Genomic DNA, 56,592 nt, shown 5'->3' with positions numbered 1-56,592 from the left:
GTACCGGAACGCCATCCTGGAGCTGCTCGGCGACCTGAAGGCGTTCGCCGGGCACCTGCGCCGCCAGGCGGGCTGAGCGCCCGTCTCAGAGCACCTGGGCGAGGAAGCGGCGGAGCCGGGGATGCTCGGCCCCCTCGAAGATCCTGTCCGGCGGGCCGGCCTCCAGCACCACACCCCGGTCCATGAAGGCGACGGTGTCGGCGACGTGCCGGGCGAAGCCCATCTCGTGGGTGACCACCACCATCGTCATTCCGGCGGCGGACAGGTCGGCCATCACCCCGAGCACCCCCTTGACGAGCTCCGGGTCGAGCGCCGAGGTGGCCTCGTCGAAGAGCATCACCTCGGGCCGCAACGCCAGCGCCCGGGCGATCGCCACCCGCTGCTGCTGACCACCGGAGAGCTGCGCCGGCCGGGCGTCGGCCTTGTTGGCGAGTCCCACCAGCTCCAACTGGGCGCGGGCGACCGCCGTCGCCTCGTCCTCGCCGAGTTTGCGCAGCCGACGCAGCGCCAGGGTGACGTTGCGCAGCACGCTCATGTGCGGAAAGAGGTTGAACTGCTGGAAGACCATGCCGATCCGCTGGCGCAGCGCGTCCGGGTCGTCGCGCAGGACGCTGCGTCCGTCCAGCAGCACGTCGCCCCGGTCGGGCTCGATGAGCCGGTTGAGCGTACGCAGCAGAGTTGACTTGCCCGACCCGGACGGCCCGATGACGCAGGCGGTCGCGCCGCGCGCCACTGTGAGATCGACGCCGCGCAGCACGCGGTTCGGCCCGAAGGCGAGGTGGACGTCGCGGGCCTGGAGGCTTACCGAGGTGGTGGTCGCGAGGGTGGTCATCCCCGATCTCCTTCCGGTGCCCCGGTCAGTGCCGGAGCGTCGTCGTCCTCGTCCTCGTCGGCCGCGGTGGCCGGCCGGCCGTGCCGCAGTCGCCTGTCGATCCCGTTCACGACGTGCGTCAGCGGGACGGTCAACGCCAGGTAGAACAGTCCCGCCAGCAGCAACGCGGACTCGTTGCCGGTGGTGGCCGCGTAGTCCTGCCCGATGCGGAACAGCTCCCGCTGGCTGGCCACCAGGCCGAGGAAGTAGACCAGGCTGGAGTCCTTGATCAGCGCGATGAGCTGGTTGACCCAGGCGGGCAGCACCCGCCGGATGCCCTGCGGGATGATCACCAGCCGCATCGCCTCGGCCCAGGAGAAGCCGAGGGCCCGCGCGCCCTCCAACTGGGCGGCCTCCACGGACTGGATGCCGGAGCGGAAGATCTCCCCGATGTACGCCGCCGCGATCAGCGACAGCGCGAGGATGCCCAGCGGGTACGGGTCCGGCCCCCAGACCCGCATACCGAAGGGTGCCAGCCCGACGCCGATCAGCAGGATCGTCGCCGCGGCCGGCAGCCCCCGGAACACGTCGGTGTAGACGCGGGCCGGCCAGCGCAGCCACCGACTGCGGGAGATGCCGGCCACGGCCAGCAGCAGGCCGAACACCGTGCCGAGCAGGGCGGCGGAGACGGCCAGGATCAGCGTGTTGGGCAGCCCGACGGTAAGCATCTCGGGCAGCGCCTCGCGCATCGCGTCGGCGTCGAAGAAGGTTTCCCACAGGGTGCTCAACGGATCCATCGGTCGCCTCTCCTACCGCCCCGCTCGCTCGTCACCGGTTCAGGAAGCAGCTGACGCCGACGGCACAGCTGACGCCGTGCCGCTGCCTGGCTTGAAGTCCGCCGGGATCGGCCGGCCCGGGTAGTACTGGGCCTGCAACCGGCTCCAGGTGCCGTCGGCGATGACCTCGTCGAGGCCCTTGTTCAGTGCCTCGCGCAGCTTGTCGCTGCCCCTGGCCACGGCGTACGCGGTCGGTGCGGGGCTGAGCTGCTTGGCCGCAACGGTGATCTTGCCGTTGCTGTCGGCTGCCGACTTCTCGCCGATCTCCGCCGGTGCGATCCACGCGTCGGCGGTGCCCGCCTTGAGCTGGTTGATCGCGCCGTTGTAGTCCGGCACCCGCACCGGGTCGAGCTGCTTGCCGGTGGCGTAGTCGTCCTGGACGGTGCCCTGCACCACCACGACGCGCTTGCCGGCGAGCTGGTCGAACCCGGTGATCGGCGAACCCGCCGGCACGTCCAGCCCGAAGTAGCCGAAGTCGTACCCGTTGCCGAAGTCGACTGTCTTCTTGCGCGCCTCGGTGATGGTGATCGAGGAGCTGCCCACGTCGAACTTGTGGTTGTTGACCTGGGAGAGCAGCGCGGAGAAGTCGGTGCCGACGAACTCGACAGTGAGGCCGAGCTTGCCGGCGACGGCGGTCAGCAGGTCGTTGTCGAAGCCGGTGAACTTACCGTCCTTGAGGTACACGTTCGGCGGAGCGTCGGTGAGCGTGCCGGCGCGCAGCACGCCCGCCTGCGCAAGGCCGTACGGGTTGCCGGCGGCGCCGGACGAGTCGCCGCCACCGCAAGCGGTCACCCCGGCGGCCGCCAGAACGGCGCCCGCGCCCAAGGCAACGAAGCGGCTCAAACCAAAGGAAAGTCGCACAGGTGTCTCCAAAAGGGTGCGTCGACCCGGTCGATCATGAAGTTATTGCCGCGACACGCCGGTCGGGCGGGCAACAACTTCATGATCGACAGCGGGGTGGGTGGGCGTGGTGCGCCCGGGGAGGGAGGGGAGGGGGAGGGCTAGCGTGTCAGGCGGCGGTACACGCCGCGCTGCACATTCGCATCAGGTCCACGTGCCGTCGCCGGGTCAGGGTCGGCGTGAGCCGACCGGCCGGTGGGGTGGGACTGAGGATGCGCATACGGTCTCCCGGGTCTGGTGCTGACCTGGGTGCCAGGCCACGCTTGCACCGACGTCGTGCCGGTGCCTGGTCTTCACCCGGGGCACCCCACCGCGGAGGAGGGTTGCCGGCCAGCGAGCCGGGGCTTCGCGCTGGCACTCATGACCTGCGCCGAGGCTAGCAGCCCCGCCCGGTGGACCGTCCAGCCGTTATGACCACGCTCACCCGTCACGCGACGGTTCGACGGGCAGGTCAACCGGCGTGCACGTGCGGCCGGCGGCGCGGGTCGGGCTCGTGCCGTCGCAGGATCTCCCGGGTGACCGAGGCGATCGCGCCCTGCCCGAACGCCAGGTAGCGAAGGATGTTGCGACCCGGGCCACCCTCGCTCCACTCGAAGTAGATGTGCGGGCGCCGCCGGCTCCGGTCGCGGATCTCCAGCAGCAGGGCGGCGAGCGCGGTGGGCACCGAGGAGCCGGTCAGGCTGAGCACCGGGAAGCTGTCGTGCGCCACGCTGCCGCGCACCAGCAAATCGGTCTCGAAGTCCGACGGGTCGCTGACGTGGACCTCGACGAAGATGACGTCACCGTCGTCGGGGAAGTCGTTGTCCGCCATGGTCTGGGCCAGCTTGGCGCGGTACTCGGCCGGGTCGCGGCGCTGCGGCTCGTGCGCGATGAGGCGGATCCGACGGGTGGCGCGTTCGTCGATCATCCGGGCGGCGACCGGGTCCAGCTCGACGTGGTCGACCCGCAGCTCGTAGGCCCGCATGATCCGGGACAGCACCGACACCAGGATCATCCCGCCGATGAAACAGGCGGCGATCTTGACGCCGTCGGGGCGTTCCACGACGTTCGCCACCGTGGTGTAGACGAAGATCAGAGCGATGGCGCCGAACGCCCACGTCCGCCCCCGCTGCCGCCGACGCCGCGCCGCGAGGGTCACGGCCGTCGCCGCCGAGGTGATCAACACCAGAACCCCTGTGGCGTACGCGCCACCCTGCGCGTCCACGCTCGCGGAGAAGACCACCGTGATCAGGAACGCCACAGCGGTGAAGACCAGCACCAGCGGCCGGACCGCCCGCGCCCAGGCAGGCGCCATGCCGTAGCGCGGCAGATACCGGGGTACGAGATTGAGCAACCCGGCCATCGCCGACGCGCCCGCGAACCACAGGATCGCGATCGTGGACAGGTCGTAGACGGTGCCGAACACCCCGCCGAGGTGCTGGTGCGCCAGGTACGCCAGCGCCCGGCCGTTCGCCGGACCGCCGGGCTGGAACGCCTCCGGCGGGATCAGCACCGTGGTGGTCACACTGCTGGTGATCAGGAAGACGCTCATCGTCGCGGCGGCAGTGGTGAGCAACCGCCGCGCGCCCCGGATCCGGCCCAACGGCCGGTCCTCCGAGTCCTGGCGATCCCCCCGGATGTGCGGCATCACGGCCACCCCGGTCTCGAAACCGGACAGGCCCAACGCCAGCTTCGGGAACACCAGCAGGGACAGCCCGACCACCAGCAGGGGATCGCCGTGCCCGGTGCGCAGCGCGGTGGTCCAGTCCCCGACCGCGCTCGGGTGGGTCACCACCCGCCACAGCGCGTCGGCGATCACCACCGCGTTCAACGCCAGGTAGACCGCGACCAGGACGACCGCGATCCCGATGGCCTCGCCGAATCCCTTGAGGAACACCGCGCCCAACAGCGCCACCAGCAGCAGCGTGAGGGCCACCTCGTGCCCCTTGAGACCGCTCGGCCAGAACGGGTTCTCGTCGATGTGGGCCGTCGCGTCCGCCGCCGAGAGGGTGATGGTGATGATGAAGTCGGTGGCCGCGAAGCCGAGCAGCACCAACACGAACAGCTTGCCCGGCCAGTAACTCAGCAGGCGTACGAGCATCGCGATCGAGCCCTCACCGTGCGGGCTCTCCACCGCCACCCGCCGGTACACCGGCAGTGCGCCCAGCAGCGTCACCAGCACCAGCACCAGCGTCGCCACCGGCGACAGCGCCCCGGCGGCGAGCGCCGCGATGCCCGGCTGGTAGCCCAGCGTCGAGAAGTAGTCGACACCGGTCAGGCACATCACCTTCCACCACGGGTGGTGCCGATCCGCCGGCGGGCGGCCGTGAGGGCCGGGATGCCGCGCGGCCTGCTCCGTACCGCCGTCGAGCAGCCAACCGCGCAGCCGCCCGGCGCGCCTGTTGCCCTGCACCGGCGCTTCCCCCGTCCTCCGCCCATGGTCACCGCGAGTATCCGCCCGGCCTCACGCGCCCGTCCCGGGTACGCCGAACCCGCCCGTCGCGGGTCGGCGAGGCGGGCGTGTCGGCGGGTTTCGGTGCCGGGGCAGGGGGGATGCAGCGCCCCCGGCGCCCCCGCGCCGAACCGTCGGTAGGGCCGGGAGGCCACCGGAGGGGATGCCACCGGAAGGGAGCGGGTCATGGTCGGCGGCCGTCGCTTCCGCCCGGGTGGTGGCTTCGGCCGCCAGCTCGACGAGCACGAGACCCGCGTCGGCGTGCCACCACCGCCGGCGCCGCCCCCGCCCGCCGGGGGCATGGTGGACAGTGCCGTCTACATCCGGGGACACCGGTTCGCCTCGCCGGCCGGCCTCGCCGAGACGTACTCCTGCCTGCAGGAGCAGGACGACGCGATGGCCTGGATCGGGTTGTACCGACCCGACATCGACCAGATCTCCTCGCTGGCGCGCGAGTTCCGCCTGCACGACCTGGCGGTGGAGGACGCGATCAACGCCCACCAGCGACCCAAGCTGGAGCGGTACGGGCACACGCTCTTCGTGGTGCTGCGTGCCGCCCGCTACGACGACCTGCGGGAGGAGGTCGAGTTCTCCGAACTGCACCTGTTCATCGGGCCCGGCTTCGTGGTGACGGTCCGCCACGGCGAGGTCCCCGACCTGGCCGCGGTCCGGCGGCGCATGGAGGCCGATGCGCCGATGCTCGCCCGGGGCCCCGAGGCGGTCCTGTACGCGATCCTCGACCAGGTCGTCGACGGGTACGCGCCGGTGGTCGCCGGGCTGGAGAACGACATCGACGAGATCGAGACCCAGGTCTTCGGCGGCGACCCGAACGCCAGCCGGCGCATCTACGGGCTCAGCCGGGAGGTCATCGAGTTCCAGCGGGCGGCCCGCCCACTGCTGGCCATGCTCGACGCCTTGGCCAGCGGCGCCGGCAGCTACGGCACCGACGAGGAGCTGCGCCGCTACCTGCGCGACGTGACCGACCATCTCACCCAGGTGGTGGAGCGGGTGGACGGCTTCCGGCACCTGCTGCAGAACATCCTCACCGTCAACGCGACCCTCGTCTCGCAGCAGCAGAACGAGGAGATGCGCAGCCTGACCGCTGCCAGCTACGCGCAGAACGAGGAGCTGAAGAAGGTCTCCTCGTGGGCCGCGATCCTGTTCGCCCCGACCCTCATCGGCACCGTGTACGGGATGAACTTCGTCCACATGCCGGAGCTGAACTGGCGTTTCGGCTACCTGTTCGCGCTGCTGCTAATGCTGCTGGTCTGCGGCACCCTCTACCTGGTCTTCAAGCGGCGCGGCTGGCTCTAGGAGCGGGTCGCGAGGCTCACTCGATGCCGCGCAGGATGTGCCGTTCGTCCTCGCTGTCGTCGTCGCCCGCGGCGATGCGGCCGAGCAGCACGGCGGCGGCCCAGATGGTCAGGGGGGTGGCCGCTCCGGTCATCCCGCCGCCGGTCCGGTCGTGGTTGGTCTGGCTCCGCTCCGTGCGCGGTGGCCTGCGCTGAGCCTGCATGGGCCCTGCCTCTCCTCGTCGAAGCCGCCGCGGGCGGCGCGGTGTGCGCCCGCGCCCCCGGCCGGGCGACCCGCTCGCGTGGGTCGCCACCGGTACGGCATCCACGTCGAACCATCCCACGCCCGGCCACATCCGCACCCCCTGTTTTCGGTTTCCCGACTGTCGCCTGCCAAACCGGACATTTCGCATCGATGTTGCCTCGGACCTGTCGACTGGGTAGCGAGGTACGGGTGAGTGAAGCTCTTGACACGGCCGCACCCGCCGTTCCCGGACGCCGGGCGTTGCCCCACTACCTCGTCGCGGCGACGCTCGCCCGGGGTGCGGACGCCGGTGCCGCGGTGGGGGTGGTCCTGTTGGCCACCCTGCCGGAGGTCGGCGCCGGTCGTCCGGCGCTGCTGGGCGGTTTGCTGGCCACCTGCCTGACCGCACCGCATCTGCTGGGGCCGTTGCTCGCCCGTCCGCTGGACCGGGCACGGGACGGGCGGGGCCTGCTGGCCGCCGCCTTCGCCACGTACGCCGGGGCTGTCGCGCTGGCCGCCCTGCTGCTCGGCCGGGTGCCGGTCGGTGTGCCGGCCGCGCTGCTGATCGTGGCCGGGGCCTGCGGGCCGCTGCTGACGGGTGGACTGAGCAGCCGGCTGGCCGCGCTCCTCGCCCCGGACGAGCGGGCGCAGCGCCGGGGTCAGGGCTGGGACGCGGTGACGTACGGGGTGGGCGGCAGTGCCGGCCCGGCCCTCGTGGCAGTGCTCGCCGCCGTGGCCGGACCCCGGATTTCCCTGCTCGGGTTGGCGGCCGCCGCCCTGGTCGCGGCGGCCCTGGTGGGCACACTGCCGGCGCGTGTGCCCGGACGGCACGGGCCGGCGCGGACCGTGCCCGCCGCACGCGGCGGCCTGCGGGTGCTGCTCGGGCCCGGGCCGCTGCGCCGGGTCACCGGGGTCACCATGGTCGGCGCGCTCACCGGTGGGGCGATCTCGGTGCTCGCCGTCATGCTGGCGGCGGAACTCGGCCGGGAGGCGGCCTCCGGTGCGCTGCTCGCCGCCGCCTACGGGGGCGGAAACCTCGTCGCCGCGCTCCTGGTCACGGCGTTCCCTCTGACCGGAGAGCCGGAGCGGCTGACCTTGCGTTGGGCGGCGCTCGGCGCGGTGACTGTCGCGCTCTGCGCGGCAGTGCCGGGCTTCCCGGTGGCGGTTGCCGCGTTCGCGCTGGCCGGGGCGGCGACCGCGCCGCTCTTCGCGGCCACCCTGGCCGCCCGTTCGGTGTACGCGCCGGACGCCGTGCGGGCACGGGTGTTCGTGTCCACGGCGGCGCTGAAGGTGGCCGCCGCCTCGCTCGGCACCGGGCTGGCCGGGGTGCTCGCCCCGCTGGGTCCGCGCCTGTTGCTGGTCGCCGGGGCGTCGGTCACGCTCGCCGCGACGGCCGGGGCGACGGTCTCACGGCGGCGACGCGACGCGGCCTAGACGAGTAATTTCCAACCCTGGCTGGACGGTGGTGCAGCCGACGGTTACCGACGGTCACCTCCGTGCGGGCGGATGTGGTCGTGAGCGGTATACCTCAGAGTCATATTCATACCTCTGAGGTATACCGCTCAACAGCACATCGACACTGCGGGCGGCCACAGCGGATGGCCGGCGCCCTTCGCCGCAACCCCAGCCCCGTCTTCAGCCAGGACTCAGTGGTCTATGGCAGCGGGTGGGCGATGCCGCGGGCGTGGTCGGTGAGCGCCGCGCCGACCACTGTCGCCGACAGCGGCAGCACCTCCAGGCAGCGGCGCACCGCCGCGGCCATCAGCGTGTTCGGCACCCGCATGGACAGCGTGCAGTGCGGCACCCAACGCCCCGGCTGGTAGTGCCCGGCCAGGGTGACGCCGCCGGCGGCGAGCCGGCCGTGCACCAGCTGGTGGTGGGCCAGCAGCTCCGGTGTGGGCGCCGGACCGAGCCAGAGCACCCGTCCGACGAACTGCCCGACGTGTTGGAAGTCGAGCCGCAGTGGGGCTGCCACGACGGTTCCGCGCAGCGCCTCGGCGACCTGCTCGGGATCGAAGCGGGGCGCCACCGCGAGCGAGAGGTGCGGACGGTGGCGCTGCTCCAGCAGCGAGCGCATGCTCTGCACGCCCTCGGTCTCCAGCGCGTCCCACAGCACCCGGATCCGTCGGGTGGCATCCGGGTCCAGATACAGCTCCAGCGCCGCGACCACGTGATCACCGTAGCGGCCGAGGTTTGGCCGCCCGGATCCGGCGGTACCGTGCTGGGAAACAGACCAGGAGGCGTGCCCCGTGGACGTGAGTGACCTGCTGACCGAGACGTACGACCGACTGCCCGACCGCGTCCGGGCGGCGGTCGACGGCCTCACCCCGGAGCAGTTGCGCTGGGCGCCCGCCGAGGGTGCCAACCCGGTCGGGTGGCTGGTCTGGCACCTGACCCGTGTCCAGGACCACCACGTCGCCGACCTGCTCGAGACCGGGCAGGTCTGGGTGACCGGGGACTGGGCGGGGCGGTTCGGGCTCACCGCAGATCCGGACAACACGGGCTACGGCCACACGCCCGCCCAGGTCGCCGAGGTGCGGCCGGAGAGCGCGCAGGCGCTGATCGACTACTACGCGGCGGTTTCGGCGCGTACCGGATCGTTCCTGGCCGGGCTGCGACAAGCGGACCTGGACCGCGTCGTCGACGAGTCGTGGGACCCGCCTGTCACCCTCGGCGTGCGGCTGGTCAGCATCGCCGATGACGACCTGCAACACGCCGGGCAGGCCGCCTACGTGCGCGGCCTCGTCGACACCGACTGACCCGCGTCCCCCGGTTCACCCGGAACGGGTGAGTCCCGCTCACCCCGCGCCGGGTGATCCTGTCGGGATGCGGGAGGTGACCTGATGGGCACGACGGCGGCGCGGTTCCTGCAGGACCTCGACCCGGGCCGGCGCCCGGACCTGTCCCCGACGACCGCCGGGACGCTGCGCCTGGACATGCGCGGCGACGGCTGCACCGAGCACTGGTACCTGACCGTCGCCGACCAGCACGTGCGGGCGACCCGGTCGGCCGACGACGCCGACCTGCTGGTCCGCGCCGACCGGGCGGTCTTCGACAAGCTCGCCACCGGCCAGCTGCACCTCGCCGAGGCGCTGCTGCGCAACGAGCTGACCCTGCGCGGCGACATGGCGCTGCTGATGCTGCTGCGGCGGATCTTTCCCGGACCGGCCGGCGCCCGGCATCCCCGTGCGCTGGGCCGGGCGGCCCTGGCGGAACGGGAGCGGCCGCGATGAGGCAGGAGCAGGTGCATGTGATCGCCGGTAACGTGTTCGCGATCAGCGATGCCCAGGGCGACATGGAGGTCGATCCACAGGCGCCTGTCGGTCTCTTCTCGTTCGACACCCGCTTTCTGTCCCGGTGGGTGCTCAGCGTCGACGGGGAACGCCTCAACGCCCTCTCCCGCGACGACATGACGTACTTCGAGACCCGGTTCTTCCTGGTGCCGGGTGCGGCGAGTCACTACGTGGACGCCGACGTGTCGATCATCAGGCACCGCTCGGTGCACGACTGCCTGCACGAGCGGATCACCGTGCTGAACCACTCGGCGGAGCCCGCCGACTTCACGGTGCGGATGGACGTGGGCGCCGACTTCACCGACATCGCGGAGATCGCCGACGTCGCACAGCTCCGACCGCGCAACGTCCACGTCACGACCGAGACCCACCGCGCGGCGCTCGTGCTGCGCTACGAGCGGGAGCGGTTCGGCCGGGTCACCACGGTGCGCAGCACCGCCCCCGCCGAGGTCGACGGGGAGGGGCTCACGTTCCGGATCCGGGTTCCGGCCGAGGGGACGTGGGAGACCACCCTGCACGTCAGCATGACGATGCAGGGCGAGGGTGACCGGGACATGCGCGCCGAGATCGAGTCGCACCAGCAGATCGTGCGCGCCGGAATAGGTGACGACCTGACCGCGTGGCTGAGCCGGGCCCCGCAGCTGGTGGCCGAACGGGACGGCCTGGAGGAGACGTACCAGGGAGCTCTGGCCGCCCTGGCGGCGCTGCGGTACCAACCGCTCGCGTACACCGACCGGGTGCCGGTCGGCGGCCTGCCGTGGGCGATGGGAATGTGCGGGCGGGACGCCATCGTCGCCTGCCTGCAGAGCCTGGCGTTCACCCCCGAACTGGCCCGCGCGACGCTGCGGATGCTGGCGCTGCTGCAGGGTGGCCAGCTCGACGACGACCACGACGAGGAGCCGGGCAAGATCCTGGTCCAGTTGCGCTACGGCGAGTTGGCCGCCTTCGGCGAGCGGCCGAACGCGCTGTACTACGGCGCCGCCGACACCACCCCGCTGTTCGTGGTCCTGCTCGACGAGTACGAGCGGTGGTCGGGCGATGCGGACCTGGTTCGCGAACTACGCCACCCGGCCCGGCTGGCGCTGGACTGGATCGACGAGTACGGCGACCTGACAGGTGACGGCTACCTGCGCTACCAGCGCCGCAACGAGCGCCACGGCGCGGTGAACCAGTCCTGGAAGGACTCCGCGGACGCGATAGTCGACGCGCACGGGCGGGCGCCGGCGTTTCCCCGCGCCACCTGCGAGTTGCAGGGCTACGCGTACGACGCGAAGCGGCGCGGCGCCCGGCTGGCCCGCGAGTTCTGGGGCGAACCCGAGTACGCCGACCGGCTCGATCGGGAGGCGGTGGCGCTCAAGGAGCGGTTCAACAGGGACTTCTGGCTGCCGCACCGCGAGTACTACGCGTTGGCGCTGGACCCGTACGGCGAGCCTGTCGACGCGTTGGCGTCCAACATCGGGCACCTGCTGTGGAGCGGGATCGTCACGGACGATCGCGCCGAGGCGGTCGCCGAGCACCTGCTCGGGCCACGGCTGTTCAACGGGTGGGGCGTGCGGACGTTCGCCACCGGGCAGCGCCCGTACAACCCGGTGGGTTCGCACCTGGGTGCGGTGTGGCCGTCGGACAACGCCCTGATCGCCGCCGGTCTGCGGCACTACCGTTTCGACGCGCACGCGGCCCGGATCGCGGCCGGCATCTTCGACATGGCGCAGACGCTGGGCGGGGCGGTGCCGGAGCTGATCGCCGGCTACGAGCGGAGCCTGACGAAGTATCCGGTCCAGCTGCCCTCGGCCGGTCGGCCCCAGTCGTGGTCATCCGGCGCGCTGCTGATGTTGCTGGGCACCCTGTTGGGCCTGCGACCCACGGGCGACGACCTGCTGGTGAACCCCGCCCTGCCTCCCGGCTTCGGCGGTGTGGAGCTGCTCGACATCCCCGGTCGCTGGGGGCACACCGACGCGTACGCGGGTGACCGCTCCACCCGCCCGGCGGGCCAACGACGATCGTGAGTCACCGGCCGTCGCTCCGGTCTGCCGTAGCGCCCGCGTCCTGATCGGGGGGTGCGGACCGGTGGGCCGGGGAAGGGCGCCGGCGGTGCGCCTGGGCGCGGCGGAAGCCCTGCACCGCGAGGCCCAGGCCGGCCAGCTCGTCGGCGCGCGGCGCGGCGCGGACCGCCGTCAGGAGCAGCACGACCGGACGCGTGCCGGCCGAAGGGTCGACGGGGAAACCGCCGAGCAGCCGCTCGGCGGTTTCCTGGTCCATCCGGTCCGCGTTCATCTCGTGTCCCTCAGCGCCGACCCCTCGGGCGATGTCACATCCGCCCGCGGTGGAAAGGGGCGGTGACAGCACGAGGCGACGCGCCCGAGAGGCGGCCGGGGCTCAGCCCATGGTCTTCGACCCGTCGATCGCCTCGCGCAGGATGTCGGCGTGCCCCGCGTGCTGGGACGTCTCGGCGATGAGGTGCAGCAGCACCCGGCGGACCGTCCAGCTCGCACCCGGCTCGAACCACGGGGCCTGCGGCAGCGGGTGGGCGGCGTCCAGATCGAGGGTGGCGATCAGCTCGTCGGTGTGGTCGGCCACCGCGCGGAACCGATCGACCAGGCCGGCCAGGGTCTCGCCCGGCGTCATCCGGAACTGACCGGCCCAGTCGATCTCCTCGCGCTGCATCGCCTCCGCGCCACCCACGGCGAACAGCATCCACCGCTCCTCGGTGCCGGCGACGTGCTTGATCAGCCCACCGGGGCAGAGCTCGCTCACCGTGCTGCGCGCCGCGGCCTGCTCGTCGGTCAGCCCGTCGACTGTCTGCAGGAGGAAGCCCCGGTGCCGGCGCAGCGTCTGCAGCAGGTCGGCGCGTTCCCCGGTGAGCTGCGCGGTGCTGGTCATGGTGGTGCCCTTCCGTCGAGGTCCGGTCGAGCGTCAGCCTAGGACCGGACACCGACACTTCCGGGCGGACACGACGAGAGCGCCGGCCGCCAGCGGTTGCCTATCGGGGCGCGGGACTGTCCACTGAATGACATGGGTGTGATCAAGGTGGGCACGTCGTCCTGGGCGGACCAGACGCTGCTGCGCTCCGGCTGGTATCCGCGCTCGGCCAACACGCCGGCCGGCAGGCTGGCCTTCTACGCCGGCCGCTTCCCGCTTGTCGAGGTGGACACGTCCTACTACGCCGTTCCGGTGCCGGAGACCACGCACGGCTGGGTCGACGCGACGCCTGACGACTTCACCTTCGACGTCAAGGCGTTCAGCCTCTTCACCGGTCACCCGACGCCGGTGGCCGCGCTGCCCCGGGACCTGCGGCCGACCTCCGGCCCGAGCCGGGTCCGCCGTCGCGATCTGCCCGAGCAGGCGTACGACGAGCTGTGGGCCCGCTTCCGGGCGGCGCTGGACCCGATCGCGGCCGCCGGCAAGCTGGGCGCGGTGCTGTTCCAGTTCCCGCCCTGGTTGGCGCGCGGCGCCGCCGCCGAACGCCGGATCGTCGAGCTGGCGCAGCGGTGCCGGCCGTGGCGGGTAGCGGTGGAGCTGCGACACGGGTCCTGGTTCGACGGGGCCGCGACGGCCGCGACCCTGGACCTGCTGGGCGCGCACGACCTCTCACTGGTCTGCGTCGACATGCCGCAGGGGCATCCGTCGTCGGTGCCGCCGATCCTGACCCGGACGGCGGAGCCGGCGATCGTCCGCTTCCACGGTCACAGCGACGCGTGGCGCGACGGCGACAAGCAGGACAAGTTCCGCTACGCGTACGACGAGTCGGAGCTGCGGGACTGGGCCCTGCGGCTGGCGGAGCTGGCCGCGGACGTCGACGACCTGCACGTGCTGTTCAACAACTGCTGCGCCGGGCAGGCCCAGCGCGACGCCACCCGGCTGGCACAGGTGCTCGCCGAGGAGACGATGTTCGCCGAGCCGCGGGTGCCGGCGGGGCCGCGCCGAGCGGCGGACGGTCACACCGTCTCGGCGCGGGGCGCTTCGGGCGGCTGAGGCGCCTGCTACCCGCGTGCGCCCCCGTTCGGGCAGGACACGCGGGCAGCGCGGTCGGTCAGGAGCGCCGACCCCGGGTGCGCAGCGCGTCCTGGCTCCGCTCGTTGACGTCCGCGTCGTCGGGGAAGCTCCGACCGCTGGGCGCCGGGTCCGGTGGCGCGCCGGGTCCGGCCATCGTGGTCCGGGTGGGCTCGACCGAACCGAAGCCGTGCCTACCGGCCGGACCGCTCGGGCCGGCCGGGGCGCCCGCGCGTCGTTCACCGCGTCGCCCCTCGGGCACCGCCGTCTCCTCGCTGCCCTCGTCCATCGGCGAGTCGTCGTCCGCGCCCCAGGGCGCGTCGGCGTCGAAATCGTCGGTGCGCCACGGCTTGACCGCCTCCGGTTCCAGCCGGTCACCGCCGCCACTGCCGCGTCCCTCGTGTGCAGTCATGGCCACCTCGCTCGTCGGTCCGCCGCTGCCGACGGACGGATTGCCACGTCCCCGGGCCGGTCCTGCCCGCTCGGCACGCCGTGTGGCGTGGCGGGCGCGCAGGGCCGGCCGGTGTCCCGTCGTCGACGGTCCGGCGGGCCGCCGGCCGGCCCGACGCTCAGCGTCCGGCCATGGCCATCTGCCGCTTGCCGACGCCCATGCCCATCTTCGCGATGCCCATCGGGGCGTTGCGCATCCCGCCGGTGCGGCTGAGGATCCCGCGCAACACCTGACCGGGCTTCTGCTGCTCACCCATGTACGCGGTGACCACGACGAGCGATCCGGTCAGCGCCGGAATCGCCCACTGGAGCAGCTTCATCTGCCGCTGTGAGGAGGCGACGCTTGCCGGCGTCTGGTGGTTGGGCTCGGTGGCGCCGTTCACCGGCGGACCGCCGGCCTTCTCCAGCCGCATGCCGACCAACCGGCTGTAGCCGGTGACCGCGAGCGCGCCGATCGTCAACGCCGTCTTGAGGGCGCTGGCCCGGCCCACTCCGCGCTGGGCCGCCACCCGTGGGCTCTCCGTGACCAGTTCACCGACCGCCCCGGCCAGGTGCGCGCCGATCGCGGCCGCGTTGACCGGGGTCCACTTCGACCATCCGGCCGAGGCGACAGGCAGTCGCTGGGTGGAGTCGTTGATTTTCGCCGCCGCGCCGTTGACGCCGAAGGCACCCATGAGGGAGCCGCCGAACCAGGCCGCCAGACCCAGATCGTGCATCGAGCGCAGTGCGGTGTGTCGTTCGGACATGTGATCCCCTTCCGCCGTGTCGGGCGATGCGGCTTACCCGCCGCCCGAGCGGCTAACCCCGTCGCCTGCCGGCCGAATCCCGCCGCACCGCCACGACCGGGACATCCGCGCGTCGCGGCCCGCAATAGCGGTCGGGGGGAGTCGTCAGCGCGGTGGCGGGTAGACCCCCTGCGACGTCGACGGAGAGGGGAACGGCATGTCGCAGCCGGACGAGGTCCGCGAGAAGACCCCCAAGACCGACGCGGTGCTCATGCACCCGGACAACGATCCGCACCGGAACACCGCGGAGGTCGCGCCGCGCAAGGATCACGCACAGATCCAGGTGGAACGCGACGACGAGTTGGTTCCGCTGGACCAGGAGGAGTGAGCCGGACGGGCCACCCCGAGCAGCCGGTACGGCTGGGCGGGGCGGCGACCCGGACGCGACGGAGGCCCCGCCGGGTGGCGGGGCCTCCGGTGGCGCGGCCGGTCAGGAGACGGAGATCGACCCGTCGCCGGCGCGGACGCACGACACCGCGCGTGCGGCGGTGACGGCGGCACCGGCGAGGCACCGACCGAGCACCTGGTGGCCGGTGGCGTTCGGGTGCCACGACTCCTGGCAGGTCTGGAAGTAGCTGACGCAGGTGTTGGCGATCCGCTGAATGGCGATCTTGTCCCTGCCGGCGAGGCTGGTCACGAAGGTGCCGGTCGCGCCGTCCTGCAGCCGGATGGGAGTGGCCAGCGCCCCGGTCGGGCTGGACGTCGACTCGCACAGCCGCGCGCCGTCGAAGGCCCGCTGCACATTGAGGTAGACCAGGTCGTCGGCGGGGAACTCGGCGGCCAGGGTGTCCCGGGTGGACTTCACGATGCCGCCCAGGCCCTGCGAGAAGCGGTGCCCGGGGGCGAGGCTGGCCCGGTGGATCGGGCAGCCGGCCGCGTACCGCTCCGCGCCGAGGTCACGGAACTTGTCCCGGGTGTCGTCCCGGCCGTCCTCCTCGTGGTACGCCGGGTTCAGGTCCAGCGGCAGCGGGTTTGTGTAGTCCTGGAACACCACCCGGTGCTGGCCGTCCGCGTCCACCTGGTCGAGGGTGGTCAGGATCTGGCGTACGGCTGCGGTGGTCTCCGCGGTCGCGGCGCTGAGCTGCGCGGCGGTGGCCAGGTCGGCGTCGCTGCACGGCTTCTGCTCCACCGGCCCGTTCAGGTACGCCCAGAACTCCCACCAGCCCGTCCAGGCGTCGGCGATGAACCGGTTGGCGCACGTCTCCGCGACGCTGCCGAAGGTGAACGAGCTGTTGTTGGAACCCAGGCCGATCAGCACCAGGTCGATGTCCTGGGTCTGCGCGACGGCGCGCAGCTGGTCGAGCTGGGCGGCCACCGTACGGCCCTTCTCCCGTGCTGCCGAGGCGGTGGCGATGTCGCGCGGCTGGCCGCCGGAGCAGGCCAGGTTGAACCGGTTCTGGATGCCCGGCAGGTCCGCCTGGTTGAGCGAGGCGTTCGCCGACCGGTGGCAGAAGAAGGCGTTGTTGTTCGGCGCCGTCCAGCCGGGGAAGCCCTGGGCGACCCCGTTGGCGTCGACCACCGGGGTGTACGCCCCGGCGCCCTCGCCACTGATGAAGCTGTCGCCGAGCGCCACGGCGGCGGTGGGCAGCGCGGCGGTCGCGGGAGCGGGTAGCGCGACGGCGGTCGACAGCGCTGCCGTGACGATCGTGAGTGCCGCGGCGAGCGCGGTACGGCGGAACCTGGGCATGGGGCTCCCATCCATCGAAAGATGAAAGATTCTCTGAGAGCGCGATCAGATCACCCTTGTGCAACGGGCGTCAATGGCCTGTAACAGACTCGTTCGGCGAAAGACACGACTGCGTCGGCGCACCCGCTCGGTGCCCACCAGGCAGCGACCACTGCCCGCGCCCGCCGCCGACCGGATCCCCGCCGTCGGCGCACCCGCAGGCGCGTCGGTGCCGACGGTCCGACGACCGCCGGCACTCCCAGCCTCGGCCGCGTACCGGCCGAGCGGAGCGCCGCGTGCGGCAGATCTGTGCTATGGACCACTGTGGACGAATCAAACGCCCCTGGTCACGCCACCTCGTCGGCTGCCACGCCGACCTGCCGGACGGGCTGCGGGCGGCGCCACACGGCCGCGCCGACCGCGTTCAGACCAACACCCCAGATCAGCAGGACACACAACCACTGCACCCACCGCAGCAGGCTCATCTCCCCGGAGAGCAGATTGCGCGCACTGCCGAGCGGAGTGAGCCACGGCTGGGCCGCGCCCGCCTGAACGACCTCCAGCAACCCGAGCACCCCCAGCGGCAGGACGATCGTGGCCGCGAACGCACTCGTCGGCGACCGCAACAGCAGACCCAGCCCGGTGCCCACCAGGCCGGCGAGGATCTGCACCAACACGCTGCCCACCGCGACCGTTCCGGCGTGCCGCCACGGCTCGTCGGCGACAGTGGTCGGTGCGAGGGCCAGCGTCGCGGCACAGAGCAGCACGCCTACCACGCCGATCACGACGGCCGGCAACACCACCGCCAGCACCGTGGGGAGCACGCCGACAGTGGCGGGCGCCCGACGCCTGTCGCGCACCAGCAGAACACCGAAGAGTGGCGTCACGACCGACATCAGGCTCTGGGCCGCGCCCGACAGTTCGGTGAACGTCCGCTCGGCGGGAGCCGCCGCCGCGATAAGCGCCACCGCTGTGAGCAGCCCTGCCAGCAGGGTGCCCGCCAGCAGCCACCGCCGTGCCCGCGTGCCGAGGGCCCGCCCGAGGGCGTCACGTGTCGTCTCGTCCATCCCGGTCGCCTCCCGCCGCTCGGCCGCCCGCGGATCGTCCGGCGCGGGCCGCCAGCGGCGTACCGCCGAGCTCGTGGTCCTGGATCTGGGCCCGGACCGGCACGAGCCCGGCGCCGCCCCGCGCCGACCAGCCGCGATCACCGCTCAGCGTACCGGCGGAGATTCCGCAGCGTGGTCCCGTGATCACTGACCGACTGTCTGATGGCTCACGTCCAACGGCCGATGCACGGCGGTTCGCGTAGGTCCTCCGGGAGTTGTCTCAGCCTCGGGCTAGGCTCGCTGCGGCGCGCCACGCCGGCTCAGACCGCCGGTGACGGGCAGCACACCGCCGAGACCGGGGAGTACGACCAGTTGACCGCAGAGCCTGACACCCTGTACGGGGCCGATGACCTCACCCATCTTGAGGGGCTGGACGCCGTCCGCAAACGGCCCGGCATGTACATCGGTTCCACCGACAGCCGTGGCGTGGGTCACCTCGTCAACGAGATCCTCGACAACTCCACCGACGAGGGTGTCGCCGGTCACGCCACCACCGTCGAGGTGATCCTGCACGCCGACGGCTCGGTGCAGGTCGACGACGACGGCCGCGGCATCCCCACCGACGTGCACGCCAAGTCCGGCATCTCCGGAGTCGAGCTGGTGCTGACCCGGCTGCACGCCGGCGGCAAGTTCGGCGGCTCCGGCTACAAGACCTCCGGCGGCCTGCACGGCGTCGGCGCCTCGGCGGTGAACGCGCTGTCCCGCCGCTTCGACGTGACCGTCCGCCGGGCCGGCAAGGTCCACGCGATGTCGTTCAGGCACGGCGTCCCGGGGATCTTCGACGGCGACGGGCCGACCGCGCCCTTCACCGCCGGCCCCGGCCTGCAGGTGATCGGCGCCATGAAGCGCGGCCAGCGCACCGGCACCTCGATCCGCTGGTGGCACGACGCCCGCTACTTCGAGACCGGCGCCGCGCTCGACGTCGACGCCGTCCGGATGAAGCTGCGCAACACGGCGTTCCTGGTCCCCGGCGTGACCTACCTGCTGCGCGACCTGACCGGCGAGACCCCCGCCGAGGAGCGGTTCCACTACCCCAACGGGCTCAGCGACATGGTCGAGTTCCTGGCGCCGGCCGGCGACCGGCCGGTCTCCGGCATGCTGCTGGTCAACGGCGAGGGGACCTACCGGGAGAACGCCGCCGACGCCAACGGCGTCATGCAGTCCAACGTGCAGCGGCGCGCCGAGGTCGAGGTGGCGTTCCGGTGGGGCACCGGCTACGACCGCACCGTCGAGTGCTTCACCAACACCATCCGCAACGCCCACGGCGGCACCCACCGCAAGGGCTTCGAGCGGGCCCTCGTCCGCACCCTCGCCGACGCCGTCCGCAACACCCGCGGCCTGCTCAAGGCCAAGGAGGAGCCGCCCACCCTGGACGACGTCCTGGAGGGGATGACGGCCGTGGTGCACGTGCGGATCCCCGAGCCGCAGTTCACCTCGCAGACCAAGGACGAGCTGTCCACCACGGGCATCACCAAGGTGCTCCAGACCCTTGTCGACGCGCACGTCAAGGCGTGGCTGGACGACCGGCGCACCAAGGCCGAGGCGCGTGTCGTCCTGCAGAAGATCGTCGACGCGGCGCGGGTGCGGCTCACCCAGAAGCAGCAGAAGGACGCCGCCCGGCGCAAGACCGCCCTGGAGGGCGCGTCCATGCCTCCGAAGCTTGTCGACTGCCGGGCGACAGGCATCGACCGCAGTGAGCTGTTCATCGTGGAGGGCGACAGCGCCCTCGGCACGAGCCGCATGGCCCGCTCGTCGGAATACCAGGCGCTGCTGCCGATCCGGGGCAAGATCCTCAACGTGCAGAAGGCCAACCTCCAGCAGGTTCTGGACAATGCCGAGTGCGCCGCCATCGTCCAGGTGCTCGGGGCCGGCTCGGGGCGGACGTTCGACCTCGCCGCGCTCCGCTACGGCCGAGTGCTGATCATGGCCGACGCCGACGTGGACGGCGCGCACATCCGTACGCTGCTGATCACCCTCTTCGCCAGGTACATGCGACCGCTGATCGAGGCCGGTCGGCTCTACGCCGCGATGCCGCCCCTGCACAAGATCACCACCAAGGGGCGCAGCCCGCAGACCGTCTACACCTACACGCAGGCCGAGATGGAGACGACGGTCCGCAAACTGGAGAAGGCCGGCAAGCAGATCGTCACGCCCATCCCACGGTTCAAGGGTCTCGGTGAGATGGACGCCGACGAGTTGTGGGACACCACGATGAACCCGGCGACCCGGGCCGTCCGCCGGATCACCCTCGACGACGTCGACGCCGCCGAGCGCATCCTCGAACTGCTGATGGGCGAGAAGGTCGAGCCGCGCCGCAACTGGCTGATCGACTCGGCCGACCGCGTCGACAGGGATGCGATCGACGCATGAGCACCGCTGCCGTTCGAGGGGAAAGCTGAGTCATGGCACGCCGTAAGGAAAACAAGGTCGACCTCTCCTCGTTCGACCAGGCCGGCGCGCGGGTCTTCGACAACCCGCTGGTCACCGAGGTCTCCGACTCCTACCTGGAGTACGCGTTCTCGGTCATCCACTCCCGCGCGCTGCCGGACGCGCGTGACGGCCTCAAGCCCGTGCACCGCCGCATCCTCTGGTCGATGTACGAGCAGGGCTACCGCCCCGACCGTGGGCATGTGAAGTCTGCCCGAATTGTCGGGGATACGATGGGCAAGTATCATCCGCACGGCGACACGGCGATCTACGACGCCATGGTCCGCCTCGCGCAGGACTTCTCGCTCAACGTGCCCCTCATCGACGGGCACGGCAACTTCGGATCTCCAGACGATGGCCCGGCGGCCAGCCGCTACACCGAGGCGCGGATGTCGCGCGAGGCCATGCTGCTCGTCGGTGAGCTGGGCGAGGACACGGTCGACGTCGAGCCCAACTACGACGGGTCGCTGACCCAGCCGACGGTGCTGCCCGCGGCATTCCCCAACCTGCTGGTCAACGGCGCGTCCGGGATCGCGGTCGGGATGGCGACGAACATGATCCCGCACAACCTCGCCGAGGTCGTCTCCGCGGCCCGTTGGCTGATCAACCACCCGGACGCCACTCTGGACCGGCTCATGGAGTTCGTCCCCGGTCCCGACCTGCCCACCGGCGGCGTCCTGCTCGGCCTGGACGAGGTGCGTCGCGCTTACGAGACCGGGCGTGGCGTCGTACGCATGCGCGGCAGGGTGGAGATCGGCCCACTCGAGGGCAGCCGGGGCCGCCAGGCGATCACAGTCGTCGAGTTGCCCTACGGCGTCGGCGCGGAGAAGGTCATCGCGGCGATCACCAACGAGGTCACCAAGACCAAGCGGCTGACCGGCATCGCGGACGTCAAGGACCTCACCGACCGGGAGAGCGGCACCCGCCTGGTCGTCGAGTGCAAGGTGGGGGTCAACCCGCAGGCGTTGCTGGCCGACCTCTACCGGTTGACCCCGTTGGAGCAGTCCTTCGGCGTCAACAACCTGGTGCTTGTCGACGGGCAGCCCCGTACCCTCGGGTTGAAGGCGTTGCTGGAGGTCTTCCTGGCCCACCGGTACGAGGTGGTCACCCGACGCAGCTCGTTCCGCCGCCGTAAGCGTCAGGAGCGGCTGCACCTGGTCGACGGCCTGCTGATCGCCCTGCTGGACATCGACCGGGTGGTGCGCCTGATCCGGGGCAGTGACGACGCGCAGGCGGCCAAGGACGGGCTGATGAGTCAGTTCGGCCTCTCCGACATCCAGGCCACCTACATCCTGGACACTCCGCTGCGCCGGTTGACCAAGTTCGACCGGATCGAGTTGGAGGCCGAGCAGGAGCGGCTGCGCGCCGAGATCACCGAGCTGTCCACGATCCTCGACGACGAGCGGGTGCTCAAGAAGCTGGTCTCCGACGAGCTGGCGGCAGTGGTCAAGCAGTTCGGCAGCGAACGGCGGACGACGCTTGTCGACGGCGACCTCAAGGAGGTGCTCGCGGCGTCCGTGCCGGCCGGCCCGCTGGAGGTCGCCGACGATCCGTGCCAGGTCATCCTCTCCGCGGCCGGGCTGGTCGCCCGGACCGCGGCCGAGTCGGAGGAGAGCGCCGAGGGGCGCCGGCGCAACGGCCGGGTCAAGCACGACACCGTACGCGCGATAGTGCACTCCACCGCCCGTGGCCGGGTGCTGCTGATCACCAGCGCGGGTCGCGCGTTCAAGATCGACGTGCTGCCGCTGCCGGTGCTGCCCGAGCAGGCCGGCACGGTGTCTCTGCGCGGCGGTATGTCCGCCGCCGAGCTGGTGCCGCTGGAGGCGGGGGAGACGGTCGTCGGCCTGGCCCCGCTGGGCGGTGCGGCGGACGGTTCGCCCGGGCTGGCGCTGGGCACCCGCCAGGGCGTGGTGAAGATCTGCGCGCCGGAGTGGCCGGTGCGGTCCGACGAGTTCGAGGTGATCGGCCTGCGCGACGGCGACGAGGTGGTCGGCGCGACCTGGCTGAGCGACGGTGCGGAGACGCTGACCTTTGTGACCTCGGAGGCGTCGCTGCTGCGCTTCGCCGCCGGGCTGGTGCGCCCGCAGGGGCTCAAGGGCGGCGGGATGGCAGGCATCAACCTGCCGGCCGGGGCTCGGGTGGTCTTCTTCGGCGCGGTGCGCACCGACGATCCGGGGCACGGCGAGCCGATGGTCGTGACGTCCACCGGGGCGACGGTCAAGGTGACGCCGTTCAAGGCGTACCCGGCGAAGGGCCGGGCTACCGGCGGTGTCCGTGCGCACCGCTTCCTCAAGGACGAGACGGACGTGGCGGTCGCCTGGGTCGGGCCGCGCCCGGTCGGCGCGACCGGCACCGGCGAACCGGTGGAGCTACCGGCAGCCGATCCCCGCCGCGACGGCAGCGGCTTCGCGGTAATGCTCGGCCCAACGGTGGTAGGCCACCTCATCGAACGCGACTAACCAACCCCACCCCCCCACCCCCCACCTGCCCTCGTCGATCATGAAGTTATTGCCGCGACACGCCGATGCAGGTGGCAATAACTTCATGATCAACCCGGCGGGGGGAGGGGGCGAGGGGTGGGGGGTTAGGCGACGTTGGTGGGGCGGAACTGGACGCTTACGCGGGGGCCTACCGGGCGGGTGGTCTTGGGGATGGCGTGTTCCCAGGTGCGTTGGCAGGAGCCGCCCATCACGATGAGGTCGCCGTGGCCCACCGGGAAGCGCAGGCTGTCGCCACCACCTCCGCGCGGGCGCAGCAGCAGCGGCCGGGGCGACCCGAACGAGACGATCGCGACGACGGTGTCACTGTGCGCGGACCGGCCGATGGTGTCACCGTGCCAGGCGACGCTGTCCCGGCCGGAGCGGTAGAGGCACATCCCGGCGGTGACGAACGGCTCACCCAACTCGGGGGCGTAGTGCCGGGTCAGCTCGGCTCGTGCCGTGGTGAGCACGGGGTGCGGCAGCTGCCGGTCGCCGCCGTACCAGCAGAGCAGGCGGGGCACGTCGACCTCGCTGTCGTACATGGTGCGTCGCTCGGCCCGCCAGGGCACCTCGGTGAGCAGGGTGTCGAGGACCGCGTCGGAACCGTGCACCCAGCCGGGGAGGTGGTCGACCCAGGCGCCCCGGCTCAGGTGGTGCCGCCGGATCTGGCCGGGAAGTGGACCCAGGGTCGGCTCCGCGTCGGTCAGGTCGAGCATCGACGGCTGGTAGGCGGCAGGCGTCATGCGGCCACCCTAGCAGCACTTTCGTACACCCGTGCTAGCCGCTTTCCGCCGTCCCTGCGGCTGTCGCGTTATGCTTCGCCACCAGAGCCGGAAGGTCGTCCAGCGAGTCGATGCGGAACAGACACCGCTCGGCCACGGCCGGCAGGTCGAGGATGTGCCCCCAGGGGCCGCGTCGGATCAGGCAGGTCTTCATGCCCGCCTCCGCGGCCGGGCGTACGTCGTTGTCGGGCCGGTCGCCGACGTACAGGATCGACGAGGGGTCGCCGCCGGCGGCGTGGATGACGCGTTCGAAGAAGGCCGGTGACGGTTTCGCCACGCCCCAACCGGTCGACGTGCCGATCATGTCCACGGGAAGGGCGAGGGCGTGCAGGAGCGCTTCGGCATGGGCTGGTTGGTTGCCGGCCAGCCCCACGAACAGGCCCTGCTCCTTGAGGGCGGCCAGGCACCCACGCGCATCCGGGTAGAGGTCCTCTTCGCCGAACCACTCCGGTTTGCCGGCGACGGCTCGGCGTTCCAGCTCGACCGCGAGGTCGAAATCCGGCCGGAAGGCCCGGAACGTCTCCTGCCAGTCCAGCCCGCGGGCGATCACCGCACCGAGGACCGCCGAGAGCGTGTGCCGTGGAACGCCGAACCAGTCCGCCCAGCTCGCGAACTCGTGGGACTCGTCGAGAATGGTTCCGCCGACGTCGAAGACAATCGCCTGGATCATGTGTCGCTCCCCGTCTCACGATCGCGCTGTCAGCGCATGGTAGGCGGGGGAGAGCCCGAAGGATGCCCGTCAGTCGCTGACCGCGGCTGGCCGTACGGCGTCGAACACCGCGTCCACGACGCGCGCCCGGCCCCGCCCGTCGACTGTGGACCAGGCCCGAGCGGCCAGTGCCGCGCGGCGCTGCGGCGAGCTGAGCAGTCCGTGCAGGGTCCGCGTCGCGGCCGCCCGGGCGGCCCGTCCGGGCAGCCCGGCGACGGTCAGCTCCGGCAGCTCGCCGAGGCCGGCGGCCACGCCGTGCCGAACTACCCGGGTGTACGACTCGCGTTGGTTGTCGACCACGCAGACCAGCGCCGCGGGTGTGCCGAGGCAGCAGAGTTCCCAGGTGGAGGTGCCGGCGGCGCTGACCACCAGGTCTGCCTCGGTCATCAGTGACGGCAACGAGCCGGTGGGCGGGACGGGACGCAGGATCTGCCGTCGCCCGGGGGTGATCTCCTCCAGCTCGGTCTCGATCTCGGGTCGGCCGACGACGACCGTGAGGTCCATGGGGTGACCGGTGGACAGCAGCACGCGGGTCAGCACCGGGGCCGCGCCGACCGCGTCGGTGCCGCCGAAGAACGCCAGCACCCGGGGTTGGCTCGCTGTCGTGGCGGGCCGGGGGACCGGTGGTCGGGAGGTGACCACGGAGTCGCGCAGCAGGGCGTACGCACTGCCGGCGAGCAGCCGTCCGGGCAGCTCGGTCAACTCGGCTCCGAAGTTCTGGTCGAGGTAGAGGTCGGCGACCTGGCCCCGGCTGTCCCCGTCGATCACGGCGAGGGTGAACACGCCGGCAGCGCGCAGGGCGCCGGCCCCGGCCGGGTCCAGCTCGTAGGAGTCGAGAACCAGCACGTCCAGCTCGTGGCGGCGGGCTGCCTCGACCAGTTCGGCAGGCGAATCCGGGCCGGGGCGCAGGGGGATGCCCCGCGCGGTGAGCTCCGCGGTGGCCCAGGGGAGCCGTTCGACGGTGCCGAACACGGCGACGTGGGCGCCCCGGGCGAGGAACTCCTCGGCGAGCGCCAGGCAGCGGGCGAGATGGCCGACGCCGCGCTGCGGCCCGGCGTCGCAGCGCAACCCGACCCGGAGGGTAGTCAGGACTCCTCCAACTGCTTCCCCGGTCCGCCAACAGGGCAGCCCGTGCCTACCCTTTCCGCGTTGGAGGGGCAGAACGCGTCCGGTTCACCCAGGAGTGCCCCAGGTAGGGTACCCGGGTACGGGCCCCTGCTGGGCCGTCGCGGGCGTCGCCGTCCGATGTCGCACCGAGGAGGACACGCACGTGCTGGTGACCCTGCCGAGCCTCGGGATCCCGGCATGACGAGCGCCGCCGCGGCGACGACTGCCCGGCCCACCCCCGCGCCGGCCCGGTTGCCCTCGCTGACCGGGCTGCGCTGGATCGCCGCGTTGCTGGTCTTCGGCTTCCACGTCGGGACCATGCGGATCATCGCCGAGCCGGACTACAAGGCCGTGGTCGACGGGCTGTTCACCCTCGGCCTGTCCGGGGTGCAGTTCTTCTTCATCCTGAGCGGTTTCGTGCTGGTCTGGTCGGCCCGCGCGGGCGAGTCCCGGCGTACCTTCTGGCGGCGACGGGTTGCCAAGATCTACCCGAACCATCTGGTGCTGTGGGGGGCGGCGTTGCTTGTCGCCTGGTGGTTCGCCGACGCGGTCCTGCCGGCGGCCGCGCTGGAGAACCTGCTGCTGTTGCAGGCCTGGGACCCCCGGCCGGGCTGGTTCTACAGCATCAACACCGTGAGCTGGTCGCTCTCCTGTGAGTTCTTCTTCTACCTGTGTCTGCCGCTGGTGTTGCCGCTGCTGCGCCGTGCCCGGCCGAAGCTGCTCTGGGTGCTGATCGTCGCGCTGGCGCTGCTGATCCTCGCGCTCTGGCCGGCACAGCAGTTGGTGCCGGAGGTGAGCCGGTGGTGGTTCACCCAGGTCTTCCCGCCCGTACGGTCGCTGGAGTTCTGGATGGGCGCGGTGGCGGCCGAGCTGCTGCGCCGTGGCCTCTGGCGGGGGCCGGGGCTGACCACGGCCAGCGTGATCTTCCTGGCCACCTGGGTGGCAGCGGCAGAGTGGATTCGCGCCGAGTTGTGGACCACGCTGCTCGCGGTGGCGTACCTGCTGGTGATCACTGCCGCCGCGGACGCGGACGTCCGGGGTAGGCGTTCCCCGTGGCGGTCTCGGCCGCTGGTCTGGCTCGGCGAGGTCTCCTTCGCCTTCTACCTGGTGCATGTGCTGGTGATGACGAGTGTGCTGCGCTTCAGCGGCGACTGGGGGACAGGCTTCCAGGGCTGGCGTGGCCCGGTCGTGGTGCTCGGTTTCCTGCTCGCCAACCTGGTCCTCGCCGGGTTGCTGCACCGCTTCGTCGAGACGCCGATGATGCGCCGACTCGCGCCGCGTCGTACGGCCCGCCCGGCCTTGCCCAGACAGCGCACGGCCGGACCCCGGGCCGCCGGGGGTGATGCCCACGACCCCGATGCTGTCGGGACTCAAGCCGGGCCCGGCGGGACCGACCAGCCCGACAGCCGATCACCGTACGTCGACTCGCGCTGACACCGTCCACCCTGGTCAGCAGGGTCGGCGCGGCGTGCGCCGACACGCCCGTGGCCGATGCGTCATCCTCGGCGCGGCAGTAGCGTTGGCTACGTGCTTCCGGTTGCGCTCACCTGTCCGCTGTGGTGGGTGGCGCGCTGGGCTACGCGGGTGCTGACCAGCCTCGCCGCGGTCGCGGCCCTGGCGCTGGGCGCGAGCCCGGCCTCGGCCGCCGTGCCACCCCTGAGCGCCGTGCCACCCCTGGCCGCTGTGCCACCCCTGAGCGCCGTGCCACCCCTGAGCGCCGTGCCAGAGGCTGCCGTGCACCCGGCGTCGGCGGTCCGTGTGGGTGCGGCCGAGGAGTTCCTTCCGGCTGGGTCGGTCGACGCGCAACCGGCACCGGCCGGTGGCCAGGGCACCATCGCGACGGGCGTGCTGCCGGTGTCCGCGGCCGGGTCCGATCGGCCGCCTCTCGTCGACGCTTCGCGCGGCTGGGCTCCCCGGGGTCCGCCCCGGCGCTGAGTCACCGGGCCACGCGTCCCGTCGTCACGCCCTGTCGATCCACCAGCTCCGACCCCGCCGATCCGTGGCCCGCTGTGGCCGGGTCGCCGCCGGGCGCCCCATCGCTTTGCTCTCTCCCCGAGGAGCCGACCATGGAGACTGCCGTCTTCTACCAGTTCGTGACCGATGTGCCGCAGGCCGCTGCCATCTGGTCGACCCTGTTCCTGCTGGCACTGGGCGTACTCGCTGTGCTGGTCGCCCGCCCCGAGCCGGACCGCCCCGTGGAGGCCCCGGCCCCTGCCGCGCCGACCGCCCGCGAGGTGGCCGCGGCCGAAGCCGACGACCTGCGCCGGTACGCCGAGGAGGTGACAGTCGCCGCGACCGGCGCCGCCAGAACGGCACGGCGGCGACGCGATGCCTGGCTCACCGCTCAGGACCAGGTGGAGCGGGCCTGGGTGGGGTACGACGAGGCGGACACCGCCGCCCGCCGCTTCGCCGGGTCTGGTGCGCTGCCCACCCCGCACACCCCCCGGACCCCCGCCGAGTACGCCTCCCGGGAGCGCTACCTGCACCGTGCGGCGATGGCGGCGTACTGGCGGTGCGATCTGACCATGGCGCAGCTCGGTGACGTGTTCGCGCACCGGCGCGGCTGGGATTCCCGGCGGCACCCGGTCGAGCAGGAGGTGCTGCTCAGCCGGGCGATCCGGGACGCAAGACTGGCCCGCTACCAGGCCGCCGCCAGCGATGAGCGGGCCGCCTGGCGGGACGCGGAACTGGCCGCCGAGTCGGCGCGCACCCTTGCCGAGGAGGCGTACGCGGCAACGGCGCGGCTGCGGCCCAGCCCGGCACCCGCCCGACGCGCGGCGAGCGGGGCGTCGCGCCCCGCCCTCGTGGCACGGTGGCGCCCAGCTCGGGCGGGATGAGCCCAATCCGTTACGTGAGCCCGGTCACGCCGTTCGGAAATCGGGCGTCCGACGCGTTCGGCTCGATCTTTCCCGTGATTGTGGCGGTTTATCGGCGGCCTGTCCGGTTGTCGCCCGTAGGCGTCGCCGTAACCGGTTGTCCCATCGAGTCACATCATCGGCAATACGCGCAGAAATTGTCGCACCGAATTGGGTTTACGCAGGCGAAGCCGGCTTGGCAGGCCGCGAACAGGCCAGTAGTGTCGTCCCGTCCGGTGCGGTTACCGATCGCAACAGGCGACGCCGCGCCGACCCGCTCAATCGTGCTTAACGAACCGGGGACCCATCAGTAAGTCCGGGGTGAATCCGCGAGCCACGGCCCGCGGTAGGGCGATCTTCCCGCCCGAATCCGTCAGCTAACCCGGTAGGCGGTGTCGGAAGGAGTTCCAAACCCGTGCAGCACCTTTCCGCCCCTCGGTTGTTCCCACGCCTCCACGGCGCAGCGGTGCCCCCGCTCATCCGTCCAGTGACGGTGAGCTGACCCCCCGGGTCATCGCCTTTCCCGCCCGGCCCCGCCGGGCGTTCCCCTGAGCGGTTCACCATCCGCGAACCACCGTTCGCGCGCTGGCGCCTGCCCGGATACCGGTCCGGCCCCCGGTGTGCCGCTCTCCCCCCGATCCGTGGAGGACCCCGTGAAGCACACCATGCAGCGTCAGCTCCGTCGCCTGGCGACCGAGCGCCCGTACCAGATCGTCGCCGCCTCCGCGGCGGCCCTCGTGATCGCCACGACCACCGGCGCCCTGCTCACCGGCGCCGACGACGCGCCGGCCAGCCACCGCACCGCGACCACTGTCGCCGAGATGCGCAGTGACACCGCCCTTTCCCTCGGCGCCGCGCGCGACGCGTCCCCCAGCGCCGCGCCGACGACCGCCGCCCCAGCCACCAGCGCCGCGTCGCCCGCCGCCAAGGCCAGCGCCAACCCGGATCTGACCCGTAAGCCGCAGCCGCCGAAGCCGCCCGCGACCAAGGTGCTCGACTACGACTACGAGGCGCAGAACACGTACTACAACTGCGGCCCCGCGGCCACCCGCAACGCGCTCAGCGCCACCGGCATCGACCGCACCCAGGAGGAACTCGGTGCCGAGCTGGGCACCACCGAGATGGGCACCAACTCGGCCGAGGACACCACCCGAGCGCTCAACGCCGAGGTGAAGGGCTCCCCGTACCAGACCCGGATGTTCGCCGGCGCTCCCAGCCCGGCCCAGATGGACCGGCTCCAGGCCGATGTGGTCAAGGCCATCACCGACGGCCGGGGCGTGGTGGCCAACGTCGTCGGCGACGCCACCGACACCGACGGCGGCTGGCACTCCTACGGCGGCGGGCACTACATCGCCGTCGTGGGCTACAAGGACAACGGCCGGACCGTGCGGATCGCCGACTCGGCGAACCCGGCCGACCCGTCCTACTGGATCACCACGATCGACCTTGCCAACTGGATTGCCACCCGGGGCTACTCCGCCTGACCCCGGCACGCAGACCGCCGCGGGCGTCGTCCCCCACAAGGGGACGGCGCCCGCGGCCTCATTGCGGTACGCGTCGCCATCGACGAGTGTCGTACCCGGCCGTGAACCGTGGCAGACTGCGGCCGTGGTGGATGAATCGGGTGGCCGCACCGGTCGCCGACCGGTCCTGCTGCTGCTGCACGGGATGGGGGCGACCGGAGACGTCTGGCTGCCGTGGGCGCCGTTGCTGGAGCAGCACTGGCCGGGGCGGTGGCTCGCACCGGACCTCGCCGGCCACGGCTGGTCGGCCCCGCTGCCGTCGTACTCCTTTGCTGGTTTCGCCGGCCGGATCGCCCACGGCCTCGCCGCCGACGACCGGCTCGTCGTGCTCGGGCACTCGCTGGGCGGGGTGGTCGGCCTGGCGCTGGCCGCCCGCGCCGCCGGGACACCTGTGGACGCGGTGGTCGGGCTCGGCATCAAGGCGCTCTGGTCACCCGCTGAGCTGGCCCGCGCCGCTGAGCTCGCCGCGCGCCCGGTGAGCTGGTTCGCCAGCCGCACCGAGGCGGCCCGCCGCTACCTGCGCGTCGCCGGGTTGGGCGGCCTGATCCCGCCGGATCATCCGGTGGTGGACGCCGGGTTGCGTCAGGTCGACGGCCGGTGGCGCCTCGCCATGGACCCGACAGCCTTCGGCGTCGGCGCGCCCGACCTGGCCCCGAAGCTGGCGGCGACCGACGTGCCGGTGGTGCTGGCCCGCGGGGAACACGACCCGATGGTCACCGACGAGCAGCTCAAGGCGTACGGCGTACCGGTCGCCACGCTGCCCGGTCTCGGCCACAACGCACACGTGGAGAACCCGGCGGCAGTGCTGGCGCTGCTCGACCCGTACCGAGGCGGGTGAGCTGGATGAAGCGGATGCGGTGGCTGGTCACCTGGCTCCGAGCATCCGGCGGACACGGCCGGAGACGGCCTGCTTGACCCGCTCGCGCAGCGACCGCGCGTGGAGGGTATCGATCTTTGTCTGGAGCGTCCGGGTTTCGTCCCGCATCCACTGGATGCGCGTCAGCAACTCCTCCGGAGAGTAGGCGGAGACCGGCCGGAGCGCAGGCGGGTAGACGGTCTGGCGGACCTGCTCGTCGAAGCGGGTGGCGCTGTCTCCATCGGCGAACGAGAGGCCGAGGTCGTGCTTGGCGAGGAACGCGGTGATCCGCGCGAAGCGCTCCTTGTGGCCCTCGTTCAGGGCCGTGTAGTCGGCTTCCGCATAGAGTTGCGCAGCGTCGACGTCGGCCGGCGCGTCGCGCAGCAACCGGTGCGGAATGTCGAAGTATCGGGCCAGCTCCAGGGTGCGCGAGTCGTGCGCCAGCAGATAGCCGGGGATGCCCGAGATCAGCGCCGTGATGGTGCCGTGGATCCGGGTGCCGAAGGCGAAGTCGAACCCGGAGAGATAGTCCATCCAGGGCCACGGGTCCATGAACATCCGCACCTTGTCCTCGACGAAGAGCGGGTGCGAGGTGTGGATCGGCATGTCGGCGGTCTTGCCCCGCAGCTTCGGCGCGTCGCCGTAGAGCAGGGTGCCGAGGGTGTAGAGGTCCTGTGCCACGTAGCGCAGGTTCGGGTAGCGCTGGTGGTGGTGCAGGACGAGGGGGGCCAGCGCCTTGACGTACGGCGAGATGACGAACGCGAGCCGGTCGTCGATGCCCAGGGTCGCCTTCGTCTTCTCGATGCGCAGGCTGTCGCCGTGCAGGAACATCGACGGGCAGCCGATCTGCTCGACAGCCGAGAAACCCAGCTTGCGTAGGTAGTTCTCGGTGATCTCGCCGCGTACGCCGATGCTGTGCGAGTGGTCGAGCACCGCCCGGCAGAACGCGCTGACCGGCTCGTCGATCGGGCGGAGCTGCTCCAGGTTGCCGTCCACGTCGGTCTGCGCCCCGACTCCGAGAACCACCACCGGGATCTTCAGCCGTTCGATCAGCTGAGCCATCGACGTCAGCCGCTTTGCGTAGTCATGGCGGAACGCGTTGGCCAGTGGTATCACGAAGACGTCGTACTTCTCGTTGATCTCGTCGGCGTCGCGTGGGTCGGCCCGGAAGCGCGACGGGGTGATCTCGGCCGTGGAGGTGGCCAGAAGCTTGTGCGCGGCGTGGCTGAAGACCAGGTTGCCGGTGTTCTTACCGATCCAGTCCCGCTCGTACGTCTCCTCGGCGCTGAGGACGTCGAACGGGCCCTTGCGGGCGCGCAGCAGGATCCGCTGATGCATCGGTGGCTCCACCTCTCGTCCGACCCCGGAGATCGTCCGGCAGTGTCCCGGGAGGCGGCACATCTGTTACCTCCAGGCCCCGCGATACTAGGCCACCGGCCGGCCGACGGCCGCACCCGGCGATCGGCCCGCAGGCCCGTGCCGGGTCAACGATTCAACAAGCGTCGCACCCGGCCGCCGACCGCCTGCCTGACCCGGGTCCTCAGCTCCTGCTGCTTGAGGGTCTCGACCTCGGTCAGCAGTCTCCGGTTGTGCTCGCGCAGCCACTGCACCCGCTCCAGCAGCACGTCGGAGCCGGTGGCGGCGGCCGGGCGTACGGCGGGTGGGAAGGTGGTGGCGCGGACCTGCTCGTCGAAGCGGGTGGCGCTGTCGCCGTCGGCGAAGGCGTGCCCCAGGTCGTGTTTGGCGAGGAAGGCGAGCATGGTCGCGAAGCGGGCCTTGTGCCCGTTGTTCAGCGCCGTGTAGTCGGCCTCCGCGTAGAGGTCGGCGGCGTCGACATCGGCCGGCACGTCCGCCATCACCCGGTGCGGGATGTCGAAGTACCGGGCCAGCTCGAGCGTGCGCGAGTCGTGCGCGAAGAGGTAGCCCGGCGTGCCGGCCACCAGCGCGGTGATGGTGCCGTGGATGCGGGTACCGAAGGCGAAGTCGAACCCGGACAGGTACTCCATCCAGGTCCAGGGGTCCACGAACATGCGCACCTTGTCCTCCACGAACAGGGGGTGCGAGGTGTGGACGGGGATCGCGCTGGTCTTCCCTCGGTCCGCGGGAGCGTCGCCGTAGAGCAGCGTGCCGAGGGTCTTCAGGTCCTGCGGGAGGTAGCGCAGGTTCGGGTAGCGCTGGTGGTGGGCGGAGATCACCTCGGCCATCGACTTCACGTACGGCGAGACGGTCAGCGCGACCCGGTCGTGCGGGGTCAGGAACTCCTTGCGCTTCTCCACCCGCAGGCTGTCACCGTGCAGGAACATCGACGGGCAGCCGATCACGTCGACCGCGGAGAAGCCCAGGGTGCGCAGGTAGCTCTCGGTGATCTCGCCCCGGACCCCGATGCTGTGCGAGCGATCAAGCACGGCACGGACGAAGCGGCTCACCACGTCGTCGATCGGGCGCAGGTATTCCCGGTCGCCGGCGACGTTTGTCTGCACGCCCACCCCGAGTACGACCACCGGGATCTTGAGCCGCTCGATCAGCTTGGTCATGGCCTCCACGCGGTGCGCGTAGCTGCGCCGGAAGGCGTTGGCGAGCGGGATGACGTACACGTCGTACTGCTCGTTGATCTTGTCGGCGTCGCGCAGGTCGATCTTGAATTCGGTGGAGGTGATCTGCGCCGTCGCTGTGCGGAGCAGCTTGTGGGCGGCGTGGCTGAAGACCAGGTTCCCGTTGTTGTCGCCGATCCAGTTGCGTTCGAAGGTCTCCTCCGGCGCGTAGACGTCGAAGGGGCCCTTCTTGGCCCGCATGAGGATCCGCTGGTGCATCGCTGGCTCCACCTCTCGTCCGTGGCGACGTCCGCCCGGAACACCCCGGACCGGCCGGAATTGGCGATGCGCATCGAGCACCTCCGGCCCCGTGATTTTAGGCCACGCGACAGCTGACGGCTCGGACCGTACCCGTCCAACCGTTCCCGAGCTGGAGGCCCGCCCGGGCTGCTCTCCCCGGACCACCGGGTGACCGAGGCCGGGCCGTTCCCGGCGGCCCTGCGGCTCAGGTGGTGGGGGAGACCGGCACCCGGTCCGGCTCGACCGGCCGTCCGGGGGTCGGCGGGCTCCAGCCCGGCTCCAGCTCGCGCCTGGCAGCGTCCAGGAACGCGTCGGCGTACGACTCGGCGGGGAAGTCACCGAGGTAGCGCCGCCGGGTCGCCCAGCGCCCCGGCGCCATCGGATCGGTGCCGAGCAGCCGGTCCAGCACATCGTCCAGGTTCGTCATGTCCCGGTGCAGCACGTAGCCCGCGCCGGCCAGCGGGAACCGCTCGGTGAACCGGGCACCCTCGCCGCCCATGTCGGTCACCGCGAAGGGCTTGCCGGAGTAGAGGTAGTCCGAGATCACCCCGGAGACGTCGGAGATCAGCGCGTCGGAGCGGTTCACGCAATCGACCAGGCTCAGGTCGCGGGCGGCGGCGCCCCAGATGTGCGGCCGGCCGGTCCGGGCCCGGTCCGCCGCGAGCAGTTCGGTCAGCCGACCCAGCTGCCGCGCCGATGCCGGGTTCTGCGTGGTGTACGGGTGGGCGCGCAGGATGACCGTGACGCCCCGGTCGAGCAGCTTGCGCAGCATCGGTTCGGCCACCGGCAGCGAGCAGTAGTCCGCGTCCGCGTGGTGGCCCGTCCAGGTCGGGGTGTAGAGCACCGTGCGGGGCGCCTCGGCAGCCAGGGGCTCCGGGCGTACGTTGATCGACTCGACCTGCGGGCGACCCACTACCACGAACTTCTCCGCCGGGATCTGCACCCCGGCCCGGGCGTACCTGTCGATTGCCGCCGGGCCGGCCACGAAGATCCGGTCGAAGATCCCCGACACCGGGTTGGCGCTCGGCGCCTTGTCGCTGTCGCCGTGGTGCAGCTGGACGTGGGTGAGCTGGGTGAAGCGGATGCAGTGGCTGTTCTTCGCGCCGTGGTTGACGTAGAACGCAGCCCGTAGGCTCGGCACCAGCGCCTCGTCCATCGCCCTCAGGGTGGGGCAGTAGACCACTGGCGCATCGGTGGCTGCGGCGATCGGGGCCAGGAACTCCGGCTCCCGCAACACGACCATGAACGGCCGGCCGATCCGCTCCAGGTACGGGAGCCACATGGTGACCTGGTACTCCGAGCCGGGAGGCGCGGAGAAGTAGAGCAGGAACTCCGGCTGGTGCCGGCGCAGCGCCCGGCCCACCGCCCCGCCGCCGGCCGGTGGCCGGAACCGACGCCGGGCCACATCCAGTGCGATCGCGCCGGCGCCGGCGCCGACCAGCAGGGCCGCCACGAGAGCGACCAGGGCCGGCATGGTCGCCGCGGCGGCCAGCGCCACCACGGCGAGAAGCCCGAGCAGCGCGTCGCCGAGGTGCGTGGCGACCGACGCCGTCCAGGACCGCACCGGCAGGTTGGCCGCCCGGATCTCCAGGCTGCCGGCGTGCCGCAGCGGGCCCACCAGCAGCACCAGCCCGAGCAGCACCAGCGCGGCGGCGGCCAGCGCGGGGTCGAACCCACCGTCCAGCCGTCGGGCATAGCCGACCAGGACGGCGGCGGCGATCAGTGTCGTCTCGGCGGCGGTGTCCGCGCCGTGGCGGATCCGTCGCTCAGCGGCGGTGGCGACGAGGGCGGCCACCGCCAGCGCCAGCCCCCAACCGGTCGCCCCGGTCAGCGCCACGACCAGGAAGGCCAGCACGGCCAGCCCGCTGCTCAGGCACCGTGCGATCAGTTTCCGGACCAGGTCACCACGCATGTCGCTCCGTTCACCATCGTCCCGGTCAGCAGTGCTCGGCCGTCAGCCGACGGTCGCCGAGGCGGCCGTGGTCTCGTCGGCCAGCCGCGGCGTCTGGGCCGGCACGGCCTGCGCCGCTTCGCCCGGCGCCCGGCGTACGTCGATGACCTGCCCGGTGAGTTCCGAGATCAGCACGTCCAGCGACGACTGGGCGACGGCCTCCGCGGCGAGCAGGGTGTGCTCCGGCTCCTCGCCGAAGGCCCGCGTCCGCATCGGGGTGGCGGTCCGCTCCGGGTTGATGCAGTTGACGCGTACGCCGACGTCGGCCCATTCGTCGGCGAGCGCCTGGGTGAGGTTGACCAGGGCGGCCTTGGTGGCCGAGTAGAGCGCGTAGCGGGCCCGTCCCCGGGTGTAGGAACTGGACGTGTAGAGCAGCAGCTGGCCCTTGGTCTGCCGCAGATACGGAAGGGCCTGGCGGGCGATGGTCACCGGGCCGACGAAGTTGACCTGGAGCAGCCGGTCCATCGTCTCCTCGTCCATCTCGGCGAGGGCGCCCCTCTCCAGGATGCCGGCGGTCACCACCACGTGGTCGATCCGGCCGGTGGCCTCGAAGGCGGTCTTCAGCGCGGCCTCGACGTCCTCGGCCCGCTCCACATGGGTGCCGGTGGTGGAACGGCTGAACGGGAAGACCTGGGCGCCGTAGCGACGGGCCAGCTCGGTCAGCTCGTGGCCGATGCCGTAGCTGCCGCCGAACACGACGATGGTGCGGCCGATCAGCTCCTCGCTGTAGCTGCGGTGGTCGGTCAGCCGGGGCGCCTGCGCCGCGGCGAGCTGGAAGAGCTTGTCCGCCAGGTGCACGTCGACCGGGTGGGTGACCTTGATGTTCTCGTCCGAACCGTCGATCACCTTGATCGGCGTGCCGGGCAGGTAGCGCAGCACCACACCGCAGTCGTCGGTGGCGGCGAAGTTCGGGTCGCCCTCGGCGATCCGATACGCCTCGCGGATGGTGGGGGAGCGGAACGCCTGCGGGGTCTGGCCGCGGCGCAGCGAGGAGCGGACCGGAATGTCGGTGATGCAGTCGTCCTCGTCGACCTGGATGATCGTGTCCGCCGACGGGATGGCCACGTCGACAGCGGAGTAGCTCCAGAGCGCGTTCACGCACTCGCGGACGATCCGACCGCTGACCAGGGGCCGCACCGCGTCGTGGAAGAGGATGTTGACGTCGCCCTCGCCGACCGCGTCGAGCGCGATGCGGGTGGTGGCGTTGCGGGTGTCGCCACCCTCGATCACCTTGGTCACCTTGCGGAAGCCGGCCTTGTCGACGATCTGCTGGGCGTCGGGGACGTGCCCGGTCGCCATCAGCACGATGATCTCGTCGATCTCCGGGGCGGCCTCGAAGATGGCCAGGGTGTGCTCGATGATCGGCTTACCGGCGATCTTCAGCAGCTGCTTGGGGATGCCGAGCCCGAGTCGCGTCCCCGTACCCCCGGCGAGGATCACGGCCACTGTCCGCGAGGGGCGCCAGAGTGCCGGACTCGCCGGCGTGGCACCCGGTGCGGGGCTGTGATCCTGGATCATTCTGCCGGTCCTCGCTTCCACCAAAAGGGTGTTTTGTGCGTCGATGACGAGATATGAACTGTCGTTGACGCCCTGGAAACCTTAGCGCCTACGACTGACCGCACCGACCGGGCAAGCGTGCGCCCGGCCGATGCGGTCGTCGACCTGTCTACTTGCCTTCGTAGGCGTTGCAGACCTCTTCGGTCGGGCCGTCCATCTTCAGGACGCCGCTCTCCAGCCAGATGGTCCGCTCGCAGGTGTCCCGGATCGAGCCGATCGCGTGGCTCACCAGGAAGACGGTGCCGGCGCTGTCGCGCAGTTCGCGGACCCGCTGTTCGCTGCGGCCCCGGAACTTGCGGTCACCGGTGGCGAGCGCCTCGTCGATGAGCAGCACGTCGTGCTTCTTCGCCGAGGAGATGGCGAAGCGCAGCCGGGCGCCCATGCCGGAGGAGTAGGTGCGCATCGGCAACGAGGCGAAGTCGCCCCGTTCGTTGATCCCGGAGAACTCGATGATCTCCGGAGCCAGCCGCTTCACCTCCTCGGGCGGCATGCCCATGGCCAGGCAGCCGAGCACCACGTTGCGCTCGCCGGAGAGGTCGTTGAGCAAGGCCGCGTTCACGCCGAGCAGCGAGGGCTGGCCGAGCGTGTAGACCGCGCCCCGGGCCGGTGGGAGCAGCCCGGCGATGGCCCGCAGCAGGGTCGACTTGCCGGAGCCGTTGCTGCCGATCAGCCCGATGGCCTCACCCTGGTACGCGGTGAAGCTCACGCCCTTGACCGCGTGCACCTCGCGGATGTTCGGCGCGCTCGTGCGGGACACGATGCGCTTGAGGGCGGAGACCGGACTGGTGGTGCCGGTGGCACCCTTGTGGATCTTGTAGATCACGTGCACGTCGTCCACGATGACGGTGGGCACGCGTCCCGTGTCCACCACGCCGGCGTCCACCGCGGGCAGGGTCTGCTCAGCCACGGCCGTACTCCTTCTCTCCGCGCCAGAAGTAAACGAACCCGCCGAAGCCGGCGACCACTGCCCAGCCCGCGGCGAGGAGCCACAGCCGCGTCGGCGAGGACGCGATGTGGGCGGGGTATGCCGATTCGAGCAGTGAATACCGGGCCAGCTCGATGTAGACCAGGATCGGGTTGGACTCCAGCGCGGTCGCCGCCCAGCCGGGAAGCCGCTCCGCGAAGAGCGCGACGCTGTAGAGCACGCCGGAGCCGTAGAGCCAGGCCCGCATCACGAACGGCATGACCTGCTTCAGGTCGGTGACCTTCGAGCCGATCCGGGCCATGATCATGGTCAGCCCGATGTTGAAGATCGACTGGAGTAGGAGCGCTGGTGCGAGCAGCAGCCAGCGGAAGGTGATCGGCTCCCCGGTGGCCAGCACGATCGCGGCCAGCACCAACATCGACATGAGCAGCTGCTGGAACTGCACCAGGGTGACCGTGATCGGCAGGGCGGCGCGCGGGAAGTGCAGCGCCCGGATCAACCCCAGGTTGCCCGTGATCGCGCTGGTGCCCTGCAGCGCCGCGCTCTGGGTGAACGTGAAGATGAAGACGCCGGTGCAGAGGTAGGCGATGAAGTTCGGCACGTGCCGGTCCTGCGACACGATCACGCCGAAGATCAGGTAGTAGACCGCCGCGTTGGTGAGCGGGGTCAGCACCTGCCACAGCTGGCCGAGTTGCGTGTTGCTGAATGACGACGCGACCTTCGCCCGCGAGTATGCGGACATGAAGTGCCGATACGCCCACAGTTGGCGGGCGTACGCCCCCAGGGACGGAGGTTCCCCGGCGACCTTCAGCCCGTACCGCTGCGCGAGTTGGGCGCGGGTCAGCCCGGATTCGAGGTCGGCCACCGCGGTGTTGGCCATGGTGAGGCGCTCCGATCTTTCGTGCTGATGGGGAGCAATGAGGATGTGTCGCGGCGATGAAATCTAGCGTGGCCGGTGTCGGGAGGCCGCTCCGCTGCTGCGTGGAAGGTAGTGGAAAACACGTCGGGACGCAACCGTAGCGTCGTTGCGCTACATTGTCCCACGTGACGACCGAGAAGAGGCGTGCTCCCGCCGGTGCGGCCGTTCTTCGCGACGACATCACCACGGCCATCCGCCGAGCCGTCATGCAGGAACTGGCGCAGACCGGCTACGGCCGGTTCTCCGTCGAGGCGGTCGCCCGACGAGCCGGTGTCAGCAAGACGGCAATCTATCGGCGGTGGCGTTCGAAGCTGGAGCTGGTGCTCGACATGGTGAGCGCGGTCGCCGGGAAGAGGCTGCCGCTGCTCGACACCGGCAGCCTGCAGGGCGACGTCCAGCTGCTGCTCATGGTCGCCTCGGGGGCCCTTGGCCACCCGCTGGCCTCGCAGATCATTCCGGACCTGCTGGCCGAGGCGGCGCGCAACCCGCAGATCGCGGAGACCCTCCAGCGGGCGCTGCGCGACTACCAGGCCCGGATCGGGGACATGGTGGTCGGCCAGGCGGTCGACCGGGGAGAGCTGCCGGCCGGCACCGACCCGTCGGCGGCGATCGATCTGATCATCGGTCCGATCTACTGGCGGCTCGCGATCTCCCGGTCGCCGCTGGACACCACCGAGCTGACGAACATGGCTAACGCGATCGTGGCCGCGTTGCGGATAACATGTGCTGGTTTGGTGGAGAGTCAGGCCCCCAGAATGCCGGCCCAGTGACCGAGCCCGCACCCGACCATGCCGGCACGTGAACCTCGCGCCCGTACGAGTCGCCGCAGATTTCGACCGGCTAGTATCGCCATCCGAACCCCCGCCTGCACCGTCTAGACCCAGGAGGACCCCCCATGGCTGGGCAGAACCCAGACTTCATCGCACCGGCACGTCCGATCATCGGTGAGGCTGAGATCGAGGCGGCTGTGCGGGTGCTCCGCAGCGGAAAGGTGGTGCAGGGGCCCGAGGTGGCGGCGTTCGAGGAGGAGTTCGGCGAGCTCGTCGACGGTCGGCACTGCGTCGCCGTCAACTCCGGCACCTCGGCGCTCCAGCTGACCCTGATGGCGCTCGGGTTCGGCCCCGGCGACGAGGTCATCGTGCCCTCGTTCTCCTTCGCGGCCAGCGCCAACGCCGTCCGGCTGGTGGGTGCCGAGCCGGTCTTCGTCGACATCGAGGCGGGCAACTTCTGCGTCGACCCGGAGGCGGTCGCCGCGGCGATCACCCCGCGCACCGTCGCGATCATGCCGGTGCACCTCTACGGCCACCCCGCCGCGATGGACAGGATCATGGCCATCGCCGAGCAGCACGGCCTCGCCGTCGTCGAGGATGCCGCCCAGGCGCACGGGGCAAGCCTGCACGGCACCCCGGTCGGCGCCTTCGGCACCGCCGGCTGCTTCAGCTTCTACCCCACCAAGAACATGCACTCCCTGGAGGGCGGCATGATCAGCACCGCGGATGCCGGGCTCGCCCGCACCCTGCGGCTGCTGCGCAACCAGGGCATGGAGCAGCGCTACGCCAACGAGATCGTGGGCGCCAACATGCGGATGACCGACGTGGCGGCGGCCATCGGTCGGGTGCAGCTGACCCAGCTCGGCGAGTGGACCGAGCAGCGTCGCGCGAACGCGAAGTTCCTCGACTCCACCATCACCGGCCTGGTCACCCCGCCGGTGGCCGACGGCGCCCGGCACGTCTACCACCAGTACACGGTGCGCGCGCGGGGCAACCGGGACGCCACCCAGCAGCGCCTGACCGAGCTGGGTATCGGCAACGCCGTCTACTACCCGACGCCGATCCACCGGCTCAAGCCCTACCTCACCGAGGACGGCAAGCCCGGCCCGTGGGAGCTGCCGGAGACCGAGCGGGCCGCCGCCGAGGTGATCTCGCTGCCGGTGCACCCGTCGCTGACCCAGGCCGAGCTCGACCGGATCGCCGAAGGTGCGAACCTCGCCGGGGGTGCCCGATGAAGGAGCGGAGCAAGCTGCGCGCCGGCCTGATCGGCCTCGGCGCGATGGGTCGCAACCACGCCCGGGTGCTCTCCAACCTGGACGGTGTCGAGCTGGTCGGTGTCGTCGACCCGGCCGGCGACGTCACCGGTACGCTGCGGGCCCCGGTGGTCCCCGAGCTCGGTGACCTGTTGGCGATGGGCATCGACTACGCGGTGGTCGCCTGTCCGACCGCGCTGCACGAACGGGTCGGCCTGGAGTTGGCAGCCAACGGGGTGTGCGCGCTGATCGAGAAGCCGCTGGCCCAGTCGGTCGAGACGGCCACCCGGCTGGTCGAGGCGTTCGAGACCGCAGGTCTGGTCGCCGGCGTCGGTCACATCGAGCGCTACAACCCGGCGCTGCAGAGCCTGCGTGTCCGGCTGGAGGCCGGTGAGCTGGGCGAGGTATTCCAGGTCGTCACCCGGCGCCAGGGCCCGTTCCCGCACCGGATCGCCGACGTCGGCGTGGTGATGGACCTGGCCACCCACGACATTGATCTGACCGCGTGGGTGACCGGTCAGGAATACGCATCGGTCTCGGCACGAACGGTCTCCCGTAGTGGCCGGCTGCACGAGGACATGGTCGCCGTTGTCGGCCAGCTCGCCGACGGCACGATGGTCAATCACCTGGTCAACTGGCTGAGCCCGCTCAAGGAGCGGTCCACCGTGATCACCGGTGACAAGGGCTGCTTCGTCGCCGACACGCTCACCGCCGACCTCACCTTCTACGCCAACGGTGCCATCGACACCGAGTGGGAGGCGCTGCGCGCCTTCCGCGGCGTGGCCGAGGGCGACATGGTCCGCTACGCCATTCCGAAGCGGGAGCCGCTGCTCGTCGAGCACGAGCGGTTCCGTGACGCGGTCGAGGGCAAGGAGAGCGACATCGTCACCCTGCGGCAGGGTCTGCGTACCGTGCAGGTCGCGGCGGCGCTGCTGGAGTCGGCCTCCGACGGCAAGGTCCTGTCGGTCGTGCCCGGCGGCAGCGACGCGGAGCCTGCACTGCGATGAGCCCGGCGCCGGCTCGGCGGGTGGTCTCGGCGGTGCGGCGGCGGGTTCCCCGGCGGTTGCGTATTGCGCTCCGCCGTGCCGCCGTAGGGACGCGGCCCTTCCAGACCCCTTCGGTACGCGAGCTCTGTGAGCTACCCGCCGGTACGCCGCTGCTGGTGCACGCGGGCGGGGTCGCGGGCGACCGAGCGCTGGCCGGCGTCGTACGCGCCATGGCCCGGTTGCCCGAGTTCCACCTGGCGCTGGTCCGCGGCGAGGCGGAGCGGGCGGCCACCGAGGATCTGATCCGCCGGGCCGGCAAGGCCCGGCGGCGGATCCACGAGGTGCCGCGCCCGAGCACGATGACCGCGGCGTTCCTCGCCTCGGCGGACGTGGCCGTGTTCGGGTTCGCGCCGGACGCCGGTCTCGCGCTGCTCGACACCTACCTCGCCGCCGGGCTGCCCGTCGTCGCGGCGGACAGCCGGGCGGCCCGCGAGCACCTCGCCCGGCACCGGGCCGGAGACTTCTTCGCGCCCGGTTCGCTGCCCTCCTTCGCGAAGGCGGTGGATCGGGCCCGGCAGCGCGGGGACGCGCCGCCCGCACCGGACGAGCTGCCGGCCGCGCCGATCGAGGCCGGCACCCCGGGTCCCTGGCGGGCGCTCGGCGCCGGTCCGGTCCGGTTGGGGCTGGGCACGGCCAACTACGCCGGGCAACTCTCCGCCCTGGCGGTGGCGATCACCGCCGCGCGGGCGGACGTCGGCATCGAACTGGTGATGGCCAAGCCGCCGGCCACCTATCGCTACCCGGCCGACCGCTACCTGAACTACCCGGGCGAACACAGGCTCGACGTCCAGACGGAGCAGGCCCGCCGGGTGCTCGGCTGGTACACGCACCTGATCGTGGACGCGTTCCGCCCGGTGCTCGGCCGGGGCAACGGCGACGACATCTCCGCAGACCTGCCCGCGCTGCGCCGGGCCCGGCTCAAGGTCGCGTTGCTGGCGCACGGCAGCGAGATCCGCCATCCGGCCGCGCACCTGGAGCGGCATGCCGAGTCCGCGTTCCGGGACGCGGACTCCGAACTGCGCGAGCGGCTCACCACGGTGGCCGAGCGGAACCGGCGCACTGCCGAGGAGAGCGGCCTGCCGTTCTTCGTGACCACCCCCGACCTGCTGGACGACGTGCCGTTCGCCACCTGGGCGCCGCTGATCGTCGACGTGGACGCCTGGGCCTGCGACCGCCCGGTGCTGGAGCGCGCCCGGCCGGTGGTGCTGCACGCGCCGTCGAAGCGGTGGACCAAGGGAACCGACCGGCTCCTGCCGCGGTTGCAGGAGCTGGACGAGCGACGGATCATCGAGTTGCGCTTGGTGGAGGGTCTGCCGCACAACGAGATGCGTCGCCTTGTGCAGGACTGCGACATCATGGTCGACCAGTTGGTGATGGGCAGTTACGGCACCTTCTCCTGCGAGGGGATGGCCGCCGGCAAGGTCGTGGTGGCGTACGTCAGCGAAGGTCCGCACCGGGCGGCCGGCGTCTCGCCGCCGATCGCCAACGCCACTCCCAGCACCCTCGTCAAGACGATCGAGTCGCTGCTCGACGACCGGCCCGCCGCGGTCACCCTCGCCACGGAGGGCGCGCGTTACGTCCGCGCCCACCACGACGGGCGACGGACCGCCGAGGTTTTCGACGCCTTCCTCCGGTGACCCGCCACCACCCGTGCCCCACCCCGTCAACGAGGAGAAGCACCCGATGCAAGCTGGCCCGAAGAGCGATGCCCGACCGACCCGGCGACGGGTGGTGATGCTGGTCGACAACGGGGTCCACGGCGACTCCCGGGTGCAGAAGGCCGCGCGGTCGGCGGCGGACGCCGGCTGGGAGGTCGTTCTCCTCGGCATCCGCAACCCACGCTCTGAGGCGGACAGCTGGCGGATCGGCGATGCGGAGGTGCGGCTGCTGCGCGTGCCCAAGCCGCTGCACCGGCTGCCCCGGGAGTACCGCCGGTCGCTGCGCCGGCCGCTGGCGTACGCGTCGACCACCGAGGCCGCCTACCGGGTCCAGGAGATCAAGGCCTGGAAGGCCGACCTCTACGAGCGCCGGGTCCGCGTCCAGGCCCTCGGCGGTGGGCTTTCCCGGCCGGTGAGGCGGGCGGCCCAGCTGCCGTCCCGCGCCGCAGCCACGGCGCTGGCCCGATGGGTACGGTTCCGCAGCGGGGAGACCCGTCGCCTGCGCAAGGTCCAGGCCGACCCCGAGGCTCCGCTCACCCGGCTGCCCGTCCGGTTCTGGCAGGGCCTGCTGGGCAACCGCGCCTGGCGTCGGCTGGACCCGGGCCTGTGGGACTTCGAGCTGGCCTTCCGGACCGCGCTCGACGAGCTGAAGCCGGACATCATCCACGCCAACGACTTCCGGATGCTCGGCATCGGGGCCCGGGCGAAGCTGCGGGCGCGGGCCGCCGGCCGCAACACCAAGCTGGTCTGGGACGCACACGAGTTCGTGGGTGGCATCACCGGCCGTGCCGACAACCCGCGCTGGCTGCCGGCCCAGATCGCCTACACGGCCGAGTACGCCGCCTACCCGGACGCGGTAGTGACGGTCTCCGACACCCTGGCCGACCTGCTCCAGGAGACCCATGCCCTGCCCGAGCGGCCGGCTGTGGTGCTCAACGCGCCGATGGCCCCGCCGGCCGAGGCCGACGGTGACGTGCCGGACCTGCGGACGCTGTGTGGCGTCGACGACCGGACGCCGCTGCTTGTCTACTCGGGCGCGGTGAATCCGAGCCGGGGCTGCCAGATCATGGTGGAGGCGCTGCCGGAGTTGCCCGACGTGCACGTCGCGTTCGTGACGATCAACCCGAATGGTGACAACCAGTTCTCCGAGGCGTTGCGGGAGCGGGCCGTCGAGCTGGGCGTCGCCGACCGCGTGCACCTGCTGCCGTACGTGCTGCACTGGCAGGTGGTGCCGTTCCTGTCCGGCGCGGACGCCGGGGTCATCCCGATCCACCACAAGCCCAACCACGAGCTGGCGCTGATCACGAAGTTCCTGGAATACGCGCATGCCCGCCTGCCCATCGTGGTCAGTGACGTGAAGACCATGGCGCAGACCGCGCGGGTCACCGGTCAGGGTGAGGTGTTCACCGCGGAGGACCTGACCGACTACGCCCGGGCGGTGCGCGCCGTGCTCGCCGACCCGAAGCGTTACCGGGCCGCCTACGACAAGCCCGGCCTGCTGGACGCATGGACGTGGGAGGCCCAGGCCCGGATCCTCGACGAGCTGTACAGCTCGCTGCTGGACACGCCCCAAACCCCTGGGACGCGTCCTCCGTCGGGCCGGCGGCCCGAGGTCGAGCGGGAGTTCGCGAGAACCTCGCACTGACGTGGACAGACGACTCGGCCGGCTCCCCTCCAGGGCAGCCGGCCGAATCGTTCTCTGCTGATCCGCCGGTCAGTCGGCCGTGGCCGGAGGCTCCAGCAGCAGCCGGTCGAAGTCCTTCTGCGTGACCGACCAGTCCCAGGTGCTCAGCACGTGCGCCGCCGCCGCCCGGCCCGCCTCGCGCCAGACCTCCTCGGACGCGGTGAGGGCCAGGATCCGCTCGGCGGCCTCTTCCGGTGTACCGACGACCCAGTCGCTGGGGAAGAGGGTCCGGGCGCTGTGTGGGCGGCCGGCGAAGAACGGCCAGTCGCGTACCACAGGCACGGCGCCGCTGGCCGCGCCCTCGACGAGCGCGCAGTGGAAGCTCTCCCGCAGCGAGGTGCTGAGGATGACCCCGACGTCGGTGAGCGCGCCGGGGACGTCGTCGGTGCGGCCGAACCGCACGACGGCGCCGGACGACTCCAGCTCGGCCAGTTCGGCGTCGAGTTCCCGGACGTACGCCTTGATCGCCGGGCTGAGCTCCGGGTTGAGGGCGTCGCCGATCAGCTTGAGGCGGTACCGCTCGTCCCGTCGACGCAGCTCCCGTAGCACCTCCAGGGCCCAGCGCGGGTCCTTGGCCAGCGAACTCAAGCCGACCAGCCCGAGGGTGAACCGGCTGTCGGCGGAGACCTTGGGCGCTACGTACCGGTGCAACTCCATCGCGTTGTTGATCATGTGCGTGCGGGGCCCCTGCGAGGCGCGCAGTCGCGGCACCGCGGCCAGCGCCAGGTCGCGGAGGTGCTCGGAGACGAAGACCAGGTCGTCCACCCGGGACCAGTCGGTCAGGTGCGGCCACCAGCTGAACGCCTCGAAGCTGTGCAGGCGGACGACGACCCGGGTCGTGCCCGGGTCGATCATTGTCAGCATCGCCGCCCCGAGGTTGCACCAGTCCACAAAGACCGTGTCCGCCCAGTCGAGGTGGGGACCCCACGCCTCCTGGACCTCCCCGGCCCGCTTGGAGCTGCCGGCGAGCATGTGGTGCACCACGTTCGTGCGCCCATTGCTGAGCACCGGGAGGATCGATTCCTCCATCAGGTTCAGCCGGCGCACCTCGACCCCGGGCATCGCCTCGTAGCGTTCGAGGATCGGCCCGAGGAAGTTGTCGTTCAACCCGGTGAAGAAGAGCATCCGGTGCGGCCGGCCGGCCGGCGGGAACGCCGCCGGGCTCTGCCGGCCGCGCGGCGTCGCCATCGCGCGGCCGGCCTCGCTGTTGTGCAGCGGCGCGAGGAACCCCTCCGGATCCTCGGCCAGCGGCGAGGTGGTGCCGTCGAATTGCACGATCCGGTGGAACATCAGGTTGAAGGCGCGCAGCACGTGCGGCGCTGCCTTGCCCGGGTTCCGCTTCTTGAGGAAGCCGTCCGCGAGCTTGAGCTGACCTCGCACCACTGTCATCAGGTGCTCGGGCACCTTGCCCTGGCTCAGCTCCGCGTCGACGATCGGGCCGAGGAGCTGCCCCCTGGTCGTCGGGCTCTTCAGGCGGCCCTGGGCCGCCAATGCCAGCCGCTTCGCGCTGGTGGCGTGGCCGGACTTGAGCATGTTGCCGGTGACTCGCCGGGCGATCTTGCCCCGGTGCCGTTCCGGCAGACCGGGCGCCGTGACGGCCCCCTGCCAGAACCAGCGCACCGGACCGAGCTTCATGGCCCTCTTCCCGGTGCTCATCTCGAACACCCGCTTCGCCAGGTCGACGGTCTGGCTGCGGGTGGCGCTCGCCAGCACGGCCGGGGCGGGGCCGGCGGTGTTGAGCCGGGGACGGCGGTAGCGCGCCGGGTCGGCGGACCGCTTTTCCACGGCCCGCAGTGCGGGGGCGATGCCGTAGACGGCGTCGGCCCGTCGGTAGCGCTGGGCGAGCTGCCAGACGGTGTGCAGGGCTTGCGCGTCCAGAGCGACCAGGACGTCCGCCCGCTTGGCGTGCCGGCGGACCCACGGGTCGCGCTGCGCGCGCAGCCACGGGCGCCGGGCCGGGTTCGCCCGTTTGACCATCCGGCCGAACCTCGGGCCCAGCTCCGTGGAGGTGGGCAGCAGGTGCACCTCGGCCAGCTCGGTGGCCGCCGGGATGTTCTCCCCCGGGTCAAAGGTCGTGGCCACCCGCACGGTGACGCCCTTGGCGCGGAACTGCTCGAGCGCGTCGGTCAGGACCGCCACCCGTCCGGGGACGGTGCCCATAACCATCAGGACCTCGATCATGACCTACCTTCTTGGGCCAGGACGCGTGCGCGGGCGGGAGAGGGCTGCGGGGCGGCCGGTCCGCCGACGCCCAGCACCAGCTCGGTGACCTCACGGACGGCGGGGATGAGCTGCTCCTCGCGGGCGTACTGCCGCGCCTCGGCGCGGGCCTTATCCCGCTCCGCCACGTCGGCGGTACGGGCCATCGCGGCGGCCCGCCGTAGGGCGCTCGCCAGCTCGGCCGGGTCCAGCCCGACCGCGCCGGTCCAGAGCGGGTACGTGGAGAGCACAGTGGAGGCGTCGTGGTCGGCCTCGTGGGCGGAGACCACCGGCAGGCCGGTCGCCATGTACTCGTACACCTTGCCGGAGGTCATGTAGCGGCCGCCGGTCACCATCAGCACCACCGCGTCCCAGCGCGAGTAGAGGTCGACCACCTCGGCCTTGGGCACCGAACCGCCGACCAGCACGCCGTCGACGGCGGCGGCCCTGAGCAGTTCGGCGTGCGCGTTGTCACCGCGCGCCCACGCGGCGCCGATGTGGCCCCGCACCTCGAAGCGGGCGTCGGCCAGCGCCGGATCCTCCGCGCGCGCCGTCCGCCAGCCCTCGAGGACGGCTTTCAGCAGTGGCACGGGCAGGTTCAGCGCGCCGAGGTAGCCGAAGGTCAGCGGCCGGTCCGGCGGGGCGGGACGCACCTGGGCCGGGATGCTGGCCGCGTCGTAGCCGTTGCGCACGACTCGCATCTTGTGCGCCAGCTCGGGGTAGCGCTCCCGGTACCAGCGGGAGATCGGCTCGTTCACGTTCCAGATGGCCACGGCGTTGGTGAGCAGCTTGATCTCCCACTGCCCGGAGACCGACTCCCGGGTGAACGCCTCACCGTTGTTGATCACGTCGACGGACCAGCCGTCGCGGAAGTCCACCACGTACGGCACCCGGTGGGTCTCCCACAGCTTCCAGGTCGCCGACAGGTTGACGTACGGGGCGCAGGTGGTCACCAGCAGGTCGACGTGCCGCTCCCGGTGGATCTGCAGCAGGGCCTTCTCCAGCGCGGGACGCCATCCGCCGAAGACCGGCTCAGGGAAGACCTTGAGGTTCTGCTTGCGCAGGTCGGCCAGGTAGTCCTTGTGAGCCAGGGCACGCTGCTCGGTGAACGAGCGGATGTCGGTCTCCAGGTCGTCCCGGAACAGGGGCAGCTTCACCACCCGGACGCTGGGGTCCACCCCCTGGGAGAGGGTGTGGTCGAGCCCGTACTCCCGTTCCCAGGCCTCGTCCGCGATGGTGACTGCGGTCACGTCCCAACCCGCGGCGGCGAACTGGTTCGCCGTCTCCCGCATCCGGTAGGCGCAGCTCTTGGCCGCCGGCGGGAAGCCGATCGCGAGGTAGACCATGTGCGGTCGGGTCCCGGACCGTCGCGGCCGGGGGAGTTTCAACGAGTCCCAGAGAGTTCGCCCGTTGTTCATCGATTCCGATCCTGGGGAGTGGGAGAAGGCCGCGTCGTGGCCAGGGTGGAAAGGGTCAGGTGGCCCGGCCGGGCGGCGACGAGGTCGGACGACCATCGGACAGAGCGCGGACACCACAATAACGCCGTCCCATGGACGGGGCCGCCGACGCCCTCGCGCCGTCTACGGTGAACTGCGCCAGACGATCAGCAGATAGCCGCCGAAGTAGGCGGACATGAGGGCCAGCAGGGTCAGTATGGCGACCGCTCGTGCCCGCGCGGCCTTCGCGAACGCCACCGCCACCGGGATCAGCAGCGGGAATGCCGGCAACAGGAAACGTGCCTTGGAGTGGTAGTAGCCCGCGGCACCGAGCGTGGTGACCAGCAGCAGGCCGCTGTAGAGCAGCAACTGCCACGGCTGCCGGTCGATCAGGCTCAGCACGAAGAGCGTGATCGCCAGCACCGCGACAAGCGTGACGGTGTAGAACTCCAGGGCGGACGCCTCGGTGAGCACCAACCGGCCCCGCCGCAGGGTGTCGACCCCGAAGTCGAAGCTGGTCCCCCAACCGGCGTCCTGGATGTGGAACCAGCCGTCGGGCCTGCCGGTCTGCACGCCGACCCAGGCCAGGTAGCCAACCCAACCAGCGGGCGCGAGCACCATGGCGACCCAGGGGCGCCAGCCGTCCCGCCGCCGGACGGCGGCGATGAGCGCGGCGAGTCCGACCACCGCGATCAGCGACGATGCCGTCGGCCGGGTCAACCCGGCGAAGAGGCAGAGCGCGCCCGCGGTGAGCCAGCGCTCGCGCAGCAGGGCGTACAGGGTCCAGGCGGCCAGCGCGGTGAACAGACCCTCGCTGTACGACATCGTCTGGACGATGCTGTGCGGTAGCAGTCCCCAGAGCACCGCGAGCATGATCCCGACCCGCCGACCGTGCAGCAGGTTGCCGACGGCAAACAGCCCCCAGGCGGCGGCGAGCGCCGCGATCCAGGCCAGCGCGAGTGCGGTCTTGCGGAAGTCGAGAGGGGTGAGCGGCTCCAGAGCGGCGGTCAGGCCGGGATAGAGCGGGAAGAAGGCCATGTTGCTCTGCAGCCGCTGATAGCCGTCGTAACCGTGCTGCGCGATCGCGAGGTACCAGTTGCCGTCGGCCCTGGTGAGCAGGCCTTCGGTGCTGCGGCTGGGGGAGGCCCAGAGATAGAGGGTCAGCCCTCCGAGAACGCGGACCGCGGCGTAGGCGCCGAGCGCGGGCAGCGCGTACCGGGCGCTGGCGAGCACCCGGCGGGCCCGGCTGTCAGGGGCCGACGGGATCTCGTCAGCTGTCGAGTCCGTCGCCGGCGGCCGGCGCTCGCCGGTCGTCACCACGTCCATGTCTGGTCCTGTCTGCGCACGCTCGGGCCGGTACATCCACCGGGAAGAAGGAAGCAGGCGGTGGTGGGAACACAGCGGCCAACCCTAGCGGATTTTGTCCGGTACCTCGTCCCTCGAGGCCGTCCGATGCCGGGCCTGTACCGAGCGTGGCATCGGGCACCGCGTGCCGGTGCCCGCGGACGGCCCCGTACGACCGGAGACGCGTCGGGCTAGGGCGAGCGGCGCCACACCAGGAGCAGGTAGCCGCCGAAGTAGGCGGACATGATCATCAGGGCGGTGATCACGGTGGCCGCCCGGGCCCAGCCGGCCCGGGCCAACGCCACTGCGGGCGGGATCAGCAGCGGAAACGCCGGGAGCAGGAACCGGGCCTTGGAGTGGTAGTAGCCGGCCGCGCCGAGCGTGGTGACCAGCAGCAGGCCGCTGTAGAGCAGCAGTTGCCAGGGCTGCCTGTCGAGCACGCTCAGCACGAAGAGCAGGATCGCCAGGCCCACTATGAGCGTCACCATGTAGACCTCCAGCGCCGACGCCTCGCTCAGCACCGTCTGACCCCGCTGCAGGGTGTCGACACCGAAGTCGAAGGTGGTGCCCCACCCGGCGTCCTGGATGTGGAACCAGCCGTCGGGCCGGCCGGTCTCCGAGCCGACCCAGGCCAGGTAGCCCAGCCAGCCGAGGGGTGCCAGGATCATGGCGGCCCAGGGGTGCCAGCCGTGGCGCCGCTTGATGACGGCGATGAGCGCGGCCAGCCCGACGACGCCGATCAGCGACGACCCGGTCGGACGGGTGAGGCCGGCGAGCAGGCAGAGCACGCCCGCGGTGAGCCAGCGATCGCGCAGCAGCGCGTAGAGCGTCCAGGCCGCGAGGGCCGTGAACAGGCCCTCGCTGTACGACATCGACTCGACGATGCTGTGCGGAAGCACTCCCCAGAGCGCCGCGACCAGGATCCCGACCCGCCGACCGTGCAGCAGGTTGCCGACGGCGAACAGCCCCCAGGCGGCGGCGAGCGCCGCACCCCAGGCCACGACGAGCGCGGTCTTGGTGTGGTCGAACGGGCTGAGCGGTTCCAGCAGAGCCAAGACGCCGGGGTAGAGCGGAAAGAAAGCCATGTTGCTCTGCAGCTTTTCGTACCCGTCGTAGCCGTGTTGGGCAATCCAGAGGTAGTAGGTGCCGTCGAACCGGGTGAGCAGGCTCTCCGGGCTGCGGTTGGTGGCGCGGGCCCAGATGTAGAGCGTGAGCCCGCCGACCACGCGGGTCGCCGCGTACGCGACCAGGGCCGGCAGGGCCAGCTGGAAGGCGGCGCGGATCCGGAGCATGGCCCCCTCCCGGGGCGCCGGCGTCTCGGCAGGGCCGTGTTCCGTCGTCGACGGGCGGCGTTCGTCGGTCGTCACCACGTCCAATTTCGTCCTGTCTATGTCTACGCTGAGGCGGGTGATCGGTCGGGCGCGGACGGATCCGGCGCCACCCCCGGAAGTGGCCCCGCGCGCGGCACGGCGGTGACCGGTCGTCGATCAGGATGCAGGTTAGCAACCGACTCGGTTCAAGCGGGGACACCCGAGCGCCGCGCGGGCGGGTACCACGCCTGAGGTGTCGTAGACTCGCTCGGGTCCCGCGGGCGCGGTGCTGGCTGACACGGAAACGGGCAGGAATGGGATCTGACGGCACGACCGCAGCGGTGGCCACCCGGGGACGGGTCGTCATGCTTGTGGACAACGGGGTCATCGGTGACTCGCGGGTACAGAAGGCGGCTCGGTCCGCCGCCGACGCCGGCTGGGAGGTCGTCCTGCTCGGGCGGGCGCCCGCCGGGGGGCAGGCGCAGAGCTGGCGACTCGGTGCCGCCGAGGTTCGGCTGATCCCGATGCCGGAGCCGCTGGCCAAGCGTCGACACGAATTCCGACGCGCACTGCTGCGCGCGCCGCTGGCCTACCCGCCGAGCGGGATCGGCGCCCATCGTGCCCAAGCCGTGAAGGCCTGGCGTGCCGACCTGCAGGTCCGCCGCGCCGCCTTGACGCTGGCCGCCCGCGACGGCGGTCGCGTCCCGTCGCTGGCCTGGCCGACGCTGCGGTTCGAGGAGAAGTTCTCGACCCTGGTCCGTCTCTGGGTGTCGCTGCGCAACCGGGAGCTGACCCGGGCCCGTCGTGGCCGCAAGCTGACCAGCCCCTGGGACCGGGCGTACACGCTCTTCTGGCAGAGGCTGCGCGGCGGCGGCGCGTGGCGCCGGCTGGAGCCGGGCCTGTGGGACTACGAGCTGGCCTTCGGCCCGGTCGTGGACGAGCTGGCACCGGATCTCATCCACGCCAACGACTTCCGGATGATCGGCGTCGGGGCCCGCGCCAAGATCCGTGCTGCCGCCAAGGGGCGTCGGATCGCGCTGCTGTGGGACGCCCACGAATACCTGCCCGGCGTGCAGCCGTGGCGCGACAACGCCCGGTGGCTGCCGGGGAACGTCGCCCACGAGCGGGAGTTCGTACCGTACGCGGACGCCACCATGACCGTCTCGGGCGGCTTGGCCGACCTGCTGCAACGCGAACACGGGCTGGCGGAGCGCCCCGCGGTGGTGCTCAACGCGCCGACCCTGGAGACGCAACCGGCGGACTCCGCCGAGCCGGTACCGGACATCCGGGCGCTCTGCGGGATCGGCCCGGGCACGCCGCTGCTTGTCTACAGCGGGGTGGCCGCGGCCAAGCGCGGGCTCGGGGTGATGGTCGAGGCGCTGCCGCGGCTGCCCGAGGCGCACGTCGCGTTCGTGGTCAACAAACCCCAGTCGGCGTACGTCAAGGGCCTCCTCCGCCGCGCCGAGGAGCTCGGGGTGGCAGGGCGGGTGCACCTGCTGCCGTACGTGCCGCATCACCAGGTGGTGCCGTTCCTGTCGGGCGCGCAGGTCGGGGTGATCCCGATCCAGCACTGGCCGAACCACGAGATCGCCCTGATCACGAAGTTTTTCGAGTATTCACACGCCGGGCTGCCGTTGGTCGTCTCCGACGTGCGGACGATGGCGGAGACTGTCCGCGAGACTGGCCAGGGCGAGGTGTTCGAGGCCGAGGACGTTGCCGACTTCGTCCGGGCGGTCACCGCGGTGCTCGCCGACCCGGCGCGCTACCGTGCCGCGTACGACCGGCCCGGGTTGCTGGCCGGCTGGACCTGGGAGGCGCAGGCAGAGGTGCTGGACGACGTTTACTCTCGGCTGTTGCCCGGCGCGCCTCCGCGCCCGATGTCCGCCCGCGACACCTCCACCGCCGCCGAACAGACAGTGGTGGAGGTCGGGGCGTGAGCCAACCCGACGTGACGGTGGTGGTTGCCGTCTACAACACCATGCCGTACCTGACCGCCTGCCTGGATTCGCTTGTCGGGCAGACCATCGGGCTGGACCGCCTCGAAGTCGTAGCGGTCGACGACGGCTCCACCGACGGCAGCGGCGCCGAGCTGGACCGCTACGCGAAGCGGTACCCGGATACGGTCCGGGTGCTGCGCCAGGCCAACTCCGGCGGTCCGGCGGTGCCGAGCAACCGCGCCCTGGACCACGCCCGCGGCCGGTACGTCTTCTTCATCGGCTCCGACGATCATCTCGGCCCGGAGGCCCTGGAACGCCTGGTGGACGCCGCCGACCGGTGGGGCTCCGACGTGGTGCTCGGTCGGATGGTCGGCGCCAACAAGCGCTACGTGCACCAGGCCGTCTACGCCGAGACCCGGGAGCAGGTCGATCTCGTCGGCAGCGCGCTGCCCTGGTCGCTGTCGAACACCAAGCTGTTCCGGCGGGACCTGATCGAACGGCACGGGCTGCGCTTCCGTACCGACATGCCGATGGGCAGCGACCAGCCGTTCACACTGGAGGCCTGCGTCCGCGCGAACAAGGTCTCCGTCCTCGGGGACTACGAGTACTACTACGCGGTCAAGCGGCACAACGCGCAGAACATCACCTACGCCAGCCGCTTCGAGGAGCGGCTGCGCTGCGCCGAGGAGCTGGTCGGCTTCGTCGCCGGCCTGCTCGAGCCCGGACCGCGGCGGGACGCGGTCCTGCTGCGTCACTTCAGCTGGGAGGTGGCGAAGCTCCTCCAGGCGGAGCTGCTCGACCTCGGCGCCGACGTCCAGGAGCGCGTCCACGACCGGATCCGCAAGTTGGTCGAGGGGTACCTCACCGACGACATCCTGGCGCGGTTGGCCCCCGATCTGCGGCTGCGGCTGGTCGTCGCCCGCGACGCCGAACTGGAGCGGCTGCGTGAGCTGATCCGGCAGCAGTCCGAGAGGACGCCACCGGAGATCACCATCGAGGGCGATCGCTGGTACGCGCACTATGTCGGCTTCCGTGACCCGTCGCTCGGCTACCCGGACGAGTGGTACGACATGACCGACGGCTCCGCGAAGGTGCTGGCCACGCTCACCGCGACCCGGCTGGCCTGGGGACGGGACGCCGCAGGCGCGCGATTCCTGGTGGTGACCGCGCAGAGCCGCTGGGCGGAGCTGGCCGACCTGCCCGCCGAGGCACTCCGGATCAGTGCCGGGGAGGTGGTCGGCGTGACATCCGTCACCGCCGGTGCGCCCGGTACCGTCGTACGGACGGCCTTCGCGGTGGACCGGCTGCTCGCGGCCGTGCCGCTCGACGGCGGACGCGAGACGGTACGGGCCGAGGTGAGCACTCCGGCCGGGGTCGGTTCCGCACCGTTGCGGACCGACCGCCGGGTCGGCGCGCCCCGCCTGCTCACCCGCCACGGCGTCCGGTTGCACCTCGTCACGCCGACCACGAACCACAAGGGCCAGGTGATCATCGCGATCACGCCGGTAACCACCGGTCGGTTCCTTGCCCGTCTGCGCCGAATCTGGCCCTCTGGAGGAAAGTAGTTTCATGAACATCTGCGTCGTCGCGCTCGGAAAGATCGGCCTTCCGCTCGCCGTGCAGTTCGCCTCGAAGGGGCACCGGGTGATCGGTGCCGACGTTTCCGAGCGGGTCGTCCAGCTCGTCAACGATGGTGCCGTGCCGTTCCCCGGCGAGGCCGACCTGGACGTGAAGCTGAAGGAGGTGGTGGCCGCCGGGCTGCTGTCGGCCACCACCGACACCGCCGCCGCGGTCGCCGACTCCGAGGCCGTCGTCGTGGTGGTGCCGCTCTTCGTGGACGCGGAGGGCGTACCGGACTTCGGTTGGATGGACGACGCCACCCGGGCCATCGCCCGCGGCCTCAAGCCGGGCACCCTGGTGAGCTACGAGACGACCCTGCCGGTCGGCACCACCCGCAGCCGTTGGGCGTCGATGCTCCAGGAAGGCTCCGGCCTCACCGCCGGCACGGACTTCCACCTGGTCTTCAGCCCGGAGCGGGTGCTCACCGGGCGGGTCTTCGCCGACCTGCGCCGCTACCCGAAGCTGGTCGGTGGCATCGACGAGGCGTCCGCCGCGCACGGCGTGCGCTTCTACGAGGCGGTCCTCGACTTCGACGAGCGTCCCGACCTGGAGCGCCCGAACGGGGTGTGGGACCTGGGCTCGGCCGAGGCGTCCGAGCTGGCCAAGCTGGCCGAGACGACCTACCGGGACGTCAACATCGGCCTGGCGAACCAGTTCGCCCGCTTCGCCGACACCGTGGGCGTCGACGTCACCAAGGTCATCGAGGCGTGCAACACCCAGCCGTACAGCCACATCCACTCGCCGGGCATCGCCGTCGGCGGGCACTGCATCCCGATCTACCCGCGGATGTACCTCTGGAACGACCCGGCCGCCACAGTCGTCCGCTCGGCCCGGGAGGCCAACGCGGCCATGCCGGAGTACGCGGTCGACCTGCTCGCCGCCGCGTACGGGGACCTGACCGACGTGGGCGTCCTGGTGTTGGGAGCGGCCTACCGGGGTGGAGTCAAGGAGACCGCCTTCTCCGGCGTCTTCCCGACCGTCGAGGCGCTGCGCCAGCGGGGCGCCAAGCCGTACGTCTCGGACCCGATGTACACCAACGAGGAATTGGTGGCGCACGGCCTGCCGGCGTACGACGGTGAGCCGCTCGGTGCCGCGGTCATCCAGGCCGACCACGCGGAGTACCGCAGTCTCGCCCCGGCCGATCTGCCCGGCGTGACCGTTCTGGTGGACGGTCGGCGGGTCACCGATCCGGCTCGCTGGGCCGGCGTCCGCCGGGTGGTCATCGGCGGCTGATCCCCACCCGTCCGCTCCGGGCCCCGACCGTTCCGCGGCCGGGGCCCGTTGTGCACGGCGTCGGCAGCCCTCGACGCCGCGCTGATTAGAGCCAGGGAACGGGCCGATGCCTGACGGGGGTCGCCGGCGGCGGCGACCGTATACTCCTGCCTCATGACCGCGTCTGACACTCGTCGTTCCGGCCCCGTTCCGACCACTGTCGCAGTGTCCGCTGACGCGGGTAGCACGGTCGTGGACGCCGGTCCCTCGGCGGCGGAGCCGGCAAGGGCCGAGACGGACGAGGCGACCCGGCCCGTTGGGCAGGCGGACGAGGGAAACCCGCCGGCCGGCCGACGGTTCGGCCGGGTCGACGCGTTGATCGCGGCGGTCTTCCTTC

49 protein-coding genes and 2 riboswitches (2 of these 51 only partly in view) are annotated in these 56,592 nt (G+C 71.6%); of the genes, 24 read left to right on the top strand and 25 right to left on the bottom strand.

What is annotated here, in order from left to right; all coding sequences use genetic code 11:
* A protein-coding gene (locus ACLQ26_RS06135; RefSeq protein ID WP_425743489.1) for a hypothetical protein crosses the window boundary here: on the top strand, positions 1-76 show its end. It extends 1,223 nt beyond the left edge of the window; only the last 76 of its 1,299 coding nucleotides appear in the window; its start codon lies off the left edge, out of view; the stop codon is at positions 74-76.
* A gap of 9 nt (positions 77-85) precedes the next feature.
* Here ACLQ26_RS06135 and ACLQ26_RS06130 read toward each other — a convergent pair whose 3' ends face one another.
* The 4 genes from ACLQ26_RS06130 to ACLQ26_RS06115 all read right to left on the bottom strand — a co-directional run bounded on the left by ACLQ26_RS06130 (position 86) and on the right by ACLQ26_RS06115 (position 4,939).
* Positions 86-832 (bottom strand): amino acid ABC transporter ATP-binding protein, encoded by a 747-nt coding sequence (locus ACLQ26_RS06130; protein WP_425743488.1) that lies wholly within the window; start codon positions 830-832, stop codon positions 86-88.
* A complete protein-coding gene (locus ACLQ26_RS06125) occupies positions 829-1,608 on the bottom strand; it encodes an amino acid ABC transporter permease (RefSeq protein ID WP_425743487.1) in 780 nt (259 codons plus the stop codon). The genes ACLQ26_RS06130 and ACLQ26_RS06125 overlap by 4 nt, the downstream gene beginning before the upstream one ends.
* A 39-nt stretch (positions 1,609-1,647) precedes the next feature.
* Positions 1,648-2,490 (bottom strand): ABC transporter substrate-binding protein, encoded by an 843-nt coding sequence (locus ACLQ26_RS06120; protein ID WP_425743486.1) that lies wholly within the window; start codon positions 2,488-2,490, stop codon positions 1,648-1,650.
* A 311-nt stretch (positions 2,491-2,801) separates the two neighbouring features.
* A riboswitch (SAM riboswitch) is annotated at positions 2,802-2,913 on the bottom strand.
* An 85-nt stretch (positions 2,914-2,998) separates the two neighbouring features.
* A complete protein-coding gene (locus tag ACLQ26_RS06115; protein WP_425743485.1) occupies positions 2,999-4,939 on the bottom strand; it encodes an amino acid transporter in 1,941 nt (646 codons plus the stop codon).
* A gap of 225 nt (positions 4,940-5,164) precedes the next feature.
* Between ACLQ26_RS06115 and corA the strand changes: the two genes are divergently transcribed.
* Positions 5,165-6,292, top strand: coding sequence for a magnesium/cobalt transporter CorA (gene corA, locus ACLQ26_RS06110; RefSeq protein ID WP_425743484.1), 1,128 nt, complete (start codon positions 5,165-5,167; stop codon positions 6,290-6,292).
* Between the two features lie 16 nt (positions 6,293-6,308).
* Here the strand turns inward: corA and ACLQ26_RS06105 are convergent, their stop codons facing one another.
* Positions 6,309-6,494 carry a hypothetical protein gene (locus tag ACLQ26_RS06105; RefSeq protein WP_363688558.1) on the bottom strand — a complete coding sequence of 62 codons (186 nt, stop codon included), beginning with the start codon at positions 6,492-6,494 and terminating at the stop codon, positions 6,309-6,311.
* A 230-nt stretch (positions 6,495-6,724) separates the two neighbouring features.
* Between ACLQ26_RS06105 and ACLQ26_RS06100 the strand changes: the two genes are divergently transcribed.
* Complete coding sequence (locus tag ACLQ26_RS06100; RefSeq protein WP_425743483.1) at positions 6,725-7,948, top strand: MFS transporter; 1,224 nt, start codon at positions 6,725-6,727, stop codon at positions 7,946-7,948.
* 220 nt (positions 7,949-8,168) lie between these two features.
* Here the strand turns inward: ACLQ26_RS06100 and ACLQ26_RS06095 are convergent, their stop codons facing one another.
* On the bottom strand, positions 8,169-8,684 hold the full coding sequence (locus tag ACLQ26_RS06095) for a 2'-5' RNA ligase family protein (protein ID WP_425743482.1): 516 nt from the start codon (positions 8,682-8,684) through the stop codon (positions 8,169-8,171).
* 79 nt (positions 8,685-8,763) lie between these two features.
* On the opposite strand from ACLQ26_RS06095, the gene ACLQ26_RS06090 reads away from it, so the two are divergent.
* From ACLQ26_RS06090 to ACLQ26_RS06080, 3 genes are all read left to right on the top strand, one after another.
* A complete protein-coding gene (locus tag ACLQ26_RS06090; protein ID WP_425743481.1) occupies positions 8,764-9,273 on the top strand; it encodes a mycothiol transferase in 510 nt (169 codons plus the stop codon).
* 84 nt (positions 9,274-9,357) lie between these two features.
* A complete protein-coding gene (locus ACLQ26_RS06085) occupies positions 9,358-9,747 on the top strand; it encodes an SCP2 sterol-binding domain-containing protein (RefSeq protein ID WP_425743480.1) in 390 nt (129 codons plus the stop codon).
* Positions 9,744-11,813 (top strand): glycogen debranching N-terminal domain-containing protein, encoded by a 2,070-nt coding sequence (locus tag ACLQ26_RS06080; RefSeq protein WP_425743479.1) that lies wholly within the window; start codon positions 9,744-9,746, stop codon positions 11,811-11,813. The genes ACLQ26_RS06085 and ACLQ26_RS06080 overlap by 4 nt, the downstream gene beginning before the upstream one ends.
* Before the next feature lies 1 nt (position 11,814).
* Here the strand turns inward: ACLQ26_RS06080 and ACLQ26_RS06075 are convergent, their stop codons facing one another.
* Entirely contained in the window at positions 11,815-12,081 is a 267-nt protein-coding gene (locus tag ACLQ26_RS06075; protein ID WP_425743478.1) for a hypothetical protein, read from the bottom strand.
* Positions 12,082-12,183: 102 nt separating this feature from the next.
* Positions 12,184-12,687 carry a DinB family protein gene (locus ACLQ26_RS06070; protein WP_425743477.1) on the bottom strand — a complete coding sequence of 168 codons (504 nt, stop codon included), beginning with the start codon at positions 12,685-12,687 and terminating at the stop codon, positions 12,184-12,186.
* 132 nt (positions 12,688-12,819) lie between these two features.
* Here ACLQ26_RS06070 and ACLQ26_RS06065 point away from each other — a divergent pair, with 132 nt between their 5' ends.
* Complete coding sequence (locus tag ACLQ26_RS06065) at positions 12,820-13,779, top strand: DUF72 domain-containing protein (RefSeq protein ID WP_425743476.1); 960 nt, start codon at positions 12,820-12,822, stop codon at positions 13,777-13,779.
* 58 nt (positions 13,780-13,837) lie between these two features.
* On the opposite strand, the gene ACLQ26_RS06060 is transcribed toward ACLQ26_RS06065, so the two are convergent.
* Positions 13,838-14,209, bottom strand: a complete 372-nt coding sequence (locus ACLQ26_RS06060) for a hypothetical protein (RefSeq protein ID WP_425743475.1) — start codon at positions 14,207-14,209, stop codon at positions 13,838-13,840.
* A gap of 157 nt (positions 14,210-14,366) precedes the next feature.
* Entirely contained in the window at positions 14,367-14,993 is a 627-nt protein-coding gene (locus ACLQ26_RS06055; RefSeq protein WP_425743474.1) for a hypothetical protein, read from the bottom strand.
* A gap of 196 nt (positions 14,994-15,189) precedes the next feature.
* On the opposite strand from ACLQ26_RS06055, the gene ACLQ26_RS06050 reads away from it, so the two are divergent.
* Entirely contained in the window at positions 15,190-15,360 is a 171-nt protein-coding gene (locus ACLQ26_RS06050; RefSeq protein ID WP_007457769.1) for a hypothetical protein, read from the top strand.
* Between the two features lie 102 nt (positions 15,361-15,462).
* Here ACLQ26_RS06050 and ACLQ26_RS06045 read toward each other — a convergent pair whose 3' ends face one another.
* Positions 15,463-16,719 (bottom strand): hypothetical protein, encoded by a 1,257-nt coding sequence (locus tag ACLQ26_RS06045; protein ID WP_425743473.1) that lies wholly within the window; start codon positions 16,717-16,719, stop codon positions 15,463-15,465.
* A gap of 326 nt (positions 16,720-17,045) precedes the next feature.
* A complete protein-coding gene (locus ACLQ26_RS06040) occupies positions 17,046-17,765 on the bottom strand; it encodes a hypothetical protein (RefSeq protein ID WP_425743472.1) in 720 nt (239 codons plus the stop codon).
* A gap of 351 nt (positions 17,766-18,116) precedes the next feature.
* On the opposite strand from ACLQ26_RS06040, the gene ACLQ26_RS06035 reads away from it, so the two are divergent.
* Together ACLQ26_RS06035 and ACLQ26_RS06030 are read left to right on the top strand one after the other, a co-directional pair.
* Positions 18,117-20,174 carry a DNA gyrase/topoisomerase IV subunit B gene (locus tag ACLQ26_RS06035; RefSeq protein WP_425743471.1) on the top strand — a complete coding sequence of 686 codons (2,058 nt, stop codon included), beginning with the start codon at positions 18,117-18,119 and terminating at the stop codon, positions 20,172-20,174.
* Between the two features lie 32 nt (positions 20,175-20,206).
* Positions 20,207-22,690, top strand: coding sequence for a DNA gyrase/topoisomerase IV subunit A (locus tag ACLQ26_RS06030; RefSeq protein WP_425743470.1), 2,484 nt, complete (start codon positions 20,207-20,209; stop codon positions 22,688-22,690).
* Positions 22,691-22,815: 125 nt separating this feature from the next.
* On the opposite strand, the gene ACLQ26_RS06025 is transcribed toward ACLQ26_RS06030, so the two are convergent.
* From ACLQ26_RS06025 to ACLQ26_RS06015, 3 genes are all read right to left on the bottom strand, one after another.
* Positions 22,816-23,454: an alpha-ketoglutarate-dependent dioxygenase AlkB gene (locus ACLQ26_RS06025; RefSeq protein ID WP_425743469.1), complete on the bottom strand. Its 639-nt coding sequence runs from the start codon at positions 23,452-23,454 to the stop codon at positions 22,816-22,818.
* 34 nt (positions 23,455-23,488) lie between these two features.
* Complete coding sequence (locus tag ACLQ26_RS06020; RefSeq protein ID WP_425743468.1) at positions 23,489-24,163, bottom strand: HAD family hydrolase; 675 nt, start codon at positions 24,161-24,163, stop codon at positions 23,489-23,491.
* 69 nt (positions 24,164-24,232) lie between these two features.
* Entirely contained in the window at positions 24,233-25,291 is a 1,059-nt protein-coding gene (locus tag ACLQ26_RS06015; RefSeq protein WP_425743782.1) for a PseG/SpsG family protein, read from the bottom strand.
* 216 nt (positions 25,292-25,507) lie between these two features.
* On the opposite strand from ACLQ26_RS06015, the gene ACLQ26_RS06010 reads away from it, so the two are divergent.
* The 5 genes from ACLQ26_RS06010 (at position 25,508) to ACLQ26_RS05990 (ending at position 30,525) form a co-directional block, all read left to right on the top strand.
* Positions 25,508-26,743, top strand: a complete 1,236-nt coding sequence (locus ACLQ26_RS06010; RefSeq protein WP_425743467.1) for an acyltransferase family protein — start codon at positions 25,508-25,510, stop codon at positions 26,741-26,743.
* Positions 26,744-26,836: 93 nt separating this feature from the next.
* The gene (locus tag ACLQ26_RS06005; protein WP_425743466.1) at positions 26,837-27,244 is read left to right on the top strand and encodes a hypothetical protein; all 408 of its coding nucleotides are present in this window, start codon (positions 26,837-26,839) and stop codon (positions 27,242-27,244) included.
* Positions 27,245-27,375: 131 nt separating this feature from the next.
* Complete coding sequence (locus tag ACLQ26_RS06000; protein WP_425743465.1) at positions 27,376-28,146, top strand: hypothetical protein; 771 nt, start codon at positions 27,376-27,378, stop codon at positions 28,144-28,146.
* A gap of 283 nt (positions 28,147-28,429) precedes the next feature.
* A riboswitch (cyclic di-AMP (ydaO/yuaA leader) is annotated at positions 28,430-28,571 on the top strand.
* A 234-nt stretch (positions 28,572-28,805) separates the two neighbouring features.
* Positions 28,806-29,648: a C39 family peptidase gene (locus ACLQ26_RS05995; protein ID WP_425743464.1), complete on the top strand. Its 843-nt coding sequence runs from the start codon at positions 28,806-28,808 to the stop codon at positions 29,646-29,648.
* Between the two features lie 124 nt (positions 29,649-29,772).
* Positions 29,773-30,525, top strand: a complete 753-nt coding sequence (locus tag ACLQ26_RS05990) for an alpha/beta fold hydrolase (RefSeq protein ID WP_425743463.1) — start codon at positions 29,773-29,775, stop codon at positions 30,523-30,525.
* A gap of 27 nt (positions 30,526-30,552) precedes the next feature.
* On the opposite strand, the gene ACLQ26_RS05985 is transcribed toward ACLQ26_RS05990, so the two are convergent.
* The 6 genes from ACLQ26_RS05985 to ACLQ26_RS05960 all read right to left on the bottom strand — a co-directional run bounded on the left by ACLQ26_RS05985 (position 30,553) and on the right by ACLQ26_RS05960 (position 38,687).
* Positions 30,553-31,881 carry a polysaccharide pyruvyl transferase family protein gene (locus tag ACLQ26_RS05985; RefSeq protein ID WP_425743462.1) on the bottom strand — a complete coding sequence of 443 codons (1,329 nt, stop codon included), beginning with the start codon at positions 31,879-31,881 and terminating at the stop codon, positions 30,553-30,555.
* A 146-nt stretch (positions 31,882-32,027) separates the two neighbouring features.
* Positions 32,028-33,353, bottom strand: a complete 1,326-nt coding sequence (locus ACLQ26_RS05980) for a polysaccharide pyruvyl transferase family protein (RefSeq protein ID WP_425743461.1) — start codon at positions 33,351-33,353, stop codon at positions 32,028-32,030.
* Between the two features lie 226 nt (positions 33,354-33,579).
* Entirely contained in the window at positions 33,580-35,286 is a 1,707-nt protein-coding gene (locus tag ACLQ26_RS05975; protein ID WP_425743460.1) for a CDP-glycerol glycerophosphotransferase family protein, read from the bottom strand.
* Positions 35,287-35,328: 42 nt separating this feature from the next.
* The gene (locus ACLQ26_RS05970) at positions 35,329-36,843 is read right to left on the bottom strand and encodes a D-ribitol-5-phosphate cytidylyltransferase (RefSeq protein WP_425743459.1); all 1,515 of its coding nucleotides are present in this window, start codon (positions 36,841-36,843) and stop codon (positions 35,329-35,331) included.
* Between the two features lie 148 nt (positions 36,844-36,991).
* On the bottom strand, positions 36,992-37,789 hold the full coding sequence (locus tag ACLQ26_RS05965) for an ABC transporter ATP-binding protein (protein WP_425743458.1): 798 nt from the start codon (positions 37,787-37,789) through the stop codon (positions 36,992-36,994).
* Positions 37,782-38,687 (bottom strand): ABC transporter permease, encoded by a 906-nt coding sequence (locus ACLQ26_RS05960; protein ID WP_425743457.1) that lies wholly within the window; start codon positions 38,685-38,687, stop codon positions 37,782-37,784. The genes ACLQ26_RS05965 and ACLQ26_RS05960 overlap by 8 nt, the downstream gene beginning before the upstream one ends.
* Positions 38,688-38,851: 164 nt before the next feature.
* On the opposite strand from ACLQ26_RS05960, the gene ACLQ26_RS05955 reads away from it, so the two are divergent.
* From ACLQ26_RS05955 to ACLQ26_RS05935, 5 genes are all read left to right on the top strand, one after another.
* Complete coding sequence (locus ACLQ26_RS05955) at positions 38,852-39,496, top strand: TetR/AcrR family transcriptional regulator (protein ID WP_425743456.1); 645 nt, start codon at positions 38,852-38,854, stop codon at positions 39,494-39,496.
* A 125-nt stretch (positions 39,497-39,621) separates the two neighbouring features.
* On the top strand, positions 39,622-40,731 hold the full coding sequence (locus ACLQ26_RS05950; RefSeq protein WP_425743455.1) for a DegT/DnrJ/EryC1/StrS family aminotransferase: 1,110 nt from the start codon (positions 39,622-39,624) through the stop codon (positions 40,729-40,731).
* Positions 40,728-41,756 (top strand): Gfo/Idh/MocA family protein, encoded by a 1,029-nt coding sequence (locus ACLQ26_RS05945; protein ID WP_425743454.1) that lies wholly within the window; start codon positions 40,728-40,730, stop codon positions 41,754-41,756. Before ACLQ26_RS05950 ends, ACLQ26_RS05945 begins: the two co-directional genes overlap by 4 nt.
* Positions 41,753-43,432 carry a glycosyl transferase family 1 gene (locus tag ACLQ26_RS05940; protein WP_425743453.1) on the top strand — a complete coding sequence of 560 codons (1,680 nt, stop codon included), beginning with the start codon at positions 41,753-41,755 and terminating at the stop codon, positions 43,430-43,432. The genes ACLQ26_RS05945 and ACLQ26_RS05940 overlap by 4 nt, the downstream gene beginning before the upstream one ends.
* A gap of 46 nt (positions 43,433-43,478) precedes the next feature.
* A complete protein-coding gene (locus tag ACLQ26_RS05935; RefSeq protein ID WP_425743452.1) occupies positions 43,479-45,098 on the top strand; it encodes a glycosyltransferase family 4 protein in 1,620 nt (539 codons plus the stop codon).
* A 69-nt stretch (positions 45,099-45,167) separates the two neighbouring features.
* On the opposite strand, the gene ACLQ26_RS05930 is transcribed toward ACLQ26_RS05935, so the two are convergent.
* From ACLQ26_RS05930 to ACLQ26_RS05915, 4 genes are all read right to left on the bottom strand, one after another.
* Positions 45,168-47,318, bottom strand: coding sequence for a glycosyltransferase family 1 protein (locus tag ACLQ26_RS05930; protein ID WP_425743451.1), 2,151 nt, complete (start codon positions 47,316-47,318; stop codon positions 45,168-45,170).
* Entirely contained in the window at positions 47,315-48,754 is a 1,440-nt protein-coding gene (locus ACLQ26_RS05925) for a glycosyltransferase (RefSeq protein WP_425743450.1), read from the bottom strand. The genes ACLQ26_RS05930 and ACLQ26_RS05925 overlap by 4 nt, the downstream gene beginning before the upstream one ends.
* 162 nt (positions 48,755-48,916) lie before the next feature.
* Complete coding sequence (locus tag ACLQ26_RS05920) at positions 48,917-50,098, bottom strand: hypothetical protein (RefSeq protein ID WP_425743449.1); 1,182 nt, start codon at positions 50,096-50,098, stop codon at positions 48,917-48,919.
* A 209-nt stretch (positions 50,099-50,307) separates the two neighbouring features.
* A complete protein-coding gene (locus ACLQ26_RS05915; protein WP_425743448.1) occupies positions 50,308-51,408 on the bottom strand; it encodes a hypothetical protein in 1,101 nt (366 codons plus the stop codon).
* 332 nt (positions 51,409-51,740) lie between these two features.
* Here ACLQ26_RS05915 and ACLQ26_RS05910 point away from each other — a divergent pair, with 332 nt between their 5' ends.
* From ACLQ26_RS05910 to ACLQ26_RS05895, 4 genes are all read left to right on the top strand, one after another.
* Positions 51,741-53,363, top strand: a complete 1,623-nt coding sequence (locus ACLQ26_RS05910) for a glycosyltransferase family 4 protein (protein WP_425743447.1) — start codon at positions 51,741-51,743, stop codon at positions 53,361-53,363.
* The gene (locus ACLQ26_RS05905; protein WP_425743446.1) at positions 53,360-54,928 is read left to right on the top strand and encodes a glycosyltransferase family 2 protein; all 1,569 of its coding nucleotides are present in this window, start codon (positions 53,360-53,362) and stop codon (positions 54,926-54,928) included. The genes ACLQ26_RS05910 and ACLQ26_RS05905 overlap by 4 nt, the downstream gene beginning before the upstream one ends.
* A gap of 4 nt (positions 54,929-54,932) precedes the next feature.
* Positions 54,933-56,216: a nucleotide sugar dehydrogenase gene (locus tag ACLQ26_RS05900; protein WP_425743445.1), complete on the top strand. Its 1,284-nt coding sequence runs from the start codon at positions 54,933-54,935 to the stop codon at positions 56,214-56,216.
* Positions 56,217-56,369: 153 nt separating this feature from the next.
* Positions 56,370-56,592, top strand: partial view of a hypothetical protein gene (locus ACLQ26_RS05895; RefSeq protein WP_425743444.1) — the 5' end (the start) only. Its footprint extends 1,679 nt past the window's final position; the window shows 223 of its 1,902 coding nt (coding positions 1-223); the start codon lies at positions 56,370-56,372; its stop codon lies off the right edge, out of view.

The organism is Micromonospora sp. DT43 (assembly GCF_049841645.1).
Taxonomy (GTDB): domain Bacteria; phylum Actinomycetota; class Actinomycetes; order Mycobacteriales; family Micromonosporaceae; genus Micromonospora.
Note: the sequence above shows the minus strand (reverse complement) of the source record. Positions and strands in the feature narration are given on the sequence as shown.

Excerpts from the sequence above, each read along its gene's own strand:
- ACLQ26_RS06065 (WP_425743476.1), top strand. The coding sequence starts at position 12,820 with ATGGGTGTGATCAAGGTGGGCACGTCGTCCTGGGCGGACCAGACGCTG.
- ACLQ26_RS05985 (WP_425743462.1), bottom strand. The coding sequence starts at position 31,881 with ATGCATCAGCGGATCCTGCTGCGCGCCCGCAAGGGCCCGTTCGACGTC.
- ACLQ26_RS05910 (WP_425743447.1), top strand. The coding sequence starts at position 51,741 with ATGGGATCTGACGGCACGACCGCAGCGGTGGCCACCCGGGGACGGGTC.
- ACLQ26_RS06030 (WP_425743470.1), top strand. The coding sequence starts at position 20,207 with ATGGCACGCCGTAAGGAAAACAAGGTCGACCTCTCCTCGTTCGACCAG.
- ACLQ26_RS06075 (WP_425743478.1), bottom strand. The coding sequence starts at position 12,081 with ATGAACGCGGACCGGATGGACCAGGAAACCGCCGAGCGGCTGCTCGGC.
- ACLQ26_RS05970 (WP_425743459.1), bottom strand. The coding sequence starts at position 36,843 with ATGATCCAGGATCACAGCCCCGCACCGGGTGCCACGCCGGCGAGTCCG.
- ACLQ26_RS05930 (WP_425743451.1), bottom strand. The coding sequence starts at position 47,318 with ATGATCGAGGTCCTGATGGTTATGGGCACCGTCCCCGGACGGGTGGCG.
- ACLQ26_RS06040 (WP_425743472.1), bottom strand. The coding sequence starts at position 17,765 with ATGGACGAGACGACACGTGACGCCCTCGGGCGGGCCCTCGGCACGCGG.
- ACLQ26_RS06125 (WP_425743487.1), bottom strand. The coding sequence starts at position 1,608 with ATGGATCCGTTGAGCACCCTGTGGGAAACCTTCTTCGACGCCGACGCG.
- ACLQ26_RS06045 (WP_425743473.1), bottom strand. The coding sequence starts at position 16,719 with ATGCCCAGGTTCCGCCGTACCGCGCTCGCCGCGGCACTCACGATCGTC.
- ACLQ26_RS06105 (WP_363688558.1), bottom strand. The coding sequence starts at position 6,494 with ATGCAGGCTCAGCGCAGGCCACCGCGCACGGAGCGGAGCCAGACCAAC.
- ACLQ26_RS06010 (WP_425743467.1), top strand. The coding sequence starts at position 25,508 with ATGACGAGCGCCGCCGCGGCGACGACTGCCCGGCCCACCCCCGCGCCG.
- ACLQ26_RS06020 (WP_425743468.1), bottom strand. The coding sequence starts at position 24,163 with ATGATCCAGGCGATTGTCTTCGACGTCGGCGGAACCATTCTCGACGAG.
- ACLQ26_RS06130 (WP_425743488.1), bottom strand. The coding sequence starts at position 832 with ATGACCACCCTCGCGACCACCACCTCGGTAAGCCTCCAGGCCCGCGAC.
- ACLQ26_RS06025 (WP_425743469.1), bottom strand. The coding sequence starts at position 23,454 with ATGACGCCTGCCGCCTACCAGCCGTCGATGCTCGACCTGACCGACGCG.
- ACLQ26_RS06000 (WP_425743465.1), top strand. The coding sequence starts at position 27,376 with ATGGAGACTGCCGTCTTCTACCAGTTCGTGACCGATGTGCCGCAGGCC.
- corA (WP_425743484.1), top strand. The coding sequence starts at position 5,165 with ATGGTCGGCGGCCGTCGCTTCCGCCCGGGTGGTGGCTTCGGCCGCCAG.
- ACLQ26_RS05915 (WP_425743448.1), bottom strand. The coding sequence starts at position 51,408 with ATGCTCCGGATCCGCGCCGCCTTCCAGCTGGCCCTGCCGGCCCTGGTC.
- ACLQ26_RS06055 (WP_425743474.1), bottom strand. The coding sequence starts at position 14,993 with ATGTCCGAACGACACACCGCACTGCGCTCGATGCACGATCTGGGTCTG.
- ACLQ26_RS05925 (WP_425743450.1), bottom strand. The coding sequence starts at position 48,754 with ATGAACAACGGGCGAACTCTCTGGGACTCGTTGAAACTCCCCCGGCCG.
- ACLQ26_RS05935 (WP_425743452.1), top strand. The coding sequence starts at position 43,479 with ATGCAAGCTGGCCCGAAGAGCGATGCCCGACCGACCCGGCGACGGGTG.
- ACLQ26_RS05975 (WP_425743460.1), bottom strand. The coding sequence starts at position 35,286 with ATGCGTGGTGACCTGGTCCGGAAACTGATCGCACGGTGCCTGAGCAGC.
- ACLQ26_RS06085 (WP_425743480.1), top strand. The coding sequence starts at position 9,358 with ATGGGCACGACGGCGGCGCGGTTCCTGCAGGACCTCGACCCGGGCCGG.
- ACLQ26_RS05920 (WP_425743449.1), bottom strand. The coding sequence starts at position 50,098 with ATGGACGTGGTGACGACCGGCGAGCGCCGGCCGCCGGCGACGGACTCG.
- ACLQ26_RS06070 (WP_425743477.1), bottom strand. The coding sequence starts at position 12,687 with ATGACCAGCACCGCGCAGCTCACCGGGGAACGCGCCGACCTGCTGCAG.
- ACLQ26_RS05940 (WP_425743453.1), top strand. The coding sequence starts at position 41,753 with ATGAGCCCGGCGCCGGCTCGGCGGGTGGTCTCGGCGGTGCGGCGGCGG.
- ACLQ26_RS05950 (WP_425743455.1), top strand. The coding sequence starts at position 39,622 with ATGGCTGGGCAGAACCCAGACTTCATCGCACCGGCACGTCCGATCATC.
- ACLQ26_RS05960 (WP_425743457.1), bottom strand. The coding sequence starts at position 38,687 with ATGGCCAACACCGCGGTGGCCGACCTCGAATCCGGGCTGACCCGCGCC.
- ACLQ26_RS05980 (WP_425743461.1), bottom strand. The coding sequence starts at position 33,353 with ATGCACCAGCGGATCCTCATGCGGGCCAAGAAGGGCCCCTTCGACGTC.
- ACLQ26_RS05900 (WP_425743445.1), top strand. The coding sequence starts at position 54,933 with ATGAACATCTGCGTCGTCGCGCTCGGAAAGATCGGCCTTCCGCTCGCC.
- ACLQ26_RS05945 (WP_425743454.1), top strand. The coding sequence starts at position 40,728 with ATGAAGGAGCGGAGCAAGCTGCGCGCCGGCCTGATCGGCCTCGGCGCG.
- ACLQ26_RS06080 (WP_425743479.1), top strand. The coding sequence starts at position 9,744 with ATGAGGCAGGAGCAGGTGCATGTGATCGCCGGTAACGTGTTCGCGATC.
- ACLQ26_RS06060 (WP_425743475.1), bottom strand. The coding sequence starts at position 14,209 with ATGACTGCACACGAGGGACGCGGCAGTGGCGGCGGTGACCGGCTGGAA.
- ACLQ26_RS06050 (WP_007457769.1), top strand. The coding sequence starts at position 15,190 with ATGTCGCAGCCGGACGAGGTCCGCGAGAAGACCCCCAAGACCGACGCG.